The 57,671-nt window shown below is 66.7% G+C and carries 51 protein-coding genes, 1 tRNA gene and 3 rRNA genes (2 of these 55 running past the window's edge); 36 read left to right on the forward strand and 19 right to left on the reverse strand.

Annotated features, from left to right (window positions below; all coding sequences use genetic code 11):
- From G6N26_RS24510 to G6N26_RS24555, 10 genes are all read left to right on the forward strand, one after another.
- Positions 1-99: the end of an ATP synthase subunit I gene (locus G6N26_RS24510; RefSeq protein ID WP_067174920.1), read on the forward strand. Its footprint begins 396 nt before the window's first position; the window shows 99 of its 495 coding nt (coding positions 397-495); its start codon lies beyond the left edge, outside the window; the stop codon is at positions 97-99.
- The gene (gene atpB / locus G6N26_RS24515; RefSeq protein WP_067174922.1) at positions 92-850 is read left to right on the forward strand and encodes a F0F1 ATP synthase subunit A; all 759 of its coding nucleotides are present in this window, start codon (positions 92-94) and stop codon (positions 848-850) included. Before G6N26_RS24510 ends, atpB begins: the two co-directional genes overlap by 8 nt.
- Positions 851-934: 84 nt before the next feature.
- Positions 935-1,183 (forward strand): F0F1 ATP synthase subunit C, encoded by a 249-nt coding sequence (locus G6N26_RS24520; protein ID WP_024636915.1) that lies wholly within the window; start codon positions 935-937, stop codon positions 1,181-1,183.
- Positions 1,184-1,192: 9 nt separating this feature from the next.
- Entirely contained in the window at positions 1,193-1,726 is a 534-nt protein-coding gene (locus G6N26_RS24525; RefSeq protein ID WP_067174923.1) for a F0F1 ATP synthase subunit B, read from the forward strand.
- Between the two features lie 6 nt (positions 1,727-1,732).
- Positions 1,733-3,073 carry a F0F1 ATP synthase subunit B/delta gene (locus G6N26_RS24530; protein WP_083020325.1) on the forward strand — a complete coding sequence of 447 codons (1,341 nt, stop codon included), beginning with the start codon at positions 1,733-1,735 and terminating at the stop codon, positions 3,071-3,073.
- Positions 3,074-3,143: 70 nt separating this feature from the next.
- Positions 3,144-4,799, forward strand: coding sequence for a F0F1 ATP synthase subunit alpha (gene atpA / locus G6N26_RS24535; RefSeq protein WP_083020324.1), 1,656 nt, complete (start codon positions 3,144-3,146; stop codon positions 4,797-4,799).
- 6 nt (positions 4,800-4,805) lie between these two features.
- Complete coding sequence (locus tag G6N26_RS24540; RefSeq protein ID WP_067174930.1) at positions 4,806-5,720, forward strand: F0F1 ATP synthase subunit gamma; 915 nt, start codon at positions 4,806-4,808, stop codon at positions 5,718-5,720.
- Positions 5,721-5,746: 26 nt separating this feature from the next.
- Positions 5,747-7,198, forward strand: a complete 1,452-nt coding sequence (gene atpD, locus G6N26_RS24545; protein WP_067174932.1) for a F0F1 ATP synthase subunit beta — start codon at positions 5,747-5,749, stop codon at positions 7,196-7,198.
- A 39-nt stretch (positions 7,199-7,237) separates the two neighbouring features.
- Positions 7,238-7,603: a F0F1 ATP synthase subunit epsilon gene (locus G6N26_RS24550; RefSeq protein WP_083020323.1), complete on the forward strand. Its 366-nt coding sequence runs from the start codon at positions 7,238-7,240 to the stop codon at positions 7,601-7,603.
- Between the two features lie 6 nt (positions 7,604-7,609).
- Entirely contained in the window at positions 7,610-8,053 is a 444-nt protein-coding gene (locus tag G6N26_RS24555; RefSeq protein WP_067174936.1) for a DUF2550 domain-containing protein, read from the forward strand.
- Positions 8,054-8,059: 6 nt separating this feature from the next.
- On the opposite strand, the gene G6N26_RS24560 is transcribed toward G6N26_RS24555, so the two are convergent.
- Entirely contained in the window at positions 8,060-8,644 is a 585-nt protein-coding gene (locus G6N26_RS24560) for a cob(I)yrinic acid a,c-diamide adenosyltransferase (protein ID WP_083020322.1), read from the reverse strand.
- A gap of 183 nt (positions 8,645-8,827) precedes the next feature.
- On the opposite strand from G6N26_RS24560, the gene murA reads away from it, so the two are divergent.
- The 4 genes from murA to rrf all read left to right on the forward strand — a co-directional run bounded on the left by murA (position 8,828) and on the right by rrf (position 15,568).
- On the forward strand, positions 8,828-10,081 hold the full coding sequence (gene murA / locus G6N26_RS24565; RefSeq protein WP_067174938.1) for a UDP-N-acetylglucosamine 1-carboxyvinyltransferase: 1,254 nt from the start codon (positions 8,828-8,830) through the stop codon (positions 10,079-10,081).
- A 361-nt stretch (positions 10,082-10,442) separates the two neighbouring features.
- A 16S ribosomal RNA gene (locus G6N26_RS24570) occupies positions 10,443-11,973 on the forward strand.
- Between the two features lie 283 nt (positions 11,974-12,256).
- Positions 12,257-15,366: ribosomal RNA gene (locus tag G6N26_RS24575) — 23S ribosomal RNA — on the forward strand.
- An 89-nt stretch (positions 15,367-15,455) separates the two neighbouring features.
- A 5S ribosomal RNA gene (gene rrf / locus G6N26_RS24580) occupies positions 15,456-15,568 on the forward strand.
- Together the 16S, 23S and 5S rRNA genes form the textbook arrangement of a ribosomal RNA operon.
- 230 nt (positions 15,569-15,798) lie before the next feature.
- Here rrf and G6N26_RS24585 read toward each other — a convergent pair.
- Positions 15,799-16,974 carry a PPE family protein gene (locus G6N26_RS24585; protein ID WP_067174941.1) on the reverse strand — a complete coding sequence of 392 codons (1,176 nt, stop codon included), beginning with the start codon at positions 16,972-16,974 and terminating at the stop codon, positions 15,799-15,801.
- A 12-nt stretch (positions 16,975-16,986) separates the two neighbouring features.
- Positions 16,987-17,286, reverse strand: coding sequence for a PE family protein (locus G6N26_RS24590; RefSeq protein WP_067174953.1), 300 nt, complete (start codon positions 17,284-17,286; stop codon positions 16,987-16,989).
- 364 nt (positions 17,287-17,650) lie between these two features.
- On the opposite strand from G6N26_RS24590, the gene G6N26_RS24595 reads away from it, so the two are divergent.
- Entirely contained in the window at positions 17,651-18,796 is a 1,146-nt protein-coding gene (locus G6N26_RS24595) for a PPE family protein (RefSeq protein ID WP_083015206.1), read from the forward strand.
- 52 nt (positions 18,797-18,848) lie between these two features.
- Here G6N26_RS24595 and G6N26_RS24600 read toward each other — a convergent pair whose 3' ends face one another.
- Genes G6N26_RS24600 through G6N26_RS24615 form a run of 4 tightly spaced genes read right to left on the reverse strand, consistent with a single transcriptional unit; the run spans position 18,849 to position 21,933 of the window.
- Positions 18,849-19,565 carry a hypothetical protein gene (locus tag G6N26_RS24600; protein ID WP_083015210.1) on the reverse strand — a complete coding sequence of 239 codons (717 nt, stop codon included), beginning with the start codon at positions 19,563-19,565 and terminating at the stop codon, positions 18,849-18,851.
- Between the two features lie 23 nt (positions 19,566-19,588).
- Entirely contained in the window at positions 19,589-19,897 is a 309-nt protein-coding gene (locus tag G6N26_RS24605) for a hypothetical protein (RefSeq protein ID WP_067174990.1), read from the reverse strand.
- Between the two features lie 60 nt (positions 19,898-19,957).
- Positions 19,958-20,449 (reverse strand): methylated-DNA--[protein]-cysteine S-methyltransferase, encoded by a 492-nt coding sequence (locus G6N26_RS24610; RefSeq protein WP_083015213.1) that lies wholly within the window; start codon positions 20,447-20,449, stop codon positions 19,958-19,960.
- The gene (locus G6N26_RS24615) at positions 20,446-21,933 is read right to left on the reverse strand and encodes a DNA-3-methyladenine glycosylase 2 family protein (protein WP_083015217.1); all 1,488 of its coding nucleotides are present in this window, start codon (positions 21,931-21,933) and stop codon (positions 20,446-20,448) included. Before G6N26_RS24615 ends, G6N26_RS24610 begins: the two co-directional genes overlap by 4 nt.
- A 223-nt stretch (positions 21,934-22,156) precedes the next feature.
- On the opposite strand from G6N26_RS24615, the gene G6N26_RS24620 reads away from it, so the two are divergent.
- Complete coding sequence (locus G6N26_RS24620; protein ID WP_067175005.1) at positions 22,157-23,230, forward strand: GGDEF domain-containing protein; 1,074 nt, start codon at positions 22,157-22,159, stop codon at positions 23,228-23,230.
- A 12-nt stretch (positions 23,231-23,242) separates the two neighbouring features.
- On the opposite strand, the gene G6N26_RS24625 is transcribed toward G6N26_RS24620, so the two are convergent.
- Positions 23,243-24,868: an adenylate/guanylate cyclase domain-containing protein gene (locus G6N26_RS24625; protein ID WP_083015220.1), complete on the reverse strand. Its 1,626-nt coding sequence runs from the start codon at positions 24,866-24,868 to the stop codon at positions 23,243-23,245.
- Positions 24,869-24,913: 45 nt separating this feature from the next.
- Between G6N26_RS24625 and nucS the strand changes: the two genes are divergently transcribed.
- Positions 24,914-25,585 carry an endonuclease NucS gene (gene nucS / locus G6N26_RS24630; RefSeq protein WP_067175011.1) on the forward strand — a complete coding sequence of 224 codons (672 nt, stop codon included), beginning with the start codon at positions 24,914-24,916 and terminating at the stop codon, positions 25,583-25,585.
- Between the two features lie 23 nt (positions 25,586-25,608).
- Positions 25,609-25,917, forward strand: a complete 309-nt coding sequence (locus G6N26_RS24635; protein ID WP_067175013.1) for a hypothetical protein — start codon at positions 25,609-25,611, stop codon at positions 25,915-25,917.
- Between the two features lie 10 nt (positions 25,918-25,927).
- Here the strand turns inward: G6N26_RS24635 and mce are convergent, their stop codons facing one another.
- Entirely contained in the window at positions 25,928-26,395 is a 468-nt protein-coding gene (gene mce / locus G6N26_RS24640; RefSeq protein ID WP_082991547.1) for a methylmalonyl-CoA epimerase, read from the reverse strand.
- 89 nt (positions 26,396-26,484) lie between these two features.
- On the opposite strand from mce, the gene G6N26_RS24645 reads away from it, so the two are divergent.
- Entirely contained in the window at positions 26,485-27,666 is a 1,182-nt protein-coding gene (locus tag G6N26_RS24645; RefSeq protein WP_083015224.1) for an acetyl-CoA C-acetyltransferase, read from the forward strand.
- Between the two features lie 182 nt (positions 27,667-27,848).
- Positions 27,849-28,766 (forward strand): tetratricopeptide repeat protein, encoded by a 918-nt coding sequence (locus G6N26_RS24650; RefSeq protein WP_083015227.1) that lies wholly within the window; start codon positions 27,849-27,851, stop codon positions 28,764-28,766.
- A gap of 88 nt (positions 28,767-28,854) precedes the next feature.
- Here the strand turns inward: G6N26_RS24650 and glgB are convergent, their stop codons facing one another.
- Together glgB and G6N26_RS24660 are read right to left on the reverse strand one after the other, a co-directional pair.
- Positions 28,855-31,050, reverse strand: a complete 2,196-nt coding sequence (gene glgB / locus G6N26_RS24655) for a 1,4-alpha-glucan branching protein GlgB (protein ID WP_067175030.1) — start codon at positions 31,048-31,050, stop codon at positions 28,855-28,857.
- Between the two features lie 35 nt (positions 31,051-31,085).
- Complete coding sequence (locus G6N26_RS24660) at positions 31,086-33,185, reverse strand: alpha-1,4-glucan--maltose-1-phosphate maltosyltransferase (protein ID WP_083015230.1); 2,100 nt, start codon at positions 33,183-33,185, stop codon at positions 31,086-31,088.
- A gap of 219 nt (positions 33,186-33,404) precedes the next feature.
- On the opposite strand from G6N26_RS24660, the gene glgP reads away from it, so the two are divergent.
- Complete coding sequence (gene glgP / locus G6N26_RS24665) at positions 33,405-36,068, forward strand: alpha-glucan family phosphorylase (protein ID WP_083015234.1); 2,664 nt, start codon at positions 33,405-33,407, stop codon at positions 36,066-36,068.
- A 9-nt stretch (positions 36,069-36,077) separates the two neighbouring features.
- Here glgP and G6N26_RS24670 read toward each other — a convergent pair whose 3' ends face one another.
- Both G6N26_RS24670 and G6N26_RS24675 read right to left on the reverse strand, forming a co-directional pair.
- Positions 36,078-38,081 (reverse strand): ATP-dependent DNA helicase, encoded by a 2,004-nt coding sequence (locus G6N26_RS24670; RefSeq protein WP_067170400.1) that lies wholly within the window; start codon positions 38,079-38,081, stop codon positions 36,078-36,080.
- Between the two features lie 29 nt (positions 38,082-38,110).
- On the reverse strand, positions 38,111-39,418 hold the full coding sequence (locus G6N26_RS24675) for a nicotinate phosphoribosyltransferase (protein ID WP_067170392.1): 1,308 nt from the start codon (positions 39,416-39,418) through the stop codon (positions 38,111-38,113).
- Between the two features lie 66 nt (positions 39,419-39,484).
- Between G6N26_RS24675 and clpS the strand changes: the two genes are divergently transcribed.
- From clpS to rdgB, 8 genes are all read left to right on the forward strand, one after another.
- A complete protein-coding gene (clpS, locus tag G6N26_RS24680; protein WP_055404466.1) occupies positions 39,485-39,790 on the forward strand; it encodes an ATP-dependent Clp protease adapter ClpS in 306 nt (101 codons plus the stop codon).
- 24 nt (positions 39,791-39,814) lie between these two features.
- The gene (gene aosR, locus G6N26_RS24685; RefSeq protein ID WP_067170389.1) at positions 39,815-40,396 is read left to right on the forward strand and encodes an oxidative stress transcriptional regulator AosR; all 582 of its coding nucleotides are present in this window, start codon (positions 39,815-39,817) and stop codon (positions 40,394-40,396) included.
- Positions 40,393-41,457 carry a P1 family peptidase gene (locus G6N26_RS24690; protein WP_083015237.1) on the forward strand — a complete coding sequence of 355 codons (1,065 nt, stop codon included), beginning with the start codon at positions 40,393-40,395 and terminating at the stop codon, positions 41,455-41,457. The genes aosR and G6N26_RS24690 overlap by 4 nt, the downstream gene beginning before the upstream one ends.
- A 60-nt stretch (positions 41,458-41,517) precedes the next feature.
- The gene (locus tag G6N26_RS24695; protein WP_067170382.1) at positions 41,518-42,189 is read left to right on the forward strand and encodes a rhomboid family intramembrane serine protease; all 672 of its coding nucleotides are present in this window, start codon (positions 41,518-41,520) and stop codon (positions 42,187-42,189) included.
- Complete coding sequence (gene murI / locus G6N26_RS24700; RefSeq protein WP_067170378.1) at positions 42,186-43,013, forward strand: glutamate racemase; 828 nt, start codon at positions 42,186-42,188, stop codon at positions 43,011-43,013. Before G6N26_RS24695 ends, murI begins: the two co-directional genes overlap by 4 nt.
- Before the next feature lie 72 nt (positions 43,014-43,085).
- Positions 43,086-43,868, forward strand: coding sequence for a cyclic nucleotide-degrading phosphodiesterase (locus G6N26_RS24705; RefSeq protein WP_067170375.1), 783 nt, complete (start codon positions 43,086-43,088; stop codon positions 43,866-43,868).
- Positions 43,869-43,902: 34 nt separating this feature from the next.
- The gene (gene rph, locus G6N26_RS24710) at positions 43,903-44,682 is read left to right on the forward strand and encodes a ribonuclease PH (RefSeq protein ID WP_067170371.1); all 780 of its coding nucleotides are present in this window, start codon (positions 43,903-43,905) and stop codon (positions 44,680-44,682) included.
- Complete coding sequence (gene rdgB / locus G6N26_RS24715) at positions 44,679-45,296, forward strand: RdgB/HAM1 family non-canonical purine NTP pyrophosphatase (protein ID WP_139799082.1); 618 nt, start codon at positions 44,679-44,681, stop codon at positions 45,294-45,296. Before rph ends, rdgB begins: the two co-directional genes overlap by 4 nt.
- Positions 45,297-45,352: 56 nt before the next feature.
- Here rdgB and G6N26_RS24720 read toward each other — a convergent pair whose 3' ends face one another.
- Together G6N26_RS24720 and G6N26_RS24725 are read right to left on the reverse strand one after the other, a co-directional pair.
- Positions 45,353-45,703 (reverse strand): DUF3817 domain-containing protein, encoded by a 351-nt coding sequence (locus G6N26_RS24720; protein WP_067170365.1) that lies wholly within the window; start codon positions 45,701-45,703, stop codon positions 45,353-45,355.
- Positions 45,700-46,080: a hypothetical protein gene (locus G6N26_RS24725; RefSeq protein WP_067170362.1), complete on the reverse strand. Its 381-nt coding sequence runs from the start codon at positions 46,078-46,080 to the stop codon at positions 45,700-45,702. Before G6N26_RS24725 ends, G6N26_RS24720 begins: the two co-directional genes overlap by 4 nt.
- A 79-nt stretch (positions 46,081-46,159) precedes the next feature.
- Between G6N26_RS24725 and G6N26_RS24730 the strand changes: the two genes are divergently transcribed.
- Positions 46,160-46,243, forward strand: a tRNA-Leu gene (locus G6N26_RS24730).
- Between the two features lie 62 nt (positions 46,244-46,305).
- On the opposite strand, the gene G6N26_RS24735 is transcribed toward G6N26_RS24730, so the two are convergent.
- The gene (locus G6N26_RS24735) at positions 46,306-46,731 is read right to left on the reverse strand and encodes a thiol-disulfide oxidoreductase DCC family protein (RefSeq protein ID WP_067170359.1); all 426 of its coding nucleotides are present in this window, start codon (positions 46,729-46,731) and stop codon (positions 46,306-46,308) included.
- A gap of 237 nt (positions 46,732-46,968) precedes the next feature.
- Between G6N26_RS24735 and G6N26_RS24740 the strand changes: the two genes are divergently transcribed.
- The 3 genes from G6N26_RS24740 to G6N26_RS24750 all read left to right on the forward strand — a co-directional run bounded on the left by G6N26_RS24740 (position 46,969) and on the right by G6N26_RS24750 (position 52,496).
- Complete coding sequence (locus G6N26_RS24740; RefSeq protein WP_067170355.1) at positions 46,969-49,596, forward strand: ABC transporter ATP-binding protein/permease; 2,628 nt, start codon at positions 46,969-46,971, stop codon at positions 49,594-49,596.
- Positions 49,593-51,329, forward strand: coding sequence for an ABC transporter ATP-binding protein (locus G6N26_RS24745; RefSeq protein ID WP_083015244.1), 1,737 nt, complete (start codon positions 49,593-49,595; stop codon positions 51,327-51,329). The genes G6N26_RS24740 and G6N26_RS24745 overlap by 4 nt, the downstream gene beginning before the upstream one ends.
- Positions 51,330-51,416: 87 nt before the next feature.
- On the forward strand, positions 51,417-52,496 hold the full coding sequence (locus tag G6N26_RS24750; RefSeq protein ID WP_083015248.1) for a phosphotransferase family protein: 1,080 nt from the start codon (positions 51,417-51,419) through the stop codon (positions 52,494-52,496).
- Positions 52,497-52,500: 4 nt separating this feature from the next.
- On the opposite strand, the gene G6N26_RS24755 is transcribed toward G6N26_RS24750, so the two are convergent.
- From G6N26_RS24755 to G6N26_RS24765, 3 genes are read right to left on the reverse strand one after another with little or no spacing between them, the layout of a single operon-like run.
- On the reverse strand, positions 52,501-52,929 hold the full coding sequence (locus G6N26_RS24755) for a pyridoxamine 5'-phosphate oxidase family protein (RefSeq protein ID WP_083015251.1): 429 nt from the start codon (positions 52,927-52,929) through the stop codon (positions 52,501-52,503).
- Positions 52,930-52,977: 48 nt separating this feature from the next.
- Positions 52,978-53,799, reverse strand: coding sequence for a mycofactocin-coupled SDR family oxidoreductase (locus G6N26_RS24760; RefSeq protein WP_067170340.1), 822 nt, complete (start codon positions 53,797-53,799; stop codon positions 52,978-52,980).
- Complete coding sequence (locus G6N26_RS24765; protein ID WP_083015575.1) at positions 53,799-54,992, reverse strand: acyl-CoA dehydrogenase family protein; 1,194 nt, start codon at positions 54,990-54,992, stop codon at positions 53,799-53,801. The genes G6N26_RS24760 and G6N26_RS24765 overlap by 1 nt, the downstream gene beginning before the upstream one ends.
- A gap of 113 nt (positions 54,993-55,105) precedes the next feature.
- Here G6N26_RS24765 and fabG point away from each other — a divergent pair, with 113 nt between their 5' ends.
- The 3 genes from fabG to G6N26_RS24780 all read left to right on the forward strand — a co-directional run.
- On the forward strand, positions 55,106-55,855 hold the full coding sequence (gene fabG, locus G6N26_RS24770; RefSeq protein WP_083015255.1) for a 3-oxoacyl-ACP reductase FabG: 750 nt from the start codon (positions 55,106-55,108) through the stop codon (positions 55,853-55,855).
- Positions 55,856-55,942: 87 nt separating this feature from the next.
- Positions 55,943-57,160, forward strand: coding sequence for an acetyl-CoA C-acetyltransferase (locus G6N26_RS24775; protein ID WP_067170333.1), 1,218 nt, complete (start codon positions 55,943-55,945; stop codon positions 57,158-57,160).
- Positions 57,157-57,671, forward strand: partial view of a CoA transferase gene (locus G6N26_RS24780; RefSeq protein ID WP_067170330.1) — the beginning only. The gene runs 688 nt beyond the window's last position; 515 of the gene's 1,203 nt are visible here — the first part of the coding sequence; it begins with the start codon at positions 57,157-57,159; the stop codon falls past the right edge of the window. The genes G6N26_RS24775 and G6N26_RS24780 overlap by 4 nt, the downstream gene beginning before the upstream one ends.

Here is a 57,671-nt window from a genome sequence, read left to right on the forward strand (position 1 = left end):
CTGCGCGCCGGCGACTGGGCGGAATCCGCGGACGGTGCCGGAGGCGGCGTCAACGCAGGATCGGAAGGTACGGAAGGAAGGAACACCACCGATGCCTGAGACGACGTTCCTGGCCGAGGCCGCGATCGAGGTTGGTGACCACAACCATGCCACCTGGCTCGGCATGACCGTCAACACCGACACCATCATGTCGACGGGAATCGCCGCGCTGGTCGTGCTCGCGCTCGCCTTCTTCCTGCGGGCGAAGATCACCTCGACGGGTGTCCCGAGCGGCGTTCAGTTGTTCTGGGAGGCCATCACGGTCCAGATGCGCGACCAGATCGAGAGCGCCGTCGGCATGCGGATCGCGCCGTTCGTGCTGCCGCTGGCCGTCACCATCTTCGTGTTCATCCTGATCTCCAACTGGCTGTCGGTGCTCCCGCTGCAATACACCGACTCCTCGGGGCACACCACCGAGCTGCTGAAGTCGGCGGCGGCAGACATCAATTACGTGCTGGCGCTAGCCCTTTTCGTCTTCGTCTGCTACCACGTGGCCGGCATCTGGCGTCGCGGCGTCGTCGGACACCCGCTCGCCGTGCTCAAAGGCCACGTGGCGTTCCTGGCGCCGATCAACGTCGTCGAGGAGCTGGCCAAGCCAATCTCCTTGTCACTCCGACTTTTCGGCAACATCTTCGCCGGTGGCATCCTGGTCGCGCTGATCGCGTTGTTCCCGCCGTACATCATGTGGGCGCCCAACGCGATCTGGAAAGCCTTCGACCTGTTCGTCGGCGCGATCCAGGCCTTCATCTTCTCGATTCTGACCATCTTGTACTTCAGTCAGGCGATGGAGATCGAGGATCACCATGACTAAAGCCATCACGAATTGTTTTGTCCCACGCACCATTACAGAGGCCTGGTAGACCCCTACCAGATATCAAGGAGGATAAGAATGGCTCTGGACCCCCAAGTCGCTGCCGCTGCACTCATCGGCGGTGGACTCATCATGGGCGGCGGCGCGATCGGTGCCGGTATCGGTGACGGTATCGCCGGTAACGCGCTGGTTTCCGGCATCGCCCGGCAGCCCGAGGCGCAAGGCCGGCTGTTTACGCCGTTCTTCATCACCGTCGGTCTGGTTGAGGCGGCCTACTTCATCAACCTGGCCTTCATGGCGCTGTTCGTCTTCGCCACGCCCGTCGGCACCTAGTTCGCTGTGATGGGTGACGCGAGCCTGAGCGTTCTGGCGTCCAGCCAGGTGGTGGCAGAGGGAGGCAACAACTTCCTCGTTCCCAACGGCACCTTCTTCTTCGTGCTGGCCATCTTCCTGATCGTGCTGGCCGTCATCGGCACGTTCGTCGTGCCGCCGGTCATGAAGGTGTTGCGCGAGCGCGACGCGATGGTCGCCAAGACGGCCGCCGACACCAAGAAGGCGGCCGAGCAGTTCGAAGCCGCCCAGGCCGATTACGAAGAAGCCATGACCGAAGCCCGAGTGCAGGCGTCGTCGTTGCGCGACAACGCCCGCGCCGAGGGCCGTAAGGTCGTGGAAGACGCGCGGGCCCGGGCCGAGCAAGAGGTGATGTCGACGTTGCAGCTGGCCGCCCAGCAACTGAAGCGGGAAAGGGACGCCGTGGAACTGGATTTGCGTGCCAACGTGGCGTCCATGTCGGCGACGTTGGCCAGTCGGATCCTCGGCGTCGACGTTGCCCCCGCTGCAGCGACCACATCCGCAACCAAGACATCCGGACGGTAATTACGTATGTCGACTTTTATCGGCCAGTTGGTGGGCTTTGCGGCCATCGTGTTCCTGGTGGTGCGCTATGTCGTGCCGCCGGTGCGTCGGTTGATGGCCGCGCGGCAAGCCGCGGTGCGCCAACAATTGAAGGACGCGGCCGCGGCGAGCGATCGGTTGACCGAGTCGACCACCGCGCACAGCAAGGCCGTGGAGGACGCCAAGGCGGAGTCGAAACGCGTTGTCGAAGAGGCGGAGTCGGACTCCAAGCGCATCGCCGAGCAGTTGGGGGCTCAGGCCGGCGTGGAGGCGGAACGCATCAGGTCGCAGGGCGGTCGCCAGGTCGACCTGCTGCGTACCCAGTTGACCCGTCAGCTGCGTCTGGAACTCGGTCACGAAGCGGTGCGCCAGGCCGGCGAGTTGGTGCGTAACTTCGTCGCCGACTCCGCGCAGCAATCGGCCACGGTGGATCGATTCCTCGATGATCTCGACGCGATGGCGCCCGTAGGCGCCGACGTCCAATATCCGCTGATGACCGAGATGCGCTCGTCGAGCCGCGTCGCGCTGACCAAGCTGGCGGAGCGATTCAGCACTATCGCCAAAGACCTTGACAACAAGGCACTTTCCACCCTATCCGGGGAACTGGTCGCGGTGGCCCAGGTGCTGGATCGCGAAATCGTCGTCACGCGGTATCTGACCCAGCCCGCCGAGGACGGGTCACCTCGGGCCCGGTTGATCGAGCGGTTGTTCACCGGCAAGGTCGGTGACCCCACCCTTGACGTGCTGCGCTCAGCCGCCTCGGAGCGGTGGTCGGCCAACTCCGACCTCATCTCCGCCCTCGAGCACGTGTCGCGGCAGGCGTTGCTCGAGGTTGCCGAGCGCGAGGACAAGGTCGACGAGATCGAAGAGCAGCTGTTCCGATTCTCGCGCATTCTGGACGCGCAACCGCGTCTGGCCATCTTGTTGGGCGACTACGCCGTTCCGGTAGAAGGGCGAGTTGGGCTGCTGCGCAAGGTGCTCGACAGCGCGAACACCCGGGTCAACCCGATCTTGGCCGCCCTGCTGACCCAGACGATCGAGTTGCTCAGGGGCCGGCCGGCCGAGGAGGCCATTCAGTTCCTGGCGAAGGTTGCGGTGGCGCGCCGCGGCGAAGTCGTCGCGCACGTCAGTGCGGCAGCCGACCTGAGCGACGCCCAGCGCACCCGCCTCACCGAGGTGCTCAGCCGCATCTACGGTCACCCGGTCGCGGTCCAGTTGCAGATCGACAGCGAACTGCTGGGCGGCCTGCTCATCGCCGTGGCCGACGAAGTGATCGACGGGTCACTCGCGTCCCGTCTGACTGCGGCCGAGGCGCAGTTGCCCGACTGACCACCCCAGACCAACCACAACCCCATTCCGACGCACGCGTTACGAAGATCAAGTAGGAAGACGAAAAGCCATGGCCGAGTTGACAATCTCCGCTGATGACATTCAGGGCGCGATCGAGGAGTACGTAGGCTCTTTCACCTCCGACACCTCCCGCGAAGAGGTCGGTACCGTCGTCGACGCCGGTGACGGCATCGCCCACGTCGAGGGCCTGCCGTCCGTGATGACCCAGGAACTGCTCGAGTTCCCCGGCGGCGTGCTCGGTGTCGCGCTCAACCTCGACGAGCACAGCGTCGGCGCGGTGATCCTGGGTGACTTCGAGAAGATCGAAGAGGGCCAGCAGGTCAAGCGCACCGGCGAGGTCCTCTCGGTCCCCGTCGGTGACGGGTTCCTGGGCCGTGTGGTCAACCCGCTGGGCCAGCCGATCGACGGCCAGGGCGACATCGAAACCGACGTGCGGCGCGCGCTGGAGATCCAGGCGCCCTCGGTGGTTCAGCGGCAAAGCGTGAGAGAGCCACTGCAGACCGGAATCAAGGCCATCGACGCGATGACGCCGATCGGTCGCGGGCAGCGCCAGCTGATCATCGGCGACCGCAAGACCGGCAAGACCGCCGTCTGCGTCGACACCATCCTCAACCAGCGGCAGAACTGGGAGACCGGCGACGAGCGCAAGCAGGTGCGCTGCGTGTACGTGGCCATCGGCCAGAAGGGCACCACGATCGCCTCGGTCCGGCGCGCGCTCGAGGAGGGCGGCGCGATGGACTACACCACGATCGTCGCGGCGCCGGCCTCCGACTCCGCCGGGTTCAAATGGCTTGCGCCTTATACGGGTTCGGCGATCGCCCAGCACTGGATGTACGACGGCAAGCACGTGCTGATCGTCTTCGACGACCTGAGCAAGCAGGCGGAGGCCTACCGCGCGATCTCGCTGCTGCTGCGCCGCCCGCCCGGCCGCGAGGCCTACCCGGGTGACGTGTTCTACCTGCACTCAAGGCTTTTGGAGCGCTGCGCCAAGCTTTCCGACGAACTCGGTGGCGGCTCGATGACCGGTTTGCCGATCATCGAGACGAAGGCCAACGACATCTCGGCCTACATTCCCACCAACGTCATCTCGATCACCGACGGACAGTGCTTCCTCGAGTCCGATCTGTTCAACCAGGGTGTGCGGCCGGCCATCAACGTCGGTGTCTCGGTGTCCCGGGTGGGCGGTGCCGCGCAGATCAAGGCGATGAAGGAAGTGGCGGGTTCGCTGCGTTTGGACCTGTCGCAATTCCGCGAGTTGGAATCGTTCGCCGCCTTCGCCTCCGACCTCGACGCGACGTCGAAGGCTCAGCTGGACCGTGGTGCACGCTTGGTGGAGTTGCTCAAGCAGCCGCAGTACCAGCCCATGCCCGTTGAGGAGCAGGTGATTTCGATCTTCCTCGGCACCGGTGGCCACCTGGACTCGGTACCCGTCGAGGACGTCCGGCGCTTCGAAACCGAGTTGCTGGACCACATCCGGGCCTCGGAAGAGAAGATCTTGTCCGGGATCCGCGATTCCCAGAAGCTCTCCGACGAGTCGGCCGAGGAACTCGAAAAGGTCATCAACAACTTCAAGAAGGGCTTCGCCGCCACCGGTGGTGGATCGGTGGTGCCCGACGAGCACGTCGAAGCGCTCGATGAGGGCGAGCTGGAAAAGGAATCGGTGAAGGTCAACAAGCCTGCGCCCAAGAAGAAGGCAAAGAAGTAGCAACCTATGGCTGCCACACTTCGTGAATTGCGCGGACGCATCCGCTCGGCCGGGTCGATCAAAAAGATCACCAAGGCCCAGGAGATGATCGCCACATCGCGCATTGGAAAGGCGCAGGCCCGGCTGGAAGCCGCCCGGCCTTATGCGTTCCAGCTCACCGCGATGCTCACCACCCTGTCGGCCGAAGCCGCACTGGATCATCCGCTGTTGGTCGAGCGACCGGAACCCAAGCGGGTCGCCGTCGTGGTGGTGTCGTCCGACCGTGGCTTGTGCGGTGCGTACAACTCCAGCATCTTTCGCCGCTCTGAGGAGTTGTTCTCCCTGCTGAGGGACGCCGGTAAGACGCCGGTGCTCTATACGGTCGGCCGGAAAGCGCTGAACTACTTCACATTCCGCAACTGGGATATCACCGAGTCATGGACGGGCTTCTCCGAGCAGCCCAAGTACGAGAACGCCGCCGAGATCGGTGAGACGTTGGTCGACGCGTTCATGAAGGGCACCGGCGATCAGGATCAGCAGTCGGATGGCGGCGAGGGCGTCGACGAACTGCACATCGTCTACTCGGAATTCAAGTCGATGATGTCTCAGGCGGCGGTGGCCCACCGGATCGCCCCCATGGTCGTCGAGTATGTCGAGGAGCAACCGGAAGTGCGCACCCTGTATTCGTTCGAACCGGATGCGACAACGCTTTTCGAGTCGTTGTTGCCGCGATACCTGACCACCCGGGTGTACGAGGCGCTGCTCGAATCCTCCGCATCGGAGCTGGCCTCACGCCAGCGCGCGATGAAGTCGGCCACCGACAACGCGGACGACCTGATCAAGGCCCTGACGCTGATGGCGAACCGCGAGCGGCAGGCCCAGATCACCCAGGAGATTAGCGAAATCGTCGGTGGCGCAAACGCGCTCGCCGATGCGCGCTAGATAGGCCCCACGAGGAAGCGAAGAAAATGACTGCTACAGACGAAAAGACTGCAAAGTCGACCAAGAACGACACCAGCGGCCGCGTGGTACGGGTTACCGGACCGGTCGTCGACGTCGAGTTCCCTCGGGGTTCCGTGCCGGAACTGTTCAACGCGCTGCACGCGGAGATCTCGTTCGAGGAATTGGCGAAGACCCTCACGCTTGAGGTCGCCCAGCACCTCGGGGACAACCTGGTGCGCACCATCTCGCTGCAGCCCACCGACGGCCTCGTTCGCGGTGTCGAGGTGACCGACACCGGTCGCTCCATCTCGGTGCCGGTCGGCCAGGAGGTCAAGGGCCACGTGTTCAACGCGCTGGGCCACTGCCTGGACAAGCCGGGGTACGGAGAGGACTTCGAGCACTGGTCGATCCACCGCAAGCCGCCGCCGTTCGAAGAGCTCGAGCCTCGTACCGAGATGCTCGAGACGGGCCTGAAGGTCGTCGACCTGCTGACCCCGTACGTGCGTGGTGGCAAGATCGCGCTGTTCGGTGGTGCGGGTGTGGGCAAGACGGTGCTCATCCAGGAGATGATCAACCGTATTGCCCGCAACTTCGGTGGCACGTCGGTGTTCGCCGGGGTGGGGGAGCGCACCCGTGAGGGCAACGACCTCTGGGTCGAGCTGCAGGAAGCCAACGTGCTCAAGGACACCGCGCTGGTGTTCGGCCAGATGGACGAGCCGCCCGGCACCCGTATGCGGGTGGCGCTGTCCGCGCTGACGATGGCGGAGTGGTTCCGCGACGAGGCCGGCCAGGACGTGCTGCTGTTCATCGACAACATCTTCCGGTTCACCCAGGCCGGTTCGGAGGTGTCGACGCTGCTCGGCCGCATGCCGTCCGCCGTGGGTTACCAGCCCACGCTGGCCGACGAGATGGGCGAGCTGCAGGAGCGCATCACCTCGACGCGCGGCAAGTCGATTACGTCGATGCAGGCGGTGTACGTGCCCGCTGACGACTACACCGACCCGGCGCCCGCGACGACGTTCGCGCACCTGGACGCCACCACCGAGCTGTCGCGCGCGGTGTTCTCCAAGGGCATCTTCCCCGCGGTGGACCCGCTGGCGTCCAGCTCGACCATCCTTGACCCGGGTGTGGTCGGCGACGAGCACTACGCCGTGGCGCAGGAGGTCATCCGAATCCTGCAGCGCTACAAGGATCTTCAGGACATCATCGCGATCCTTGGTATCGACGAGCTGGCCGAGGAGGACAAGCAGCTGGTGCAGCGGGCCCGGCGCATCGAGCGCTTCCTGTCGCAGAACATGATGGCGGCCGAGCAGTTCACCGGCCAGCCGGGTTCCACGGTTCCGCTGAAGGAGACCATCGAGGCGTTCGACCGCCTGACCAAGGGCGAGTTCGACCACGTGCCCGAGCAGGCGTTCTTCTTGATCGGTGGTCTGGACGACCTGGCCAAGAAGGCCGAGAGCCTTGGTGCCAAGCTCTAATTCGCAGCTGGATCGGAACGGATCGAAAGGTGGTGTGGAGTGGCCGAATTGAACGTCGAGATAGTCGCCGTCGACCGAAGGATCTGGTCGGGTGAGGCGACGTTCCTCTTCACCCGCACCACCGTCGGTGAGATCGGCATCATGCCGCGGCACATCCCGCTGGTGGCGCAGTTGGTCGACGACGCAATGGTGCGCGTCGAACGAGAAGGCGAAGACGATCTGCGGGTCGCGGTGGACGGCGGATTCTTGTCCGTCACCGAGGAATCAGTGACAATCCTCGCCGAATCCGCCGAGTTCGAGTCGGAGATCGACGAGAGCGCCGCCAAAGAGGATTCTGAGTCTGACGATCCGCGCATCGCCGCCAGGGGGCGTGCGAGATTGCGCGCCGTCGGCGCGATCGACTAATCGCCGATGAGCGCGCCCATGATCGGCATGGTCGTGCTCGTCGTCGTGCTGGCGAGCGCCGTCGTCGCGCTGAGTTATCGGCTGTGGAAGCTGCGTCAGGGCGGCACGGCGGGGATCATGCGAGACATTCCCGCGGTGGGTGGTCACGGCTGGCGACACGGGGTAATCCGTTACCGCGGCGGCGAAGCCGCGTTCTACCGGCTTTCCAGCCTGCGACTGTGGCCGGATCGACGGCTCAGCCGGCGCGGCGTGGAGATCGTGGCCCGGCGCGCGCCGCGCGGCGACGAGTTCGACATCATGACCGACGAGATCGTCGTCATCGAGTTGCGCGATACCACCCAGGACCGCAGGTCTGGCTACGAGATCGCTTTCGACAAGGGCGCATTGACCGCGTTCCTGTCTTGGCTGGAGTCGCGTCCGTCGCCGCGTTCCCGTCGGCGCAGTATCTAGGTCGCACTAACTTGCGGTGGCTCCTCCGCCGCCCGGCTTCCACAGCACATCGCCGTCGGGGTTGGCCACGCGCGACAGGATGAACAGCAGATCCGATAGCCGGTTCAGGTATTTCGCGGGTAAGACGTTGACCTGCTGCGGGGCGGCATCGATCGCGGCCCACGCCGAGCGCTCGGCCCGGCGCACCACCGTGCGGGCGACGTGCAAGAACGCCGACAACGGCGAACCTCCCGGCAGCACAAAGGAATTCAGCTTCGGCAACGATTCGTTATATGTGTCACACCACTTTTCGAGCCGGTCGATGTAGGGCTGGGTGACCCGCAGCGGTGGGTATTCGGGGTTTTCCACCACCGGGGTGGACAGGTCCGCGCCGGCGTCGAAGAGATCATTCTGGATCTGGCGTAACACCGCCTTGAGCTCGTCGTCGGGCTGACCGATGGCGACGGCGACGCCGATCGCCGAGTTGGCCTCGTCGCAGTCGGCGTAGGCCACCAGGCGGGGGTCGGTTTTGGGGACCCGCGAGAAATCGCTCAATCCCGTCGTGCCGTCGTCCCCGGTCCGCGTGTAGATGCGAGTCAGATGCACTGCCATGCGCAAAACGGTACTGCGGCGCGTGCAGGGGCCACGACTTGGCTCGATGGCTTGACTCCTCCTCCCTCCGCTCCGCGGAGCGCGTCGTCATCAAGCGGGCTCGATGGCTTGACTCCTCCTCGCTCCGCTCCGCGCAAAGCTGGCCGACTGACAAGCCGATACCCCTTCACTAGACTGACGCGGGTGGCTGAGCGATTCGTGGTGACCGGCGGCAACCGGTTGTCCGGCGAAGTCGCGGTGGGGGGCGCAAAGAACAGCGTGCTCAAGCTGATGGCCGCGGCGTTGTTGGCCGAAGGCACCAGCACCATCACCAACTGCCCCGACATCCTCGATGTACCGCTGATGGCCGAGGTGCTGCGCGGCCTCGGTGCCACCGTGGAACTCGACGGCGACGTCGCCCGAATCACCTCACCCGATGAGCCGAAATACGATGCCGACTTCGCCGCGGTGCGACAGTTCCGGGCTTCGGTGTGCGTACTGGGGCCACTGGTCGGTCGGTGTAAGCGGGCCCGCGTCGCCCTTCCCGGCGGAGACGCCATCGGGTCGCGGCCGCTGGACATGCACCAGGCCGGCCTGCGCCAGCTGGGCGCGCAATGCAATATCGAGCACGGATGCGTGGTGGCGCAGGCGGATACGTTGCGCGGCGCGGAGATTCAGTTGGAGTTTCCGTCGGTGGGGGCCACCGAGAACATCCTGATGGCCGCGGTCGTGGCGGAAGGCGTGACCACGATCCACAACGCCGCGCGCGAACCGGACGTCGTCGATCTGTGCACGATGTTGAACCAGATGGGCGCGCAGGTCGAAGGCGCGGGTTCGCCGACGATGACCATCACGGGCGTCCCGCGGCTGCACCCGACCGAACATCGCGTCATCGGGGATCGCATCGTCGCCGCCACGTGGGGCATCGCCGCCGCGATGACCCGCGGAGACATCTCCGTCACCGGCGTCGACCCCGGGCACCTGCAGGTTGTGCTGCACAAACTGCACGACGCCGGCGCCACGGTCACCCAAACGGACGACAGCTTCCGGGTGGCCCAGTACGAGCGCCCGAAGGCCGTCAACGTCGCGACCCTGCCGTTTCCCGGCTTTCCCACCGACCTGCAGCCCATGGCGATCGCGCTGGCATCGATCGCCGATGGCACGTCGATGATCACCGAGAACGTATTCGAGGCCCGCTTTCGTTTTGTCGAGGAAATGATCCGGCTGGGCGCCGACGCCCGCACCGACGGGCACCACGCCGTCGTGCGCGGACTGCCGCAATTGTCGAGCGCGCCGGTGTGGTGTTCGGACATTCGGGCCGGCGCCGGCCTGGTGTTGGCGGGGCTCGTCGCCGACGGAGACACCGAGGTACACGACGTCTTCCACATCGATCGCGGCTACCCGTTGTTCGTGGAAAACCTGGCGATTTTGGGAGCGGAGATCGAGCGGGTAGAGTAACCAAAGTCAGTGCCCCACAAGCGCGATCACCAACGCGAAGGTGGACGAGAGCGGGGCCTTGACTCCCTCGCTGGATTGGTACTAGCCTGGCACGGCTGCTCCCGACTCGGTCTCTGGAAGACCAAAACTGGGAGTTGACTCCACTGCCGGATCTGTATTAAGCTGGCAGGGTTGCCCCAAAACGGGCGAAACAAGTGTTGTTTGAGAACTCAATAGTGTGTTTGGTCTTTTTATTTGTTGTTGTTTTTTTGGCCATACCTAGCACTCCCCGTGTGTGGGTATGGCAATTTTTGATGCCAGTTATTTGGTGTCTTGTCAGGTATCTCTGATTTGAAATTCACCTCGTTCATCGAGGAGTTTTTGTTTGGAGAGTTTGATCCTGGCTCAGGACGAACGCTGGCGGCGTGCTTAACACATGCAAGTCGAACGGAAAGGCCCCTTCGGGGGTACTCGAGTGGCGAACGGGTGAGTAACACGTGGGCAATCTGCCCTGCACTTCGGGATAAGCCTGGGAAACTGGGTCTAATACCGGATAGGACCTTTAGACGCATGTCTTTTGGTGGAAAGCTTTTGCGGTGTGGGATGGGCCCGCGGCCTATCAGCTTGTTGGTGGGGTGATGGCCTACCAAGGCGACGACGGGTAGCCGGCCTGAGAGGGTGTCCGGCCACACTGGGACTGAGATACGGCCCAGACTCCTACGGGAGGCAGCAGTGGGGAATATTGCACAATGGGCGCAAGCCTGATGCAGCGACGCCGCGTGGGGGATGACGGCCTTCGGGTTGTAAACCTCTTTCACCATCGACGAAGGTTCGGGTTTTCTCGGATTGACGGTAGGTGGAGAAGAAGCACCGGCCAACTACGTGCCAGCAGCCGCGGTAATACGTAGGGTGCGAGCGTTGTCCGGAATTACTGGGCGTAAAGAGCTCGTAGGTGGTTTGTCGCGTTGTTCGTGAAATCTCACGGCTTAACTGTGAGCGTGCGGGCGATACGGGCAGACTAGAGTACTGCAGGGGAGACTGGAATTCCTGGTGTAGCGGTGGAATGCGCAGATATCAGGAGGAACACCGGTGGCGAAGGCGGGTCTCTGGGCAGTAACTGACGCTGAGGAGCGAAAGCGTGGGGAGCGAACAGGATTAGATACCCTGGTAGTCCACGCCGTAAACGGTGGGTACTAGGTGTGGGTTTCCTTCCTTGGGATCCGTGCCGTAGCTAACGCATTAAGTACCCCGCCTGGGGAGTACGGCCGCAAGGCTAAAACTCAAAGGAATTGACGGGGGCCCGCACAAGCGGCGGAGCATGTGGATTAATTCGATGCAACGCGAAGAACCTTACCTGGGTTTGACATGCACAGGACGCGTCTAGAGATAGGCGTTCCCTTGTGGCCTGTGTGCAGGTGGTGCATGGCTGTCGTCAGCTCGTGTCGTGAGATGTTGGGTTAAGTCCCGCAACGAGCGCAACCCTTGTCTCATGTTGCCAGCGGGTAATGCCGGGGACTCGTGAGAGACTGCCGGGGTCAACTCGGAGGAAGGTGGGGATGACGTCAAGTCATCATGCCCCTTATGTCCAGGGCTTCACACATGCTACAATGGCCGGTACAAAGGGCTGCGATGCCGCAAGGTTAAGCGAATCCTTTTAAAGCCGGTCTCAGTTCGGATTGGGGTCTGCAACTCGACCCCATGAAGTCGGAGTCGCTAGTAATCGCAGATCAGCAACGCTGCGGTGAATACGTTCCCGGGCCTTGTACACACCGCCCGTCACGTCATGAAAGTCGGTAACACCCGAAGCCAGTGGCCTAACCCTTGGGAGGGAGCTGTCGAAGGTGGGATCGGCGATTGGGACGAAGTCGTAACAAGGTAGCCGTACCGGAAGGTGCGGCTGGATCACCTCCTTTCTAAGGAGCACCACGAAAAGCACTCCAATTGGTGGGGTGCGAGCCGTGAGGGGTTGTCGTCTGTAGTGGACGGGAGCCGGGTGCACAACAGCAAATGATTGCCAGACACACTATTGGGCCCTGAGACAACACTCGGTCGATCCGTGTGGAGTCCCTCCATCTTGGTGGTGGGGTGTGGTGTTTGAGTATTGGATAGTGGTTGCGAGCATCTAGATGAGCGCGTAGTCCTTCGTGGCTGATGCGTTCATCGAAATGTGTAATTTCTTCTTTGGTTTTTGTGTGTAAGTAAGTGTTTAAGGGCGCATGGTGGATGCCTTGGCATCGAGAGCCGATGAAGGACGTGGGAGGCTGCGATATGCCTCGGGGAGCTGTCAACCGAGCATTGATCCGAGGATTTCCGAATGGGGAAACCCAGCACGAGTGATGTCGTGTTACCCGCATCTGAATATATAGGGTGCGGGAGGGAACGCGGGGAAGTGAAACATCTCAGTACCCGTAGGAGAAGAAAACAATTGTGATTCCGTCAGTAGTGGCGAGCGAACGCGGAACAGGCTAAACCGCACATATGTGTAACCGGGTAGGGGTTGTGTGTGCGGGGTTGTGGGAGGATACGTCTCAGCTCTACCTGGCTGAGGGGTAGTCAGAAAGTGTCGTGGTTAGCGGAAGTGGTCTGGGATGGCCTGCCGTAGACGGTGAGAGCCCGGTACGCGAAAACCCGTCACCTACCTTGTATCAATTCCCGAGTAGCAGCGGGCCCGTGGAATCTGCTGTGAATCTGCCGGGACCACCCGGTAAGCCTAAATACTTCTCGATGACCGATAGCGGATTAGTACCGTGAGGGAATGGTGAAAAGTACCCCGGGAGGGGAGTGAAATAGTACCTGAAACCGTGTGCCTACAATCCGTCAGAGCCTCCTTGTGGGGTGATGGCGTGCCTTTTGAAGAATGAGCCTGCGAGTCAGGGACACGTCGCGAGGTTAACCCGTGCGGGGTAGCCGCAGCGAAAGCGAGTCTGAATAGGGCGCATCCCCTTTGGGGTGTAGTGGCGTGTTCTGGACCCGAAGCGGAGTGATCTACCCATGGCCAGGGTGAAGCGCGGGTAAGACCGCGTGGAGGCCCGAACCCACTTAGGTTGAAGACTGAGGGGATGAGCTGTGGGTAGGGGTGAAAGGCCAATCAAACTCCGTGATAGCTGGTTCTCCCCGAAATGCATTTAGGTGCAGCGTTGCGTGGTTCACCACGGAGGTAGAGCTACTGGATGGCCGATGGGCCCTACTAGGTTACTGACGTCAGCCAAACTCCGAATGCCGTGGTGTAAAGCGTGGCAGTGAGACGGCGGGGGATAAGCTCCGTACGTCGAAAGGGAAACAGCCCAGATCGCCGGCTAAGGCCCCTAAGCGTGTGCTAAGTGGAAAAGGATGTGTAGTCGCAGAGACAACCAGGAGGTTGGCTTAGAAGCAGCCACCCTTGAAAGAGTGCGTAATAGCTCACTGGTCAAGTGATTATGCGCCGATAATGTAGCGGGGCTCAAGCACACCGCCGAAGCCGCGGCACATTCACGTCTACGTGGATGTGGGTAGGGGAGCGTCCCTCATTCAGCGAAGCCTCCGGGTAACCGGTGGTGGAGGGTGGGGGAGTGAGAATGCAGGCATGAGTAGCGATAAGGCAAGTGAGAACCTTGCCCGCCGTAAGACCAAGGGTTCCTGGGCCAGGCCAGTCCGCCCAGGGTGAGTCGGGACCTAAGGCGAGGCCGACAGGCGTAGTCGATGGACAACGGGTTGATATTCCCGTACCCGTGTATGGGCGTCCCTGATGAATCAGCGGTACTAACCACCCAAAACCGCAGCGACTTGATCCCTTCGGGGTGATGGCGCTGTGGGGCTGCGTGGGACCTTCGCTGGTAGTAGTCAAGCAATGGGGTGACGCAGGAAGGTAGCCGTACCAGTCAGTGGTAATACTGGGGCAAGCCTGTAGGGAGAGCGATAGGCAAATCCGTCGCTCGTTAATCCTGAGAGGTGATGCATAGCCGGTTGAGGTGAATTCGGTGATCCTCTGCTGCCAAGAAAAGCCTCTAGCGAGCACATACACGGCCCGTACCCCAAACCAACACAGGTGGTCAGGTAGAGAATACCAAGGCGTACGAGATAACTATGGTTAAGGAACTCGGCAAAATACCCCCGTAACTTCGGGAGAAGGGGGGCCGGAATACCGTGAACACCCTTGCGGTGGGAGCGGGATCCGGCCGCAGAAACCAGTGGGTAGCGACTGTTTACTAAAAACACAGGTCCGTGCGAAGTCGCAAGACGATGTATACGGACTGACGCCTGCCCGGTGCTGGAAGGTTAAGAGGACCCGTTAACCGTAAGGTGAAGCGGAGAATTTAAGCCCCAGTAAACGGCGGTGGTAACTATAACCATCCTAAGGTAGCGAAATTCCTTGTCGGGTAAGTTCCGACCTGCACGAATGGCGTAACGACTTCCCAACTGTCTCAACCATAGACTCGGCGAAATTGCACTACGAGTAAAGATGCTCGTTACGCGCGGCAGGACGAAAAGACCCCGGGACCTTCACTACAACTTGGTATTGGTGTTCGGTACGGTTTGTGTAGGATAGGTGGGAGACTGTGAAATACAGACGCCAGTTTGTATGGAGTCGTTGTTGAAATACCACTCTGATCGTATTGGACACCTAACGTCGAACCGTATATCCGGTTCACGGACAGTGCCTGGTGGGTAGTTTAACTGGGGCGGTTGCCTCCTAAAATGTAACGGAGGCGCCCAAAGGTTCCCTCAACCTGGACGGCAATCAGGTGTTGAGTGTAAGTGCACAAGGGAGCTTGACTGCGAGACTTACAAGTCAAGCAGGGACGAAAGTCGGGACTAGTGATCCGGCACCCCCGAGTGGAAGGGGTGTCGCTCAACGGATAAAAGGTACCCCGGGGATAACAGGCTGATCTTCCCCAAGAGTCCATATCGACGGGATGGTTTGGCACCTCGATGTCGGCTCGTCGCATCCTGGGGCTGGAGCAGGTCCCAAGGGTTGGGCTGTTCGCCCATTAAAGCGGCACGCGAGCTGGGTTTAGAACGTCGTGAGACAGTTCGGTCTCTATCCGCCGCGCGCGTCAGAAACTTGAGGAAACCTGTCCCTAGTACGAGAGGACCGGGACGGACGAACCTCTGGTATACCAGTTGTTCCACCAGGAGCACGGCTGGATAGCCACGTTCGGACAGGATAACCGCTGAAAGCATCTAAGCGGGAAACCTTCTCCAAGATCAGGTTTCTCACCCTTTTAGAGGGATAAGGCCCCCCGCAGACCACGGGATCGATAGGTCAGACCTGGAAGCTCAGTAATGAGTGCAGGGAACTGGCACTAACCGGCCGAAAACTTACCAACACACAATCGCAACCACAGTCCATTTCGGCGACAATTTGTCGCGGAAAGCTTGAACACCGCACCCCCCACCAAACAAATTTAAATAGAGTTACGGCGGCCACAGCGACAGGGAAACGCCCGGTCCCATCCCGAACCCGGAAGCTAAGCCTGTCAGCGCCGATGATACTGCCCATACGGGTGGAAAAGTAGGACACCGCCGAACATACACAAAAACACCCCCGGCAACGGGGGTGTTTTTGCATATGTAGCCCAAAATCGCTGGGGCGCAGGCATTTATAGGTACGCCGGCATGCGCCAGGGATCGAAGTGCGGGGCTATCTGCCGGCGGGGGCACCGGGATGCGCAATAGGCCGAGCGCAGTGCGGCGGCGGACGGCTGACCGAACGGCGCTGCACTGATCTCGACCTAAACGTCCGTGATGTCCTCGTCGCGTTATCCGGCAAACGGCGGGCGTGCCATCACCGTCGGGCGGATCCCGTAGCGCGGACCGGTGCCGCCCGAACTTCCGCCGACGCCCGCCAGCGGCATCCCGCCCAACAGGTTTCCGGGCCCTGGCGTGTCCGGGGTGGTGATGAAGCGGCTGACCGGAATCGACGATGCCCCGGAGGTGACCGCCGGGGTCGCGGCGGACCACGCGGGCGGCACAGACAAACCACCGACCGGTGCGGCCGAAGCCAAGCTTGCCGATATGGCGCCGCCACCACCCGTCAGGCCACGCAGCGACGCACCGATCGCCGGCAGGCCCGCGGCGGCCTTGGCTCCCTCGCTGGCGGCCTTGGCGGCAGGCGCCAAACCCTTTGAAAGCGACAGGAAGTGAGTCGACATCCCGGTAACGCGATACATCATCGCGAGGGTGTTTTGGGTAGGGCTGGCGTATTCGGCCCACATGTCGAAGACGGGATTCTGTTCCAGCAGGTCTGTGATCGGCGGTGGCGGCTCCGTGGTCGCCGCCGCGGGTGACGAGAGTGCCCGCAGCGTGGGCGGTACCGACGACAGCAATTGGGACTGTGTCGATTCCGAGCCGGCCGCGGTGCCGGCCGCCTGGGCGACCGAGGCCGCCTGCATGCCCTCTCCCGCCGGATTGGTGGTCTCGGTCGGCCGGGTGAAGGGTGTCACCTGAGTGACCGGGGCCGCCTGGCCCGCGTAGCCGTACATGGCGGTAGCGTCTTGCGCCCACATTTCGGCGTATTGCGCCTCGAGCTGAACGATCAGCGGCGTGTTTTGGCCCAGGACATTGGTCGACACCGCCTGGGCGAGCTGGATGCGGTTGGCTTCGATCAGCGGCGGAGGCACCGTGGCGGCAAACGCGGCTTCGTAAGCGCCCGTCGCGGCCCTGGCCGAAATGGCGGCCTGCTCGGCCTGCACGGCGGTGGCGCGCATCCACGTCACATAAGGTTGGGCCGCCTCGGCCATCTGGGCCGAGGCGGGGCCCATCCACTCTTCGCTTACCAGTTGCGTGACGATCCTGTCGTAGTCATTGGCGGCCGAATCCAACTCCGCGGCCAGCAGGTTCCAGGCCCACGCCGCGGCCATCATCGATCCCGGGCCCGGCCCGGAATACATGCGCTCCGAATGGATCTCCGGGGGTAGCGCTCCGAAATCCAGCACGTGTCACCCTCCTCAGCTGGACGCGGCGGCGTTGATGGCTTCGGTCGCCGCATACGAACTCGCGCCGAAGTGCAGCATCCTCACGAAGCTGTCGTGAATCACCGTGGCCTGGGCGCAGACGTTCTGATACATCTGGGCGTGCGCGGCGAACTGGGTCGCGACCAGCACCGAGACCTCGTCGGTTGCCGCGGGCACCACTCCCATCGTCGGTGCCGATGCCGCTGCATTCTGTGCGGCCAGCGCCCCACCGATAGCGGCCAGGTTCTGGGCTGCGGCGGATAACGCTTCCGGCTGGGTGGTCACGAACGACACGGTGATTTCTCTCCTCGCTGGGTTCGGCTTGAAGGTGCTGAACGGCCGCTAAAAGCCGCTCCTCCGCGAGGTTAAGTGCTGCGCGCCCAATAGTGTATTGCCAAAGACAAATGTTCATCTTTAGCTAGATTCAGTTCAGATTCGTGAACTACCACGTACATATATGTTCTTACGATCACATATATGCACAAACGTCCACTGGTGAAGGACAGCCGTCGCGGCCGAAGAACGGCATCGCGTTCGTGACTGCAAGGCCGACGGTGTCGACCGCGCCGGACGGTACCCGCGCACAAGTATCTGACCACAGTTTCGGGCGGCGTTGGGGTGCGTCCGAAAGCCGTCGACAAGACGAGGGGACCACTTAGTGGATTACGGGGCGCTTCCCCCGGAGGTCAACTCCGGGCGGATGTATGTCGGCGCGGGTTCGGGGCCGATGCTGGCGGCCGCCGCAGCCTGGGACGGGTTGGCCATCGATCTGTACACGACGGCGGCCTCCTACAGCTCGATGATCGCCGAACTGACCGGCGCGTGGCTGGGGCCCGCGTCGGCGACGATGGCCAACGCCTCGGCCCCGTACGCGGCGTGGCTGAGCGCGACGGCCGCGCAGGCCGAGCAGACGGCCGTCCAGGCGAAGGCTGCCGCGGGTGCCTACGAGGCAGCGTTCGCGATGACGGTTCCGCCACCGGTGATCGCGGCCAACCGCGCGCAACTGATGATGCTGATCGCGACGAACTTCTTCGGCCAGAACCTGCCGGCGATCGCGGCTACCGAGGCCCAGTACGCCGAGATGTGGGCCCAGGACGCGGCGGCGATGTATGGCTACGCCGCGGCGTCGGCCGGCGCCTCAGCGCTGCCCACCTTCGACCAGTCGCCGACGACCACCAACCCGGCGGGGCGGGCCGCTCAGGAGATGGCGGTGGCACACGCCGCGGAGACGGCGGCCGAGACTAGCGCCCAGCCCGGCGCGTCCTCGACGCTGGCGAACTCCGGCGCGGCCACCGGCGGAGCGGTGGATGGATCCGGCGCGACAGCCGGAGCGTCGACATCGGAATCCTGGAAAAAGCTGACTTCGTTGTATACCAACCACCTTGGTATGACCTATAACCACATGGGCGACTGGGAGCACATGATGAAGCTCTGGGAAGGTGTGGCGCCGGCCGCCGGTGACAGCAAAGCCGTGGTGCCTGCGGTCACCTTGCGCGGTGTGGGTGGAACCCTGGGCGGTGGCCCGACGCCCTCCGGTGCGTCGGTGTCGGCGGGCCTGGGCAGGGCGGGCACGGTCGGCCACTTGTCGGTCCCGCAGAGTTGGGCCGCCGCGGCCCCCGCGGCTAGCGCGGAAACAGCGCCGCCGGCGGTCAGCACCGTCAGCGCCGGCCCCGAGGCCAAGGGAAGCGGGATGCTCCGCGGCATACCGCTGACGGGCACGGGTCGGGGGGCCGGCGGCAAGATCGTCGGACAGCGATACGGGTTCCGTCCGATGGTGGTAGCACGGCACGTCGTCGGCGGATAAACGCTCACGGTCCCGCGTCGCGCCGGTCGGCGCGATCGAACGCGCGGGTGGCCTATTTGCCGGGCGTGAACCAGGCGACCTTGGCCTGCCAGGAGCGGGCGGATCCGTAGGCGAAGCCGATGGCGCTCAGGCAGGCGCACAACCAGACGGGCAAGGCGATATCGCTGCCCGCCCAGGCGGTGCCGATTTGAATCACGCTCGCCGCCACCCCGAATCCCGCCGAGATCAGGTAGAGGTCGACGGTCGTCGTGGAGCGGGGATCTGTCCGCAGTATCAGCAGTACTCGTCCTGCGTAGGTGAGGAGATAGATGATCAGGGCGCCCAAGACCAACCAGTAAGCGACCAGCCAGAAGTCGCTGGCGGGAGCGGCGAAGAAGTCGAGGTGATGGCCTTCATCGGCGATGACGAACAGCGCCACCAGTAGCGGAACCGCAACACGCAGCGGGCGCGTGACATGTTTGCGCAGCAGGACGCGCTCGTGGGCTTCGTCGACGAGACGGATGAGGCCGTGCCGGATGATCGCCGTCACCGCGAAGATCCAGCAGATGTGGCCGAGCAGATGTTGCACGTTCCACAGCCCGAAGACGCGGTGCAGGGGCGGTCCGAGCGCGGCCGCGGCCCAGTGCGACATCAGCAGCACCGCGCAGCCGTGCAGTGCGATGTTGCGGGTAGCGCCGGCCTCCCATCGCGAGCGCCAGGTGTCGCGCCGAATCCACAGGCTGCACAGGAGGGCCGCCAGCGTGACGCTGATGAGTGCGGTTTTGATCATCCAAACGGTCCCGGCAGTGCCGCTCAGACGGGCGGACTGTTGGGATCGGGACGAAGGTCACGCAGCCTGGGCGGGCCGGCCTGGGACTCCACGTACTCGGTAACCGAGTCGGGGTCGATCAGACCGTAGCGAACTTGCAGGTCAACCGGGTTCAGCCCCAAATACTTGGCCGCCCTGATCAGGTTGTCCGCGGTGATCAGCCTGCCCTCGCGAGCCGCCTTATAGTACGCGGACTTGCGATAGCCGAACGCTTCGTAGACCTCGGTGGCCGCCAAGGGCCGACCGACCAGGTACGGCAGAACCACGGCCGGGTCCTTCGCACTGTCGTCCACAATGATGGACGATAGCTCCGTTCGACGGACCTCGCAAAACAAACGCGACCGCGCCCGCGGTCAGTCGAACAGCGTCGCGCAACTGTGGACCTTTTCCAGATCCAGCAGCGCGCGTTTGCGCTGCAGGCCACCGCCGTAGCCGGTGAGGGTGCCGTTCGCGCCGATGACCCGGTGGCACGGCACGACGATCGCGATCGGGTTATGCCCGTTGGCCAATCCCACAGCGCGCGCGGCCCCCGGAGCGCCGATCTGCTCGGCGATTCGTCCGTATGACCTGGTCTCCCCGTAGGGAATGGTCAGCAACGCCTTCCACACGCGCCGCTGAAACTCGGAGCCGTGCAGATCGAACTCGAAATCGAAGTCGGTGCGCTCGCCGGCGAAATAGGCGGCCAGCTGCTCGACGGCCTCGCCGAACGCCCGCGGGTTCGGCGACCAGCCGGCGCGGCTCGGCTCATACGTCTGGTCGACCATCCGGAGGTGCATCAGCACCGAGTCGCGACCGGCCAGGGTCAGCAATCCGATGGGGCTGTCGATGGTGCGGTACTCGATCATGCGACCTCCTGTGGCGGCCAATGGTTTACCGGATGCTCGAGGGTGGTCCAAAGATATTGGGTGGCATAGGAACGCCAGGGGCGCCAGCGGGCGGCCCGTTCGATGAGGGAGCGTTCGTCGGACGGAAGCCCCAGCTGTTTGGCGGCCAGGCGCAGCCCGAGATCGCTGGCGGGGAAGGCATCCGGGTCTCCCAGGCCCCGCATCGCGATCACTTCCGCGGTCCAGGGGCCCACTCCGGGCAACGCGAGTAATTGGCTGCGGGCACTGTCCCAGTCGCACCCGGTGTCCAGCACGATGCCGCCGTCGGCGAGGCCGGCGACCAATGCGCTCAGCGTGCGCCGGCGGGCGGTGGGCACCGCCAGATGGACGGGGTCGATCTCGGCGAGCTCTTCGACGGAGGGGAAGGTGCGGGTCAACGTCCCGCCGGGGTCGTTGACCGGCTGTCCGTACGCGGCGACCAGGCGGCCGGCGTGGGTGCTCGCGGCCCTGGTGGACACCTGCTGCCCGAGCACTGCGCGCACCGCGAGCTCGGCTTCGTCGACGGTGCGCGGAATGCGCTGACCGGGCGCCTTGGCTACGACGGGGCGCAGCTCGGTGTCCCCGCCCAGCGCTTCGTCGACCGCTTCCGGGTCCGCGTCGAGGTCCAGCAGCCGCCGGCAGCGGGCGATCGCCGTGGTCAGGTCGCGGAAATCGTCGAGCACGAGGACGCAATGGACATGGTCGACGGCCGGCGTCAGGGTCACGATGGCGTTGCCGAACGGAAGGCGCAGGGTGCGCCGGTACGCGCCGTCGCGGACCTCCTCGCACCCGGGAACGGTGCCCGCCGCGAGATGGCCGAAGACGCCCTCGTAGGCGAACGGCGTGCGAACCGGGAGTCGAAGGCACACGGAGCCGGCCGAATTGCCCTCCGCCGCGGGCCGCGCCGCGGCGCGCCGGCGCAGCGTGCTCGGCGTGCCCTCGAACACCGAACGCACCGTGTCGTTGAACTGACGGATGCTGGAGAAGCCCGCGGCGAAGGCGACGTCGCCGAACGGCAGGTCCGTCGTCTCGATCAGCACACGAGCGGTCTGTGCGCGCTGCGCGCGGGCCAGTGCGAGCGGGCCGGCGCCGACCTCGGCCTGCAGGAGCCGTTCGAGCTGGCGAGTGGTGTAACCGAGGTGGGCGGCCAGGCCGCCGACGCCGTCGCGGTCCACCGTGCCGTCGGCGATGAGCCGCATCGTGCGCGCCACCACGTCACCGCGCACGTTCCATTCCGGGGATCCCGGCGAGGCGTCCGGGCGGCACCGTTTGCAGGCCCGAAAGCCGGCGCGCTGGGCGGCCGCCGCCGTGGGGTAAAACCGCACGTTGCGAGCGAACGGCGGCCGCACCGGGCAGCTGGGGCGGCAATAGATCCCGGTGGTCAACACGGCGGTGACGAACCAGCCGTCGAACCGCGCGTCCTTGGACTGGACGGCGCGGTAGCAGCGGTCGAAATCGTCGTGCACGCTTCCAGGCTTACACCCGCGCGCCGACAAAACTAGCGGAAAAGCGACATCGTGGTGGGCGTAGGTGCCGGGGCCACGCATCGGCGTCGGCCTGGCCTGACGCCGGAGTGGCTTTCTTGTCGAATCGAGGTACTTCCTGCACGCGATGGTATTAACTGTGACCCAACTCGCCGGCTCTGACAGCGACCCGACGGGGTGAGTGAGTTCGGGGAAAGGCGAACTGATGAAGCGGCTGGCGACGTGGTGGGGGCAGGACGACCACTTCGATTGGCTGACAGGCTATTTGCAAGCGCACGGGCTGAGCACCTACACCCGCAGGGTGTTGGCTGTCGTGGCGGCCTCATTGGTGCTGGTGCCCGTCAACGTGTGGTGTGGCCCTGTCCCGTTGTATCCACATGTGGCGCTCACGGTTTCGGTGCTGGCCGCGGTGATCGGACTGGTGATGACGGTGCTGTGGTTGAGTGGGTGGCCCACTCGGCGCCAGTCCATCTTCTACATCATGACCGGCACGGTAGCCATTGGCGGCGGCTGCCTATGGCAACCCCAGCCGCTCGTCGGACTGATGGCATGCTCGGCGCTGTCGGTGACCGGCGGCTACATCGCTTTCTTCCACACCTCCAAGCTCATGGCGCTGAACTTCTGCGCGGCCAGCGCGATCGGGGCCTGGCAAGCGGTGCGCCTGGCCGCCACGGGGCAGGCTGTGCTGGCCTTCACCGGTTACTTTCTGGTGCTGGAACTCAACGTGGTGGTTCCGCTCGCCATCCAGGTCGTGGTGCGCGCGCTGTGGGTGGATCTCTCGCGGGCCAACCGCGACCCGCTGACCGGCTTGCTGAACCGGCGGGCCTGCGACAGGGCGATCGTCGGTCGGATGCTCGCGGGCGCCCATCACCTGTTCCTGGCGGTGGCGATGGTCGATCTGGACCGCTTCAAGGAGCTCAACGACACCCGTGGGCACGCCGCCGGCGATGCGGCGCTCATCGAGGTGGCGGGCACCCTGACGACCGCTTGCGGTGAGACCGCCATCGTCGGCCGCGTTGGCGGGGAGGAATTCCTGGTCGCCGACATCGTCACCGCCGAACAGCTGCCGGAGTGGGGCCGACAGCTCTGTGACGCGATCGCCGCGATGGACGCATCGGTGACCGCCAGCGTCGGAATCGCGACCCTGGCGTTGCGCAGCGTCGTCTCGGACTATGCCGAGCACGCGTTTCACCAATTGGTCGCCCAGGCCGACACCGCGATGTATGAAGCCAAACGGTGCGGCGGCAACCAAAGTCGCCACCGCCAGGTGCCGGTCTGAGCCGTCGAAGTCCTACTGAGCGGGTGGAGCGACGTCGTCGAGCGACGCCAAGCGGGTGGGGCGCCCGTGCCCGCGCAGGGTGACGGTGTCGCCCAACGACCAACGTGCGCGCTCGCTTTCGCTCGCTCCCTCGATGGCGTCGGCGGTCGCGAGCAGATGGTGGGCGTGTGACTTGGCGAGCTCGCACAGCCGCGCCGCCTCGTTGACCGGCTCACCGATGACGGTGTATTCGAATCGTTCTTTGGCGCCGACGTTCCCGGCGACGACTTGGCCTGCCGCCACACCGATGCCGGCTTCGAGGTCGGCCATCTCGTCGGCCAGCCGCTCGGCGATACAGCGGGCGGCGGCCAGCGCCGCGTCTTCGGGACTGTCCAGGCGGTTCGGCGCTCCGAAGATGGCCAGCGACGCATCGCCTTCGAATTTATTGACCAGCCCGCAGTAGCGGTCCACCTCCTCGACGACGATCGCGAAGAAACGGTTCAGCACCGCAACGACTTCGGCTGGCGGTTGGCTCGTCACCAGCTGCGTCGACCCGACGATGTCGATGAAGACGACGGCAACATGGCGTTCTTCCCCGCCCAGCTTCGGCCGTTCACGTTCCGCGGCAAGGGCGACCTCGCGCCCGACGTGGCGGCCGAACAGATCGCGGACCCGTTCCCGCTCCCGCAGTCCGTCGACCATCGTGTTGAAGCCGCGTTGCAGCTCGCCGAGTTCGGTGCCGTCGAACACCACGAGGTTTCCGCGCAGATCGCCGCGCTCCACGCGCGCCAGCGCGGCACGGACCACCCGCACCGGTGTCGCGGTGAGCCAGGCCAAGATCCACATCAGGACGCACCCGAAGATCAGCGGGGCCGTCGACACGATCAACACGGCCACCGCGAACTGGGTCTGGGTCAGATTGCGCAACACGAGTTCGAAAAAGGCCAGCATCATGATCCCCATGACGGGCACGGCCGAACCGAGGAACCAGACGACCATCGTGCGGCCCATGATGCCCGCCGCGAACCGTCGTGGCGGTGGTCCGGCTTCGAGCGCCTGCGCGGCTACGGGACGCAGCGCGAACTCCGCGAGCAGATAACTCGCGGTGGCGACCACCACTCCGGCAAAGCTCACGACGAGCAGGAACCGCGGAATGAACTGCGAGTTGGCCAAGCCGAACAGCGTCGTCAGCAGCACCGTCCCAATGCCCCACAAGACGAGGTCGACGAGGGCGATGCGCCACGGGGCGACAAAGGTGTTGCGCTCGTCCTCTGGGGTCGGCTTGCGCTCTTCGATCGCCCAGCGCAGGGCGATCACGGTCCGGCGGGTGATCCAATACGTGCCCCACGCCGAGGCCGCCACGATGTAGGCCGGTGCGGCACCGAACGTGATCCACGCCGGCGCGTCGTCGAACACGCTCGGCACCGGGATGGCGACGGTGACCAACAGCAGGGCGACGGCGACACCGATCAGGTTCGCCCCCAGCACCATCACCGTCATGATGATCTGGATGCGCACCCGGCGACGGCCCTGGCTTTCCGACACCCGCCCGAGCAGCAGGGAGCCGTACGCCGGCGTCTCCGGCAGACGGCCGCTCTGACGGGTGACGCGCTCGAGCACCCGGCCGATTCGTTGTGCCAAGGACGTGTTGGCCGACATGGTGGCGTCAGCCTAATTTGTCGGCCACGCTCTAAGGTGAGTCGGGTGCGTCTAGTGATCGCTCAATGCACCGTTGACTACGTCGGCCGGCTCACCGCGCACCTGCCCTCCGCGCGCAGGCTGTTGCTGTTCAAGGCCGATGGATCGGTCAGTGTGCACGCCGACGACCGCGCCTACAAGCCGCTGAACTGGATGAGCCCGCCGTGCTGGCTGAGCGAGCAGCCCGGTGATCCCGCGCCGGTGTGGGTGGTCGAAAACAAGGCCGGCGAGCAACTGCGGATCACCGTCGAGGAGATCGAACACGACTCCAGCCACGACCTGGGCGTGGACCCGGGGCTGGTCAAGGATGGCGTCGAAGCGCACCTGCAGGCGTTGCTCGCCGAGCACGTGCAGCTACTGGGCGAGGGATACACCCTGGTGCGTCGCGAGTACATGACCGCGATCGGCCCCGTCGATCTGCTGTGCCGCGACGAACGCGGCGCCTCGGTGGCCGTGGAGATCAAGCGGCGCGGCGAGATCGACGGCGTCGAGCAGCTCACCCGCTACCTCGAACTGCTCAACAGGGACAGCCTGCTGGCCCCGGTGCAAGGGGTCTTCGCGGCCCAGCAGATCAAGCCGCAGGCGCGCACCCTGGCCGTCGATCGCGGGATCCGTTGTGTGACATTGGATTACGACAAGATGCGCGGCATGGACAACGACGAGTACCGGCTGTTCTGAAGCCTCGTCACTAGACTGATCGCATGCCTCGGCGCCGCACACCGCCACGCAGGCAGCGGCCCTCGGCGCCGCCGCCGGCGCTGCGCCGGGTGGAGGTCGGGCCCGACGGCCACGAGTACGAGGTTCGTCCCGTCGCGGCGGCCCGCGCGGTCAAGACCTATCGGTGCCCCGGCTGCGATCACGAAATCCGCTCCGGCTCAGCACATCTGGTGGTGTGGCCGATCGATTCGGCGTTCGGGACAGACGCGGGTCACGTCGAGGACCGCCGCCATTGGCACACGCCGTGCTGGGCGCACCGCGCCACCCGCGGTCCCACCAGGAAGTGGTCTTGAGTAGCGGTCCTCAGGCGGCCGGTTCGACGAGTTCGATCAGAACTCCGCCGCCGTCCTTGGGGTGGATGAAGTTGATCCGGGAGTTTGCCGTGCCGCGACGGGGTGCGTCGTAGATCAACCGCACGCCTTGCTCGCGGAGCCGCTCGACCATGGTGTCGAGGTCGCTGACCCGAACGGCCATCTGCTGGATGCCCGGACCGCGCTTGTCGAGGAACTTCGCGATCGTCGAGGACTCGTCGAACGGGGCCATCAACTGGATCTGTGCGGTGCCCGCCGGGGCACCCCGCACCGCCAGCATGGCTTCGCGGATTCCCTGCTCCTCGTTGACTTCCTCGTGCACCAGGATCATGCCGAGGTGGTCGTGGTACCAGTCGATGGCGGCGTCCAGGTCGGCGACTGCGATGCCGACGTGATCGATCGCCGTCACCAGCGAGGTGGCCAGGATCTGACGGGCGTCAACTTGATCGGTCGTCATCACATAACGGTAACCTGGCGGCAAAGATTGCGCTTCTCCGGGAGGCCGAAACGGCCGTCGGGGGAGCGCCCAGCAGGCCTTAGGAGAGAGTCATGACGACGTCGGTGATCGTTGCTGGAGCACGCACCCCCATCGGCAAGTTGATGGGTTCGCTGAAGGATTTCTCGGGCAGCGATCTGGGTGCCATCGCGATCGCCGGCGCGCTGGAGAAGGCCAATCTTCCGGCCTCCGCGGTCGACTACGTGATCATGGGCCAGGTGCTGACGGCCGGGGCCGGCCAGATGCCGGCACGCCAGGCGGCCGTGGCGGCCGGCATCGGCTGGGACGTTCCGGCGCTGACCATCAACAAGATGTGCCTGTCCGGAATCGACTCCATCGCGCTGGCCGACCAGCTCATTCGTGCTGGCGAGTTCGAGGTGGTGGTGGCCGGCGGTCAGGAGTCCATGTCGAAGGCGCCCCACCTGCTGATGGACAGCCGCTCGGGTTACAAGTACGGCGACGTCACGGTCCTCGACCACATGGCCTACGACGGCCTGCACGACGTGTTCACCGACCAGCCGATGGGCGCCCTTACCGAGCAGCGCAACGACGTCGACAAGTTCACCCGCCAGGAGCAGGACGAGTTCGCTGCGGGTTCGCATCGCAAGGCCGCCGCGGCGTGGAAGGACGGCGTTTTCACCGACGAGGTGGTGCCGGTCAACATCCCGCAACGCAAGGGTGATCCGCTGCAGTTCACCGAGGACGAAGGCATCCGCGCCAACACCACGGCGGAGTCGCTGGCCGGCCTCAAGCCGGCGTTTCGCCGCGACGGCACCATCACCGCCGGTTCGGCCTCCCAGATTTCCGATGGCGCCGCCGCGGTGGTGGTGACGAGCAAGGCCAAAGCCCAGGAGCTGGGACTGAGCTGGCTGGCCGAGATCGGCGCGCACGGCGTGGTGGCCGGACCGGACTCCACCCTGCAGTCGCAGCCCGCCAACGCGATCAAGAAGGCCATCAGCCGCGAGGGCATCTCCGTGGACCAACTCGACGTCGTGGAGATCAACGAGGCGTTTGCCGCGGTCGCGCTGGCCTCGACCCGCGAACTCGGCGTCAATCCCGACATCGTCAACGTCAACGGCGGTGCGATCGCTGTCGGTCATCCCATCGGCATGTCGGGAGCGCGCATCACGCTGCATGCGGCTCTGGAACTGGCGCGGCGCGGGTCCGGCTACGCCGTCGCGGCCCTGTGCGGGGCCGGCGGGCAGGGCGACGCCCTGATTCTGCGGGCGAGTTAGCCAGCGATCGAGGGTCCCCGCGACGTTGCTGGAGCCGCTCGGTGGCAGAAATTTTGTGATCTTCGTCATACGGGCCGATCACGCCCCTTTTTTGAGGTGATTTTCGGCCCCGGCGCGCCCGCGCTCGAGCGGCGCCGCCACCGGGTGGATCGGTAGCCCGCGCGCATGACAAACTTGACGGCGTGACGCGTCCGCGACCTTCCATCGGTCCCGCACTGACCGGTGCTGTCGATCTGTCCGGTCTCAAGCAGCGCGCCCAGTCGCCCGGCGCCGCTCCCGGGGGGCCCGCGTCGTCGCCCGCCGAGGGCGGCGGCGGCATCACTGCGGTCACCGAGGCCAACTTCGAGGCCGAGGTTCTGCTCCGCTCTGAGGAAGTGCCGGTCGTCGTGCTGCTGTGGTCCCCGCGCAGCGATGCGTGCGTCCAGCTTCTCGACACGCTGTCGGGGTTGTCCGGCCAGGACAATGGCAGGTGGTCGCTGACGACCGTCAACGTCGATGTCGCGCCCAGGGTCGCGCAGATCTTCGGTGTCGACGCGGTTCCGACCGTGGTGGCGTTGGCGGCGGGGCAGCCGATCTCGAGTTTCCAAGGCGTGCAGCCGGCCGAGCAACTGCGCGGCTGGCTGGACCAGATCCTTTCCGCGACCGCCGGGAAGCTCAGGGGCGCAACGGGTTCGGCGGAATCCGATGAGGTTGACCCCGAGCTGGCCGCGGCCCGTCAGCAGCTGGAGGACGGCGACTTCGAGGCCGCCAAGGCGTCCTATCAGTCGATCCTGGACGCCAATCCGGCCAGCGCGGAGGCCAAGGGCGCGATCCGCCAGATCCACTTCCTGACGCGCGCGACCGCGCAGCGCCCAGACGCCGTCGCCGTCGCCGATGCGGCGCCCAGCGACATCGAGGCCGCCCTCGCGGCCGCGGACGTGCAGATCCTCAACCAGGAGGTCGCTGCCGCGTTCGAGCGCCTGATCGCGTTGGTGCGCAGCACATCCGGCGATGATCGCGCGTTGGTGCGCACTCGCCTGGTGGAGTTGTTCGAACTCTTCGACCCGGCCGATCCCGAGGTCGTCGCCGGGCGTCGCAACCTGGCCAACGCGCTGTACTGACGCGAATTCAGCTCCACGAACGTCGAGTTGGTGGGCTATACAGCGCCCAAATCGCGCAACACGTCGACGTTCGGCGGGATCAGTCGCGTTACTCCGGTTCCAGCCAGAGGGCCGACGTGGGCGGCAACACCAGCACCGCCGAGGCCGGCCGCCCATGCCATGGGTCTTCGGTGGCGTCGACGCCGCCCATGTTCCCGACTCCCGAACCGTTATAGACGGTGGCGTCGGTGTTGAGCACCTCGCGCCACCGGCCGGCCGACGGCAGGCCGAGTCGGTAGCCGCCGTGCTCGGCGCCGGCGAAGTTGAATACGCACGCCATCACCGAGCCGTCCTTGCCGTACCGCAGGAAGCTCAAAACGTTGTTGCCCGAGTCGTTGGCGTCGATCCAGGAGTAGCCGTCGGGCACGGTGTCTTGGCTCCACAACGCCGGGCGGTTGCGGTAGATGTCGTTGATGTCGCGCACCATGCGCAGGACCCCGTTGGAGAATCCCTGCTCGTCGAGCTGCCACCAATCCAGGCCGCGCTCCTCGGACCATTCCGCGCGTTGGCCGAATTCCTGGCCCATGAACAGCAACTGCTTGCCCGGGTGCGCCCACTGGTAGGCCAGCAGGCTGCGCAAGCCGGCGGCCTTGACGTGATTGTTGCCGGGCATTCGTCCCCACAGCGTTCCCTTGCCGTGGACCACCTCGTCATGGCTGATCGGCAGGACGTAGTTCTCGCTGAACGCATACAGCATCGAGAACGTCATCTCGTGGTGGTGAAAGCTCCGATAGATCGGATCGCGGCTGATGTAGTCGAGCGTGTCATGCATCCAGCCCATGTTCCACTTCATCGAAAAGCCCAGGCCACCAAGATTTGTCGGCCGGGTTACCCCGGGCCACGAGGTCGATTCTTCGGCGATGGTGACAATGCCCGGGGCGGTCTTGTGCGCGGTGGCGTTCATCTCCTGCAGGAACTGGACCGCCTCCAAGTTCTCCCGCCCGCCGTAGATGTTCGGGGTCCAGCCGCCTTCGGGGCGGGAGTAATCCAGGTACAGCATCGACGCGACCGCGTCCACCCGTAGGCCGTCGATGTGGAATTCCTCGAGCCAGAACAAGGCGTTGGCCACCAGGAAGTTGCGCACTTCCCGACGTCCGAAGTCGAAAACATAAGTGCCCCAGTCGAGTTGCTCACCGCGCTGAGGGTCGGAGTGCTCGTAGAGGGGGGTGCCGTCGAAGCGGGCAAGCGCCCACGCGTCCTTCGGGAAGTGTGCGGGCACCCAGTCCACCAGCACGCCGATGCCCGCCTGGTGCAGGGCGTCGACCAGGGCCCGGAACTCGTCCGGCGTGCCGAACCGCGACGTCGGCGCGTAGTACGACGTCACCTGGTATCCCCAGGACCCGGCGAAAGGATGCTCGGCCACCGGGAGCAACTCGACGTGGGTGAACCCGTGCTCCACAACGTAATCCGTCAGCTCGCGGGCCAACTGGCGGTAGTTGAGCCCGGGTCGCCATGAACCCAGGTGAACCTCGTAGGTGCTCATCGGCTCGAACACCGGGTTGCGCCCGGCTCGCTGCGTCATCCAGTCGGCGTCTTCCCAGGTGTACCTGCTGCGGGTCACCCGGGAGGCCGTGTGCGGCGGCACCTCGGTGGCAAAGGCCATGGGATCGGCGCGCTCGGTCACCACGCCGTCGGCGCCGTGGACGCGGAACTTGTACAGCCCCTCGAGCGGAAAGCCGGGCCAGAACAGCTCCCACACACCTGAGGAGCCCAACACTCGCATCGGGGCTTCGGTACCGGTCCAGCCGTTGAATTCACCGATCAGGCTGACGCCCTTGGCGTTGGGCGCCCACACCGCGAACGACACCCCGTTGACGACGCCGTCGGCCGTGGTGAACGAGCGGGGGTGCGCGCCAAGGACTTCCCAGAGCCGCTCGTGGCGCCCTTCGGCGAACAGGTGAAGGTCGACCTCGCCCAGGGTGGGCAAGAAGCGGTACGCGTCGGCGACGACGTACGGGTCGGCGCCCTCGTAGGTGATCTGGAGCCGGTAGTCGATCAGGTTGGTGAACGGCAGCACCACCGCGAACAGGCCGGACTCGACGTGCTGCATCGGGAATCGGTCGTCGCCGACGAGGGCGACGACTTCGACCGCGTGCGGCCGGTACGCCCGGATGACGGTGTGGTCGCCGTATTCGTGAGCGCCCAGCATGCCGTGCGGGTTGTAGTGTGTGCCGGCGACCAGGCGTGAAAGATCGGCGGGATCGGGCGCCAGGTGCGTCCGAGCGAGTTGGTCGGCTTGGCTCATGTCCCTTTCGCCTCCGGTCCGTTTCATGTCCTGTCTCAATGCCTGCGCAGCAGCGTCATTCGAGCGTCATCCGGCACGATCGGCATGTTGATGATGTGAGCGACCGCCTGTCCGGGATCGATGCGGACGTAATTGGCTTGCCCCCATTGGAATTCCTGGCCGGTGATCTCATCGCGCACCCAAAAGCGCTCGTAGGGCTCCATACCCAGTGCGGCCATATCCAAAAACAGCGTCGCTTCCTCGGGGCCGAAGGCGTTGAGCGTCACCACCACCAACACGCAGTCACCCGTGGTCGGGTCGAACTTGCTGAAGGCGATCAGCGCGTCGTTGTCCACGCTATGGAAATGGATGGTGCGCAGCTGCTGCAGCGCCGGATGGAGCCGGCGAATCGCGTTGAGCTGCGTGATGAATGGCTCGAGCGACCGTCCCTCGGCGAGCGCACCCGCGAAATCGCGGGGCCGCAGTTCGTACTTCTCCGAGTTCAGGTACTCCTCACTGCCTTCCCGCACCGCGCGGTGCTCGAACAGCTCGTACCCCGAGTACACGCCCCAGGCGGGCCCCATGGTGGCGGCCAGCACCGCACGGATGGCGAACATCCCGGGCCCGTTGTGCTGCAGGATCGCGTGCAGGATGTCGGGGGTGTTGACGAACAGGTTGGGCCGACGGAAGTCGGCCAAAGCGGCGATGTCGTTACCGAATTCGGTCAGCTCCCACTTCGCCGTGCGCCAGGTGAAGTAGCTATAGGACTGCGTGAATCCCAGTTTGGCCAGCCCGTACTGGCGGGCCGGCGGTGTGAAGGCCTCGGAGAGAAACAGCACATCGGGGTCGATGGCCTTGACCGCGGCGATCAACCACGCCCAGAAGTCCGGCGGCTTGGTGTGCGGGTTGTCGACCCGAAAGAACTTGACGCCGTGGTCCATCCAGTGCCGGACCACGCGCAGCACCTCGTCGTAGAGGCCGGCCGGGTCGTTGTCGAAATTGATCGGGTAGATGTCCTGGTACTTCTTCGGCGGGTTCTCCGCGTAGGCGATTGTGCCGTCGGGCAATTCGGTGAACCAGTTGCGGTGGTCACGCGCCCAAGGATGGTCGGGCGCGCATTGCAGCGCCAGGTCGAGCGCCACCTCCATGCCCAAGTCGCGGGTCGCGGCGACGAACGCGTCGAAGTCCTCGATGGTGCCCAAGTCCGGGTGGACGGCGTCGTGGCCGCCCTCGTCGCTGCCGATCGCCCAGGGGGATCCCACATCTCCGGGAGCAGCGGTGGGGGAGTTGTTGCGCCCCTTGCGATGTACCTTGCCGATCGGGTGGATCGGCGGCAGGTAGACGACGTCGAATCCCATGGCCGCGATGCGCGGCAGCGCGGCCGTCGCCGTGGCGAAGGTGCCGTGCACCGGGTTGCCGGCGGCGTCCCATCCGCCGGTCGAGCGGGGAAACATTTCGTACCAGGAGCCGAACCGGGCCGACGGCCGGTCCACCCAGATGCTGTATTGCTCGCCGCGGGTGACGAAATCGCGCAGCGGGAAGTCCGCCAGGATTTCCTCGATCTCCGGGCCCAGCGCCAGCGCCGTTCGGGTGACCGGGTCCCCCGGCGAGCGCAGCGCCGTGGCGGCGGCCAGCAGCGGTTCGCGCCGGGCGCGGGGCACCTCCGTCGCGGCGCGTTCGAAAAGGCCGGCACCGACCAGCAGGTCGTTGGACAGTTCCTTCTCGCCCTGACCGGCGTCGAGCTTGGCAACCAGCCCGTGCCGCCAGGAGTGAATGGGATCGCCCCACCCGTCGACCCGGAAGGTCCACAGCCCGGCCTGGTCGGGGGTGAACTGGCCGTGGAACACGTAGGGTTCCAGACCCATCGTCATCGGGAGCGCCAGCGGCTTGACTCGTTGCTGGTCAACTTTGCCGTCGCGGTCGGTCACCGGCTTTGCCGGGGCCTGGACGGCTTTGACGCGGCGGGTCTCGGTGACTTGCGGATAGCCTGGCCCGAGGTAGCGGACCACCAGGGTTGCCGCCACGGCCTCGTGGCCCTCTCGCCATACCGCGGCGCTGACCGGTACGACCTCGCCGATCACGGCCTTCGCGGGAAACGCGCCACAGGAAACGACCGGCTGGACGTTATCGATTTCGACACGACCGGGCACCACCACTCCGATCCGATTGTGTGCGGCCAGTCCGGGGCGTGCTCCGTGCGGAATGCCGCTCGTCGGGAAACTTCCTGTCGTGGGGAACTTTCTGTGCGGGGAAGCATCGTTGCGACCCCGATAACTAACCGATACCCACCCTAGTCTTCGGTCACACCCCGCCGCGGAAAAGCGGTCCTTCCCGTCGCCGTGCGCGGGCCGGAATCCTCAGTAAGGTAGGGACGCGTGAAAGCCCTCCGCCGGTTTACTGTCCGTGCTCACCTTCCCGAGCGTTTGACCGCGCTGGACCAGCTCTCGACCAACCTGCGATGGTCATGGGACAAGCCGACCCAGGATTTCTTCGCGACCATCGACCCGGACCTGTGGCAGCGGTGTGGCTGCGATCCCGTGGCGTTGCTGGGCGCGGTGAACCCGGCGCGGCTCGATGAGTTGGCGATCGATGAGACGTTCCTTCGCCGGCTCGACGAGCTCGCCGCTGATTTGAACGATTACCTGTCCCGCCCGCTGTGGTACCAGCAACGGCAGGAACAGGGCTTGGAAAACGGTCGAGCAATGCCGGCCGCCGTCGCCTACTTCTCGATGGAGTTCGGCATCGCCGAGGTGCTGCCCAACTACTCCGGCGGCTTGGGCATCCTGGCCGGTGACCACCTGAAGTCCGCGTCGGATCTGGGCGTGCCGTTGGTGGCGGTGGGCCTGTACTACCGCTCCGGCTACTTCCGGCAGTCGCTGACCGCCGACGGATGGCAGCACGAGACCTACCCGTCGCTGGACCCGCAGGGTCTGCCGTTGCGGCTGTTGACCGACGCCACCGGCGATCCCGCCCTGGTCGAGCTGATGCTGCCGGATTCCGCGCAGTTGCACGCCCGGATCTGGGTCGCTCAGGTCGGCAGGGTCCCGCTGCTGTTGCTCGATTCCGACGTCCCCGAGAACGAGCACGACCTGCGCGGTGTCACCGACCGCCTGTACGGGGGCGACCAGGAACACCGGATGAGGCAGGAGATCCTGGCCGGCATCGGCGGCGTGCGGGCGATCCGCGCCTACACCGCCATCCACGGCCTGCCCGCGCCCGAGGTGTTCCACATGAACGAGGGGCACGCGGGGTTCCTGGGCGCGGAACGCATCCGCGAGCTGATGACGGGTCCGGGGCTGGACTTCGACACCGCGCTGGCGGTCGTGCGCTCGAGCACCGTGTTCACCACCCACACCCCGGTGCCCGCCGGCATCGACCGGTTCCCCGTCGAGATGGTGCGGCTGTACTTCGACGACCATCTCGGCGACGAATCGGGATCCGGCCAGAAGGGGACGGCGGCCGATGCCACCAGCGCGCCCGTGTTGCTGCCGGGGGTGCCCACGGCGCGCATACTGGCGCTCGGTGCCGAGGACGATCCGACCAAATTCAACATGGCCCATATGGGTCTGCGCCTGGCCCAGCGGGCCAACGGGGTCTCCTCGCTGCACGGCCGGGTGAGCCGGGCGATGTTCAACGAGCTGTGGCCTGGATTCGACGCCGGCGAGGTGCCGATCGGGTCGATCACCAACGGAGTCCACGCGCGTACCTGGGCGGCGCCGCAGTGGCTGCAGCTGGGCCGCGAGCTGGCCGGGTCGGACTCGTTCAGCGATCCGGGGGTGTGGCTGCGTCTGCAACAGGTCGATGCGGGTCACCTGTGGTGGATCCGTTCGCAATTAAGGTCTCTGCTGGTCGAGGACGTGCGGCGCCGGCTGCGCCGCTCCTGGCTGGAACGCGGCGCGTCAGACGCCGAATTGGGTTGGATAGCAACGGCTTTCGATCCAGAAGTGCTGACCATCGGCTTCGCTCGGCGGGTGCCGACGTACAAGCGGCTGACGCTGATGCTGCGTGATCCGCACCGTCTGGAGCAACTGCTGCTGGACGCCGAGCGGCCGATCCAGCTGATCGTCGCCGGCAAGTCGCACCCGGCGGACGATGGCGGAAAAGCGTTGATCCAGCAGGTGGTTCGCTTCGCGGACCGGCACGAGGTGCGACACCGCATCGCGTTTCTACCCGACTACGACATGTCGATGGCGCGTCTGCTGTATTGGGGTTGCGACGTCTGGCTGAACAACCCGCTGCGGCCGTTGGAGGCTTGCGGCACTTCGGGAATGAAGAGCGCACTCAACGGTGGGCTGAACCTGTCCATCCGCGACGGCTGGTGGGATGAGTGGTACGACGGCGAAAACGGTTGGGAGATACCGTCTGCCGACGGGGTGGCCGACGAGGAGCGTCGCGACGATCTGGAGTCCAGCGGCCTCTACACGCTGCTGGAAGAAGCCGTGGCACCGAAGTTCTACGAGCGTGACGAACACGGGGTGCCGCCGCGGTGGATCGAAATGGTGCGCCACACCGTGCAGACGCTCGGTCCGAAGGTCCTGGCTTCGCGCATGGTGCGCGACTACGTCGAGCAGTACTACACGCCCGCGGCCCAATCGCTGCGCAAGACGGTCGCGCCCGCCGACGACGCGGCGGGCGGCGGCGAGTTCGGCGCCGCCCGCGAGCTGGCCGCCTATCGACGGCGCGCCTACGAGGCGTGGCCGAAGATCGTGATCACCGACGTTGACAGCACGGGCCTGCCGGACAGCCCCGTGCTTGGCTCCAAGCTGACCCTGACCGCCACCGTGCAGCTGGCCGGGCTCGCGCCCGACGAGGTCACGGTCCAGGCGGTGGTCGGCCGGGTCGACGCCAGCGACGCGCTGCTGGAACCCGTCACCGTCGAGATGTCGTACACCGGCACCGCCGAGGGCGGCAACCAGGTGTTCTCGACGACGACGCCGCTGCCGCTGGCCGGATCGGTCGGATACACCGTGCGTGTGCTGCCCCGCCATCCGATGTTGGCCGCCAGCAACGAGCTCGGTCTGGTCACTCTGGCCCGATAGCCCTGAGCCTCAGGCCGACAGGCCTTCTTGCGACTCCGAGGCGCCTCGCAGCCGCTGCAGCGCCTCGCGCACCTGCGCCCCATTGGTGGTTTGCCAGAACGGTGGCAGTGAGGCCCGCAGATAGCCGCCGTAACCGGCGGTGACCATGCGCGAGTCGAGCACCGCGACCACTCCGCGGTCGGTGACGCGGCGCAGCAGCCGGCCGGACCCCTGCGCCAGCAGCAGCGCAGCGTGATTGGCCGCGACGGCCATGAAGCCGTTGCCGCCACGCGCCGCGACCGCGCGCTGGCGAGCCCCCAGCAGCGGGTCGTCCGGGCGGGGGAACGGGATCCGGTCGATCAGCACCAACGACAGCGACGGCCCGGGCACGTCGACGCCCTGCCACAGCGACAGGGTGCCGAACAACGAGGTCTGCGGCTCGGCGCTGAATTGCTCGACCAGCGCCGACGTGCTGTCGTCGCCCTGGCATAACACCGGCGTCGACAGCCGCTCGCGCATGGCCTCGGCGGCCGCGCGGGCCGCCCGCATCGACGAGAACAGCCCCAGGGTGCGCCCGTCGGCGGCGGTGATGAGCTCGGCGATCTCGGTCAGTTGCTCGGCCGAGCCGACGCCGTCGCGCCCCGGTGGCGGCAAATGCGCGGCCACGTACAGGATCCCGGCCTTGGCGTGCTCGAACGGCGACCCTACGTCCAGGCCGCGCCATCGCGCGTCGTCGTCGTCGCTCGCAGCGGCGGTCAGGCCCCACGCCGCGGCCATGGCGTCGAAGGAGCCGCCGATCGTCAGCGTCGCCGACGTCAACACCACGGTCGAACGCGAGAACACGCGCTGGCGTAGCAGGCCGGCGACCGACAGCGGGGCCACCCGCAACACCGGGCGCGGTGAACCCCGGTTCTCCTCGTGTTCCAGCCACACCACGTCGGTGCGGTCGGGAATGGCCGGCCCGAACGAGGCGAGCACCCGCGACGCGGTCTCCGAAATCTCGGTCAGCGCGGCGACGGCTTCGGCGCGCGCCGCCGCCGCCTTGGCGTCGTTCGTGGTGTCGATCGCCGAGCGCGCCGCGGTCGCGATGTCGCGCAACGCGGCCAGGTATGCCGCCATGTCCTCGTCGAGGCGGTCGATGCGCCCCGGTGTGCCGTCGTGAATGGCCGCGGCGAAGTTGGCCGTCGTGGCGTCGAGGCGCTGGATCAGCTCCGGGCTCACCAACCGGGAGATGCGGCGCGAGGCGACCCCGAGCGCGGCCGACGTCAGCTCCGCGGTGGCCACCGACGTCACCCGGTCCACCAGCTCGTGCGCCTCGTCGACCACCAGCAGCGCGTGCTCGGGCAGCACCGCCGATTCGGACACCGCGTCGATGGCCAGCAGCGCATGATTGGTCACCACGACGTCGGCGCGACCGGCCAGGCCCCTGGCCCGCTCGGAGAAGCACTCGGTGCCGAACGGGCAGCGGGCCACCCCGAGGCATTCCCGCGCGGAAACGCTGACCTGGGACCAGGACCGGTCGGGGACGCCCGGTTTCAGATCATCGCGGTCACCGGATTCGGTGCTCGACGCCCACTCGGTGAGCCGTTGCACGTCGCGGCCTAGCGCGCTGACGGCCATGGGGTTGAAGAGTTCCTCTTGCGGCCGCCCGTCGGCGTCGTCACCGTCGGCGGCCCCGCCGTTGTGAACCTTGTTGAGACACAGGTAGTTTCGTCGACCCTTGAGCAACGCGAACTGCGGCCGGCGCGGCAGCTTGTCGGCGAGCGCATCGGCGAGCCGCGGCAGATCGCGATCCACGAGCTGGCGTTGCAGCGCGATGGTGGCGGTGGACACGACGACGGGGGAGTCGTCGCTCAGGGCGTGCACGATCGCGGGCACCAGATAGGCGAGCGACTTCCCGGTGCCGGTGCCCGCCTGCACGACGAGGTGCTCGTCGGTGGCGAAGGCCTGCGCCACCGCCGCGGCCATCTCCTGCTGGCCGCGGCGTTCGCTGCCGCCGAGCGCGGCCACGGCGGTGGCCAGCAGCTCGGGCATGGGCACGTCGGACGTCGTCACTCCCTTGCTCAGGCCCGGATTTGTGTCGTCGTGACCGCGGGTTCGCCGTGCGACAGGTTCAAACCCTCCCACGGCAGACTGCGCAGCCCGGAAGCTACCAGCTCGCGCGCGGCGGCGAGGTTCGGTTTGGACACCAGCTCCCCGCCGCGGACCAACGGGACGGTCAGCACCCGGGCGGGCTCCCCGAGGTCGGGCCGGCGGCCGGCCGGGTACAGGATCTCCTCGGTGATGGTGCCGGAGCTGCGCGAGGTGCGCAGCGCCTCTTTGTGCCCGCCGTGGGATTCCTTGTGGCTGCTGCGTTTCTGCACCGCCAGGCCGTCCACCTCGACGAGTTTGTACACCATGTTCGCGGTGGGTGCGCCCGAGCCGGTCACCAGCGACGTGCCGACGCCGTAACTGTCCACCGGCTCGGCGGCCAACGCGGCGATCGAGAACTCGTCGAGGTCACCGGAGACCACGATGCGGGTCTGGGTGGCTCCCAGGTCGTCGAGCTGCTGACGCACCTGGCGGGCCAGCACGCCCAGCTCGCCGGAGTCGATGCGCACCGCCCCGAGCCCGGTGCCGGCGGCGGCCACCGCGTTGGCCACGCCGACCGTGACGTCATAGGTGTCCACCAGCAGGGTGGTGTCGACGCCGAGCGCCTCGACCTGAGCCCGAAAGGCCGCCAATTCGGTCGATTCCGCGGGCGTGCCGGCGCGCGCGTAGAGCATCGTGAAGGCGTGCGCGGAGGTGCCCTCGGCCGGTATCCCGTAGCAGCGCTGCGCCTCCAGGTTGGAGGACGCGGCGAAGCCGGCGATGTAGGCGGCGCGCGCCGCCGCGACCGCCGCCTGTTCGTGCGTGCGCCGTGACCCCATCTCGATCAGCGGGCGGCCCCTGGCCGCGCTCACCATCCGCGCGGCGGCCGACGCGATCGCGGTGTCGTGATTGAAGATCGACAGCGCCAGCGTCTCGAGCACCACGCATTCGGCGAACGTCCCGCTCACCGACAACACCGGCGATCCCGGAAAGTACAGCTCGCCTTCGGCGTAGCCGTCGATATCGCCGCCGAACCGGAAATCGCGCAAGTACCGCAACGTATCTGGATCGAGGAATTGGCCGAGCGACTGGCAAGCCTCGTCATCGAAGGTGAACTGCGGCAGCGCCTCGAGGAGGCGGCCGGTCCCGGCGACCACGCCATAGCGGCGCCCCTCGGGAAGGCGGCGGGCGAAAAGTTCGAAGGTGGTGCGGCGATTGGCGCTGCCGTCCCGCAGCGCCGCCGCCAGCATCGTCAACTCGTACTTGTCGGTCAGCAGCCCAGTGACGACCGGGTCGTTCATTCCATAACGGTATCGGCTGGCCTGCGGGCTCGGTAACGTCGTCCATCGCTCGGTATCGTGTAGGCCATGGTTGTTATGTCAGCGCCCACTAAGCCGGGCACTACAGGACAACGCGAGTCCGCTCCGGTCGAGGTCACGGCGAGTCCGTGGGTGACGATTGTCTGGGATGACCCGGTCAACTTGATGACGTACGTGACGTATGTGTTCCAGAAGTTGTTCGGCTACAGCGAGCCGCATGCCACCAAACTGATGCTGCAAGTGCACAACGAAGGAAAGGCCGTGGTGTCCGCCGGCAGCCGGGAGTCCATGGAAGTCGATGTGTCCAAGCTGCACGCCGCCGGTTTGTGGGCGACGCTGCAGCAGGACCGCTGACGCTCGAGGCGCTGGCGATTTCCTGTGCGCAAATGGAAGCGCGTCGAGACGGCGAACGGTCCCCGTTACCGGTCGGCCCTGGCGTCCCACGAGGCGGCGCTGCTCAAGAACCTGGCCACCGCGATGGTCGGCCTGCTCGACGAGCGTGAATCGTCTTCGCCGGCAGACGAACTCGAGGAAATCACCGGCATCAAGACCGGCAACGCCGAACCGCCCAAGGACCCCACCCTGCGCCGGTTGTTGCCCGACTTCTACCGCGACGACGACCAGGATACCGCGCCGCCCGATACCGCGGACAGCCTGAACGCCGCGCTGCGCAGCCTGCACGAGCCCGCCATCGTCGACGCCAAACGCGTTGCCGCACAGCGGTTGCTGAGCACGGTCCCCGAGGACGGTGGCCGGTTCGAGCTGAGCGAGGACGACGCAAACTGTTGGATCGGGGCCGTCAACGACATCCGGCTGACGTTGGGGGTCATGCTCGAGGTCGGACCGGAAGGCCCCGAGCGGCTGCCGGCCGATCATCCCCTGGCCGTGCACTTCGACGTCTATCAGTGGCTGACCGTCCTGCAGGAGTACCTGGTGTTGGTGCTCATGGGGTCCCGGTGACCGCGCGGGGCGCGATCACCGACGTCGCTGGGATCCGCGTCGGCCACTACCAACGATTGGACCCCGACGCCTCCCTGGGCGCGGGCTGGGCCTGCGGTGTCACCGTGGTGCTCCCGCCCCCGGGGACCGTCGGCGCGGTCGATTGCCGCGGCGGCGCCCCCGGCACCCGCGAGACCGACCTGCTCGACCCGGCCAACACCGTGCGGTTCGTGGACGCGGTGCTGCTCGCCGGGGGCAGCGCCTATGGCCTGGCCGCCGCCGACGGCGTCATGCGCTGGCTGGAAGAACAGGAACGCGGCGTGGCGATGGGTGAGGGCGTGGTGCCCATCGTGCCGGGGGCGGTGATCTTCGATCTGCCGGTCGGCGGCTGGCAGTGCCGCCCGACGGACGAGTTCGGCTACCTGGCCTGTGCCGCCGCCCTGCAAGAGGGCGCGGTGATGGGCGTGGGCAACGTCGGGGCCGGGGTGGGGGCCCGGGCCGGAGCTTTCAAGGGCGGCGTGGGAACCGCCTCGACGGCGCTGCCGAGCGGTGTGACCGTCGGCGCGGTGGCCGTGGTGAACTCCGCGGGCGAGGTCGCCGACCGGGCGACCGGGTTGCCGTGGATGGCGGACCTGATCCAGCAGTTCGGACTCCAACCGCCACCGCCCGAGCAGATCGACGCCTTCGCCCGGCTGCCCTCCCCGTCGGACCCGCTGGAGGACCCCCTCAACACCGTCATCGCGGTGGTCGCCACCGACGCCGCCCTGAGCCCGGCGGGGTGCCGTCGGGTGGCCATTTCGGCCCACGACGGCCTGGCCCGCAGCATCCGTCCGGCGCACACGCCCGTCGACGGGGACACGGTGTTCGTCCTGGCCACCGGGGCGGTCGAGGTCGACCCCCCGTCGCCCAGTTCACAACCCGTTCCGGCGGCGTTCTCCCCGGAGACCCGACTGGTCACCGAGGTCGGCGTGGCGGCCGCCGATTGCCTGGCGCACGCGGTGCTGGGCGGGGTGCTGGCCGCGGAATCGATCGCCGGGATACCGAGCTACCGCGACGTGCTGCCCGGCGCGTTCGGCCGATGAGGAGTCCGTCGACCCCGCCGGTAGCCTGGACGATGCTGGAAACGCGCTGGAAGGTCAGCTATGGGTAAGACCGCTCCGAGGGCGCCCGCCGCCCAGGCGAAGAAGCGGTCCACTGCGGCGGTGGGCGCCGCCACGATCCTCACCTTCGTCGTGCTGCTCTACTTCGTCGAGCTCATCGACCAGATGACCCGGCATTCGCTGGACGCCAACGGCATCCGGCCGCTGGAGGTCGACGGCCTGTGGGGCATCGTCTTCTCCCCGCTCTTGCACGCGAGCTGGGAACACCTGATGGCCAACACCGTGCCGCTGCTGGTGCTGGGATTCCTCATGACGCTGGCGGGGCTGTCCCGGTTCGTCTGGGCGACGGCCATCGTGTGGATCCTGGGTGGCTTCGGCACCTGGCTCATCGGCGATGTCGGCAGCAGCTGCGGCCCGACTGACCACATCGGGGCTTCCGGCCTGATTTTCGGCTGGCTGGCCTTCTTGCTGGTGTTCGGGATATTCGTCCGCCGCGTCTCCAACATCATCATCGGGCTGGTCGTGATGTTCGCCTACGGCGGCGTCCTGCTCGGCGCCATGCCGGTGCTCGGAGTCTGCGGTGGCGTGTCCTGGCAGGGTCATTTGTGCGGGGCGATCGCCGGCGTCGCGGCCGCCTATTGGTTGTCCGCGCCGGAACGCAAGGCCCGCACGGGAAGGACGGCCGGCGCCACGCCGTCGCGCCCCAAGACATGAGCGGGCCACTGGCGCCCGTCGGGGTCTTCGATTCCGGTGTCGGGGGGCTCACCGTCGCGCGGGCCATCATCGACCAGCTGCCCGACGAGGACATCATCTACGTCGGCGACACCGGGAACGGGCCTTACGGCCCGCTGACCATCCCCGAAGTCCGGGCGCACGCGTTGGCCATCGGCGACGATCTCGTCGCCCGCGGCGTCAAGGCGTTGGTCGTCGCCTGCAACACGGCGTCCGCGGCGTGCCTGCGCGACGCGCGCGAACGCTACGACGTGCCCGTCGTCGAGGTGATCCTGCCCGCGGTGCGCCGCGCGGTCGCGACCACACGCAACGGGCGCATCGGCGTCATCGGCACCCAGGCGACCATCAACTCGCACGCCTATCAGGACGCGTTCGCCGCCGCCCGCGACACCGAGATCACCGCGGTGGCCTGCCCGCGTTTCGTCGATTTCGTCGAGCGCGGCGTGACCAGCGGGCGTCAGGTGCTCGGACTGGCCGAGGGCTACCTCGAGCCGCTGCAGCGCGCGCAGGTGGACACGCTGGTGCTCGGCTGCACGCACTACCCGTTGTTGTCGGGGCTCATCCAATTGGCGATGGGTGAGCACGTGACGCTGGTGTCCAGTGCGGAGGAAACCGCCAAGGAAGTGCTTCGGGTGCTGACCGAACGGGATTTGCTTCGCCCCCACCCGGACGATCCCGACGCCGCCCCACCGTCCCGCGCCTTCGAAGCCACCGGCGACCCCGACGCATTCACGAAATTGGCCGCGCGATTCCTCGGTCCCGCCGTGTCCGGAGTCCAGCCCGTTCAGCAGGTGCGCATTGATTGACCTGCGGGCGAGATTCTCGTCACACCAATGCGGCCATGTTTTCGTCATGGTCCTATCGGGCATGGCACAGTAGTGTCCGTGCGAATAACCGTGCTCGGCTGCTCGGGCAGCGTGGTCGGTCCGGATTCGCCCGCGTCGGGTTATCTGCTCCGGGCACCGGACACTCCGCCGTTGGTCATCGACTTCGGCGGGGGCGTTCTCGGCGCGCTGCAGCGCTATGCGGACCCCGGCTCCGTGCACGTGTTGCTATCGCATTTGCACGCCGACCACTGCCTGGATTTGCCCGGGCTGTTCGTGTGGCGGCGCTATCACCCGACGCGCCCCCTCGGTAAGGCATTGCTGTACGGCCCCGGCGACACGTGGTCGCGGCTGGGCGCGGCGTCCTCGCCCTACGGCGGTGAGATCGACGACTGTTCGGACATCTTCGACGTGCGTCACTGGGTCGACGGTGAGCCGGTGACGATCGGCGCTTTGACGGTGACTCCGCGGGTGGTGGCTCACCCGACCGAGTCCTACGGCTTGCGGATCACCGATTCCTCGGGCGCGTCGTTTGTCTATAGCGGTGACACCGGTGTCTGCGATCAGCTCGTCGAATTGGCACGCGGCGCCGACGTTTTCCTCTGCGAGGCATCCTGGACGCACTCGGCGGACCGCCCGCCCGCACTGCATCTGTCGGGGACCGAGGCCGGTCGGGCCGCGGCCGAGGCCGGTGTTCGCGAATTGCTGCTGACGCACATCCCGCCGTGGACCTCGCGCGAGGACGTGATCAGTGAGGCCAAGGCCGAGTTCGACGGTCCCGTGCATGCCGTGGTGTGCGGTGAGACGTTCGATATCCGCCGCTCCGAGAGGGTCTGAGCACTCCACGTCAGGGCTGGCTTAGGGTTGCGGGGTGACGAGACGAGAAGACGGCCGCCTTGATGACGAGCTTCGGCCCGTCGTCATCACCCGCGGTTTCACTGACCACCCCGCCGGTTCGGTACTGATCGAATTCGGCCACACCAAGGTCATGTGCACCGCCAGCGTGACCGAGGGTGTGCCGCGCTGGCGCAAGGGTTCGGGCCTGGGGTGGTTGACCGCGGAGTACGCGATGTTGCCGTCGGCGACCCACACGCGCTCGGACCGCGAATCGGTGAAGGGAAGGCTGTCGGGGCGCACCCAGGAGATCAGCCGGCTGATCGGGCGGTCGCTGCGGGCGTGCATCGACCTGGCGGCGTTGGGGGAGAACACCATTGCCGTCGACTGCGACGTTTTGCAGGCCGACGGGGGCACCCGCACCGCCGCCATCACCGGCGCGTTCGTGGCGCTGGCCGATGCGGTGACCTATCTCGGGGCCGCGGGCAAGCTGTCGGATCCCCGGCCGTTGTCGTGCGCCATCGCGGCGGTCAGCGTTGGGGTGGTCGACGGCAGGGTCCGGGTGGATCTGCCGTACGAGGAGGACGCCCGCGCCGAGGTGGACATGAACGTCGTCGCCACCGATACCGGGACCCTCGTCGAGGTTCAGGGCACCGGTGAGGGCGCGACGTTCCCGCGTTCGACGTTGGACAAGCTGCTCGACGTGGCGCTGGCCGCCTGCGACAAGTTGTTCGCCGCCCAGCGCGAGGCGCTGCAGCAGCCGTACCCCGGTGAGCTCCCGGAGGGGGCTGCGGCGCCGAAGGCGTTCGGCAGCTGACGCGCACACGCCTGCTGGTCGCCAGCCGCAACCCGAAGAAACTGGCCGAGTTGCGCCGGGCGCTCGACGCCGCCGGTCTGACGGGGTTGACGTTGGTGTCGCTCGACGATGTCGCGCCCTTCGAGGAAGCGCCGGAGACGGGCGCGATCTTCGAGGAGAACGCGTTGGCCAAGGCGCGCGACGCGTTCACGGCGAGCGGGTTGCCCAGTGTGGCAGACGATTCCGGTCTGGAGGTGGCCGCACTCAACGGCATGCCGGGCGTGCTGTCGGCGCGCTGGTCGGGCACTCACGGCGACGACGCCGCCAATACCGCCCTGCTGCTGGCGCAGCTGCGCGACGTGCCCGACGACCGGCGCGGCGCGGCGTTCGTGTCGGCGTGCGCGCTGGTGTCGGGGGCCGGTGAGGTCGTCGTCCGCGGCGAATGGCCCGGCAGCATCACCCGCGTACCGCGCGGCGACGGTGGTTTCGGGTATGACCCGGTGTTCGTGCCCAACGGGGACAACCGCACGGCGGCCGAGCTCAGCCCGAGCGAGAAGGACGCGGTCTCGCATCGCGGTCGCGCGCTGCACCTGCTGTTGCCTTCGCTCGAAGCGCTGGCCCGGTCCGGGGGCTGAATCCCCGGTCCCTTGCGAGGCACGGCAACACGGGTCACGGGTGTGGCCGATGTGGCTTACAAGCCGAAGCGGGCTTTGACCTCTCGGGTCTGGAAGTGCTCGACGATGATCCCCAGCAGCGGGATCGTCCCGGACAGCAGCACACCGATCGTCTTGCCGATCGGCCAGCGCACCTTGATCGCCAGGTTGAACGCCGTCAACACGTAGATGAAATACACCCAGCCATGGACCACTTCGATCCACCGGATCTCGTGGTCGAACGCCAGGTGCGAGACGATCTCGTAGCACAGCGCGATGAGCCACAGCCCCGTCGTCCAGGCCATGACCCGGTAGCCGAGCAAGGCGGTGCGGATCTTGTCGGCGGGCACCGCGGGCACTGCTCCGCCCGGCGTCTCCGGTGTGGTCATGCGGTTGTCCTTCTTTGCTTTTCGGCGTCTTGCGCGGCGAGCTCGGCCAGGTAGTCGTTGTACTCCCGCAGCGCCGGATCATCGGTTGGCTGCGGCGGGGGCGTGGGTCGCTCGGGCAGCAGCCCGGCGGGTATCTCCGTCACGGCCTCGGTGCTGCGCGGCGGGGGTGGTTCCTCTTCGTAGCGCACGAATTTGCGGTACGCGTACACGCAGAACCACGCGAACAGCGGCCACTGCAACGCATAGCCGAGGTTCTGAAACGAGCCGGAGACGGATTGGAACCGGGTCCACTGCCACCAGCCCAGGGCCAGGCAGCCGCAGGCCGCGATGATCACCAAGGCGATCAGCGCGGGTCTGCGACGGTGTGTAGTGGACACCCCTTGACCGTACCGCGCGTCATTACGCGCCCGTGGCCCACAAGTTGGCTGTGTCACAGGCGATACGATTGCCGGGCGCGCGGGCGTGGCGAAATTGGCATACGCGCCGGCTTTAGGTGCCGGTGCTCGAAAGAGCGTGAGGGTTCGAGTCCCTCCGCCCGCACTGATTTCAACGCCCGTGACCGGCGGACCGGGCGGCCGGCTGCGGCCCCCAGGTAACGCCCGTCAGTCCTCGATGAAGCGGGCGCGAACGTTCGGGGCGGGCAGCGGACAACTGTCGTACTTGCCGCCTACGCGGTACCGGATTGCGGCGAACCTGTCGTAGAGCCAGTCGCGCAGCCGAGCCGGAATGACGCGCGCGACCGTGATCACCCGCCATGGTCCGCCGAGATAATCCGCCACGCGCAGCACGGCCGCGGATCGGACCGCCACCCGTTCCGATGGCCCGCCCGGGTCGTCGACAAACACCACCGAGTCGACGCCGCCGACCTCCGGGTGCCGCTCGACGATGGCCTTGGCGAAGACACTCTCCAGCGCCGCGAAGCGCAGGGGGCCGGTGGGGTCGGCACGAAGGATCGTGCGCACGGAGTGGTTGCACACCCCGCACACCCCGTCGTAAAGGAGAACGGGCGCCGCCGATTCACCGCTCATAGCGCCCAGGCTACTGACCGGCGCGAACTCTGGACAGGCACCGAGTTGACCTATGGTAAGGCAACCCTTAGTTTGTGGGGGTAACGTACCGAGTCGTGAGCGGCTGGCCGGTGATCCGCGGCAAGATGCCGCCCGTGCGGGGTTGTGGCAGATGTCGAATTCACAGTTTGTGCGGTCCTCGCTGCCCGCACGCCGCGAGGCCGTCGTGACGCGGAGCGCCGCGAGAAAGGACCGCTAATGGCACGCGGATTCTCCGGTGTGATGTTGCGCAGCTTCGGCGCGCGCGACCACACCGCCACGGTGATCGAAACCGTCCGGATCGCGCCGCACTTCGTGCGCGTGCGGATGACGTCGCCGACGCTGTTCGAAGATGTGGACGCCGAACCGGCCGCATGGCTGCGGTTCTGGTTCCCGGACCCGGACGGATCGAAAACCGAGTTTCAGCGCGCGTACACGATTTCGGAAGCCGACGTCGCCGCCGGACGCTTCGCGGTCGACATCGTGCTGCACGATCCCGCCGGTCCCGCGTCGCAGTGGGCGCGCGCCGTGCAACCCGGCGCCACCATCGCCGTCATGGCACTCATGGGTTCGTCGCGGTTCGACATGCCCGAGGAGCAGCCGGCCGGATATCTGCTCATCGGCGATTCGGCGTCCATCCCGGGGATGAACGGCATCATCGGCGTCGTCCCGGACGACGTCCCGATCGAGATGTACCTCGAACAGCACGACGACAACGACCCGCTGATTCCGATCGCGCAGCACCCCCGTCTGCGTTTGCATTGGGTCACCCGTCACGACGAGAAATCCCTTGCCGCGGCGATCGAAAGCCGAGATTGGTCGGACTGGTATGCGTGGGCGACGCCGGAGGCCACGACGCTCAAGCAGGTGCGGACCCGGCTGCGTGACGAGTTCGGCTTTCCCAAATCCGAGGTGCACGCCCAGGCCTACTGGAGCGCGGGGCGCGCGATGGGCACCCGCCGCGGCGACGAGCCCGAGGGAGCCGAAAGTGTCGCGCCCACCGTCGCCCCGGAAGAGGTTGCGGCGCAACTGGAGTCGGCTCAGCGGGTTTCCGAGGCGGCGCCCGCCCCGATGTCCGCTCCGGTGCCTCGCGGGAACTGGCGCGCCCAGGCGGCCGGCCGACTGCTGGCGCCGCTGCGCTCGGCGCTGATCCTGTCGGGCGTGTTGCAGGCGGTGATCACGCTGGTGCAGCTGGCGCCGTTCGTGCTGCTGGTCGAGCTGGCCAGGCTCCTGGTGTCGGGGGCGGCCGCGTCCCGGCTGTGGAACGTCGGTATCGCCGCGGTGTCGTTGCTGGGCCTGGGGGCGCTGCTGGGCGCCGCCCTCACCCTCTGGCTCCATGTGGTCGACGCGCGCTTCGCCCGCGATCTGCGTACGGGGTTGTTGCGCAAGCTCTCTCGGCTACCGCTGGGCTGGTTCACCGCGCGCGGATCGGGTTCCATCAAGCAGCTGCTGCAGGACGACACGCTGTCCCTGCACTACCTGGTCACCCACGCCATCCCGGACGCGGTGGCCGCGGCCGTCGCGCCGGTGGCGGTGCTCGTCTATCTGTTCGTGGTCGACTGGCGGGTGGCGCTGGTGTTGTTCGCGCCCGTCCTGGTTTACCTCGTGCTGACGTCGTCCCTCACGATCCAGTCGGGCCCGCGCATCCCGCAGTCGCAGCGCTGGGCGGAGACGATGAGCGGCGAGGCCGGCGCCTACCTGGAGGGGCAGCCGGTGATCCGCGTCTTCGGCGGTGCCGCCGCCTCGAGTTTCCGCCGCCGCCTGGACGAGTACGTCGGCTTCCTGGTCGCCTGGCAGCGCCCGCTGGCCGGCAAGAAGACGTTCATGGACCTGGTCACCCGCCCGTCGACGTTCCTGTGGCTCATCGCGGCCACCGGCACCCTGCTGGTCGCCGGGGGGCGGATGGATCCGGTCAACTTGCTGCCGTTCTTGTTGCTGGGAACCACCTTCGGCGCACGCCTGCTGGGGATCGCCTACGGTCTCGGCGGCATCCGCGCCGGCATGTTGGCCGCCCGGCGCCTGCAGAACACGCTCGACGAAGCCGAACTCGCCGTGCGCGATCACGACGGGCCCCAGGGGGAGCCGGCCACGGCGGTGGCGTTCGACAACGTCAGCTTCGGCTACCGCCCCGGCGTTCCGGTGATCCACGACGTGTCGCTGACCCTGCGGCCCGGCACGGTCACCGCGCTGGTCGGCCCGTCGGGATCCGGCAAGTCGACGCTGGCCGCCCTGCTGGCCCGGTTCCACGACGTCGATCAGGGTTCGATCCACGTTGGGGGACAAGATATTCGGTCGATGACCGCCGACCAGCTCTACGCCCAGGTCGGGTTCGTGCTGCAGGAGACGCAGTTGGTGCACGGCACCGTGGCCGAAAACATCGCGCTGGCCGCACCCGACGCCACCGCGGCGCAGATCGAACAGGCCGCGCGCGAGGCGCAGATCCACGACCGGATCATGCGGCTGCCCGATGGCTACGACACCATGCTGGGCGCCGGCAGCGGGCTGTCCGGCGGGGAGCGCCAACGCCTCACCATCGCCCGCGCGATCCTGGCCGACACCGGCGTTCTCATTCTCGACGAGGCCACCGCGTTCGCCGATCCGGAGTCGGAATACCTTGTGCAGCAAGCGCTCAACCGCTTGACACAGGACCGCACCGTGCTGGTGATCGCGCACCGGTTGCACACCATCACCCGGGCGCATCAGATCGTCGTGCTCGACCACGGCCGCATCGTCGAACGCGGCACCCACGACGAGTTGTTGGCCGCCGACGGCCGGTACCGGCGGCTGTGGGAGGGCGGCCGCCGTGATCAGGTGGCCGCCGGCGCGGCCGGGGAGGGATCCCGATGATCCGCACGTGGTTGAGCCTGGTCCCGGCGGATCGCCGCAACCGGGTCATCGCCTACACGGTGCTGGCATTGATCTCCGTGGTGGTGCGGGCGGTGGCCACCGTCCTGCTGGTTCCCCTGGTGGGCGCGTTGTTCAGCGACGCCCCGCACCGCGCGATGGTGTGGCTGGGCTGGCTGACCGCCGCTACCGCGCTCGGCTGGGTGATCGACACCGCGACGGCGCGCATCGGCTTCAACCTGGGCTTCGCCGTGCTCGACCACAGCCAGCATGACGTGGCCGACCGACTGCCCGGCGTGCGGCTGGATTGGTTCACCGCCGAGCACACCGCGACGGCGCGGCAGGCGATCGCCGCGACGGGTCCCGAACTCGTCGGCCTCGTCGTCAACCTGCTCACACCGTTGATCTCGGCCGTGCTGCTGCCGGCCGCCATCGCGGTGGTCCTGCTGCCGGTCTCCTGGCAACTGGGCCTGGCCGCCCTGGGTGGGCTGCCCCTGATGCTGGGTGCGCTGTGGGCGTCGGCCCGCTTGGCGCGCCGCGCCGATTCCGCTGCGGCCGAAGCCAATAGCGCGCTCACCGAGCGCATCATCGAGTTCGCCCGAACCCAGCAGGCGTTGCGCGCCGCGCGGCGCGTCGAACCGGCCCGGAGCCTGGTCGGCGATGCGCTGGCCGCCCAACACGGCGCGACCATGCGCCTGCTCTCCATGCAGGTGCCGGGTCAGCTGCTGTTCAGCCTCGCCAGCCAGCTGGCCCTGATCCTGCTGGCCGGGGCGACCACCGCGCTGACGGTGAACGGAACGCTGTCGGTGCCCGAGGCCATCGCGTTGATCGTCGTCATCGTGCGCTACCTCGAGCCGTTCACCACGATCAGCGAGCTGGCGCCGGCGCTGGAGAGCACCCGCGCCACGCTCGACAACATCCGCTCGGTGCTCACCGCCCCGCTGATGAACGCGGGCGCGGCGACGCCGGCGGGCGCCACGGCCCCGCGTATCGAGTTCGACGACGTGGTCTTCCGGTACGACGGTGCCGGCCCGCCCGTGCTCGACGGGGTGAGTTTCGCGTTGGAGCCGGGCACCACGACGGCGATCGTCGGGCCGTCCGGGTCGGGCAAGAGCACCATCCTGGCGCTGATCGCCGGGCTGCACGAGCCCTCGCGCGGCAAGGTGCTGATCGACGGTGTCGACGCGGCGACGCTGGACGCCGACGCCCGGCGCGCGGCAAGCAGCGTCGTGTTCCAGCATCCCTACCTGTTCCACGGGTCGATCCGCGACAACGTGTTCGCCGGGGACCCCGGCGCCGGTGATGACCGGTTCGCGCGCGCGGTGGCGCTCGCCCGCGTCGACGAGCTCGTCGCACGGCTGCCCGACGGCGCCGACAGCGTCGTCGGTGAGGCCGGCTCGGCGCTCTCGGGCGGTGAACGCCAACGGGTCAGCATCGCCCGCGCGTTGCTCAAACCCGCGCCGATTTTGCTGGTAGACGAGGCCACGAGCGCTCTGGATACCGAGAACGAGGCCGCCGTGGTCGACGCGCTGACCGCCGACCCGCAAGCGCGCACCCAGGTGATCGTCGCGCACCGGCTGGCGAGCATCAGCCATGCCGACCGCGTGCTGTTTCTCGACAGCGGCCAGGTGGTCGAGGATGGCACGGTCGACGAATTACTCGCTGCGGGCGGTCGTTTCGACGAATTCTGGCGGCAGCAGCACGAGGCCGCCGAATGGCGGATCCTCGCCGATTAGATCACCGCTGTCGGCCGCAACTCTTGCGGTATGCCTTACAGTTGGTCAGTCGGATCGAGCCATCCGCGTACAGGAGGCGTGCTGCTTATGAGTGCTGTGCTGTCGTCGATACCGCGTTATCCCGGCGACGTGACCCCGGCATGGTTGTCGGCCGCGCTCAGCGGGCGCGGCGCGCCGGTCGAGGTCGCCGAGGTGGACGTGGTCGCGATCGGCACGGGACAGACCGGGGCCACCTACCGGGTGACCGCCCGCTACGCGACGGATCCCGGTGACCTACCGCGGACCTTTGTGATCAAGCTGCCGGCCCAGGATGACACCGTGCGCGACCGGGTGGTCATCGGCTACCGCAGCGAATGCGCGTTCTACTCCTCGGTGGTGGACCGGGTGCAGGTGCCCACCCCGCGGTGCTTCTACTCCGAGATCACCGAGGACGCCATGGATTTTGCCCTGCTGCTCGCCGATCAGGCGCCGGCGGTGCAGGGCGATCAGCTCATCGGCTGCGGGGAAACCGAAGCGCGCCTTGCGGTTACCGCGCTGGCCGGCCTGCACGCGCCCAGCTGGTGCGACTCCGGCTGGCTTGACTTCCCCGGCATCGCGTTCGGGCGCCCGGATGAGGCCGGCGCGGCGGGCATGGGCGAGGTGGCGAAGATGAGCGCCGACATCACGCTGGAGAAGCTGGGCGATCGGATGAGCGCCGAAGACCGCGAAACCTTCAGCGCGGCAATGGGTGTGATCACCCCGTGGCTGCTGTCCGAATACGACCGATTCGCCCTGCTGCACGGCGACTACCGTCTGGACAACTTGCTGTTCGACCCGGATCGGACCAGGGTCAGCGTCGTCGACTGGCAGACGCTCGGGGTGGGCCTGCCGGCCCGCGATCTCGCCTACTTCACCGCGACCAGCCTCAATTCGCAGCTGCGCGCGGACATCGAAGAGGAGCTGGTCGCCGACTACCATCGCGCGCTGACGGCCGGCGGTGTCAGCGACTACGACCGCGAAACATGTTGGCGCGATTACCGGCTCGGCGTGCTGCAGGCGCCACTGATCTCGGCGCTGGGATTCGCGTTCGCCGCCGCGACCGAGCGTGGCGACGACATGGTGCTGGCCATGCTCGGCCGCGGCTGTCAGGCGATCCGCGAGCTGGGCACGCTGGAGCTGATCGGCTGAGGCCTCACAGATCGCCGGTGAAGTCGGCGCTCAGCCAGCGGTCGGGCCGGATGGTGAACAGCACCTCCTCGACTCCTTCCATGCTGCGGACGAAGGCCCGCCCGCCCTCCTCGCCGAGGTAGCGAATGGCGATGGCTTCCTGCAGATCGGCCGGGGCCGGGTTGGTGGTTTCCACCACCGTGCCCTCGACGACCACGTACTGATACGGCGGCTCCTCGCGCTGGACGACGAGGGTCACCACCCCCGCCCGTTCGATCAGCCGCGCCTTGCGGCTGGACGCGCCGGTCATGATCCGGACGTCGCCGCCCGGCGCGTAGTCGTACCAGATCGGGACGCTGGCCGGCGGCCGGCCGTCGGTGGCGTCGACGGACAGGACGCCGACGCGCTTGGCGGCCAGGAACTCCTGACGTTCGGTCTCGGTGAAGGCTTTCATGTGGCCTGAAAGCGCCGACGCCGGCGATCTATTCCCGCCGCACCCCTCTCAGTACTGCGTCGAACCCTGATCGACCGGGATCTGCGCGGCGGTGACCTTGCGCGACTCGTCGCTGGCCAGCCAGCACACGGTGTCGGCGATCTCCTCGGGCTCGGCGACCCAGTCGGGCAGGAACGGCGTGAGGACGTGCGAGAGCTGCGGGTTGGTCTCCATCGTCTTGCCGACCGCGGTGACCATGTCGCCCGAACCCATCGGCGTGTTCACCGGCCCCGGGTGGACACTGTTCACCCGGATCGAGTGCTTGCCCAGCTCGGCGGCGAAGGCCCGCGCCAGGCCGGTGACGGCGTGCTTGCTGGCGGTGTAGTGAATCATGAACGGCTGCATCTTCATACCGGCCGCGGAACTGATCAGGATGATGGACCCGCCGCGGCCGCCCTCGATGATCTTGTCCGCCCCGGCCATGACGGTGTTCCACGTGCCGGTCACGTTGATGTCCATCACGTCGCGAAAATCGTCCGGTGTGATGTCGTCCCACGCCTGCGGCGCCGCAACCCCGGCGTTGGCGACGATGATGTCCAACCGGCCCAGCGCGGCGACACCGTCCACGACGACCTTGCGCAGTCCGTCGAAGTCACGCGTGTCCACCACCGAGGCGATGATGCGACGGTTCGTTTCTTCGACCAGGCGAACGGTTTCGCTCAGGTCGTCCGGGCTCGCCGGGTCGTAGGGAACGCACGACGGAAGCTTGCCGGCGATGTCGACGGCGATGATGTCCGCGCCCTCGGAGGCCATGCGCACCGCGTGCGCCCGGCCCTGGCCGCGCGCCGCGCCGGTAATCAATGCCACTTTTCCGGCAAGCCTGCCTGCCATTAACGCTCCTTCGTTGTGGTGGTCCGCCCCGCCGCCTTGACCAGATTCGATCCGATGATCAGACGCTGAATCTCGCTGGTGCCCTCGTAGAGCCGCAGCAGGCGCACGTCGCGGTAAATGCGTTCGACCGCAACGCCACGCATGTAGCCGCTGCCGCCGTGGATCTGCACCGCGAGATCCGCGACGTTGCCGGCCATTTCGGTGCAGAACAGTTTCGCCGCCGACGGCGCGATCCTGCGGTCCTGCTCGGTGACCCACAGCCGCGCCGCGTCGCGCACCAGCGCCCGGCCGGCCATCACGCCGGCCTGCTGGTCGGCGAGCATCGCCTGCACCAGCTGAAAGCTTCCGATTTCCGCCCCGCCCTGTGTCGCGGTGGCGGCATACGCGACGGATTCGTCGAGCGCGCGCTGGGCGGCGCCCACGGCGAGGGCGGCGATGTGCACCCGCCCCCGGGCCAGCGAGGTCATCGCCGCGCGGTAACCGATGTCTTCGCTGCCGCCGATCAGCGCGCCGTCGTCCACCCGGACGTCGTCGAAGGCGACGTCGGCGGTCCACGCGCCTTCCTGGCCCATCTTGGCGTCCTTGGTGCCCACCTGCACACCGGACGCATCGGCCGGAACCAAAAAGACCGCGATTCCGGGCCCCTTGTCGTCGGCCGGCCGGGTGCGGGCGAACACCACGAAGAGGTTGGCGACGGGCGCGTTGGTGATGAAGCGCTTCTGCCCGGAGATCACCCAATTATCGCCGTCGCGAACGGCTTTGGTGCGCAGGCCGGCGGGGTTGGATCCGGCGCCGGGTTCGGTCAGCGCGAAGGAGGCGACGACCTCGCCGGACGCGATCGACTCCAACCAGCGCGATTTCTGCTCGTCGGTGCCGAACCCGACCAGAACCTGTCCGGCGATGCCGTTGTTGGTGCCGAACATCGACCGCAGCGCCAGCGACGTGTAGCCCAACTCCATCGCCAGCTCGACGTCTTGCATCAGGTTCAGGCCAAGGCCGCCCCACTCCTGGGGGATCGCGTAGCCGAACAGACCCATCCTTTTGGCCTCGTCGCGCAGGTCGTCGGGCACGCGATCCTCGTCGAGGATCTCCTGCTCGCGGGGGACGACCGCGCTGCGGACGAATTGCCTTGTCTGAGCCAGGATTTCGCGGAAGTCGTCGTCGGAAACTTCGGTGATTTCGGCGGTGGCCATCGACTCCACGCTCCTCTCCCGATCCGGGGCACCCCGGATCAAGGGAGGATCCTATATCAAATATGATATTTGCCTGGTGGGTGCCCGATGGTGGCGATAACAGAGAAGGATGTGTGATCGGAGTGTCGTTGTTGGCAGGTCAGACCGCGGTAATCACAGGCGGAGCGCAAGGACTGGGTCTGGCGATCGCGGAGCGCTTTGTCGCCGAAGGAGCGCGGGTCGTGCTCGGCGACGTCAATCTCGAGGAAACCCAGGTGGTGGCCAAGCAACTCGGCGGTGACGACGTCGCGGTCGCGGTCCGCTGCGATGTCACGCAGTCGTCCGACGTCGAGGCGCTGATCCAGACCGCGATCGAGCGCTTCGGCGGCCTGGACATCATGGTCAACAACGCCGGGATCACCCGGGACGCGACGATGCGCAAGATGACCGAGGAGCAGTTCGATCAGGTCATCAACGTTCACCTGAAAGGGACCTGGAACGGCACCCGGCTGGCCGCTGCCATCATGCGGGAAAACAAGCGCGGCGCCATCATCAACATGTCCTCGGTGTCGGGGAAGGTCGGCATGGTCGGCCAGACCAACTACTCGGCGGCCAAGGCCGGCATCGTCGGCATGACCAAGGCGGCCGCCAAAGAGCTGGCGTATCTGGGCGTGCGGGTCAACGCGATCGCCCCCGGGTTGATCCGGTCGGCGATGACGGAGGCCATGCCGCAGCGCATTTGGGATTCGAAGGTCGCCGAGGTGCCGATGGGCCGGGCCGGTGAGCCCAGCGAAGTCGCCAGCGTGGCGCTGTTCCTGGCCTCCGACCTGTCGTCGTACATGACCGGCACCGTCATGGAGATCACCGGCGGCCGCCACCTGTGAGAACCCCCGCGAGCAGACACAAAATCGCACAAACCTTGCCGCATCAATGCGATTTTGAGTCTGCTCGGCACCAGGACAGGAGTCACAATGCGTGAAACCGTCATCTGTGAGCCGGTGCGGACGCCGATCGGCCGCTACGGCGGAATGTTCAAGGCGCTCAGCGCCGTCGACCTCGGCGTCACCGCCCTGAAGGGTTTGCTCGAGCGAACCGGGCTGGCGGCCGACGCGGTGCACGACGTGATCCTCGGCCACTGCTATCCCAACAGCGATGCGCCGGCGATCGGGCGCGTGGTGGCGCTGGATTCCGGCCTGCCGGTTACGGTTCCGGGCATGCAGGTCGACCGGCGTTGCGGTTCGGGCCTGCAAGCCGTGATTCAGGCCTGCCTGCAGGTAGGCCATGGCGACCACGATCTCGTCGTCGCCGGGGGCTGCGAAAGCATGAGTAACGTCGCCTTCTATTCGACCGACATGCGCTGGGGCGGGGCCCGCGGCGGCGTCCGGGTGCACGACGGGCTGGCGCGCGGACGCACGACCGCCGGCGGACGGCACTATCCGGTGCCGGGCGGGATGCTGGAGACGGCCGAGAACCTGCGTCGCCAGTATGGGATTTCGCGCCAGGAACAGGACGAGCTGGCGGTCCGGTCGCATCAGCGCGCGGTGGCCGCGCAGAAAGACGGCGTCCTGGCCGAGGAAATCATTCCGGTTGCCGTCCCCACGCGCGGCGGCGAGGAAGTCATCGACACCGACGAGCACCCGCGCGCGGACACGTCGGTGGAGTCGTTGGGCAAGCTCAAACCCGTTCTGGCCAAAGAGGACCCGGAGGCGACGGTCACGGCCGGTAACTCCAGTGGGCAGAACGACGCGGCGTCCATGTGCGTGGTGACCACACCGGATAAGGCCGACACGTACGGCCTGACGCCGCTGGTGCGCCTGGTGTCCTGGGGGGTGGCGGGGGTGGCGCCCCACATCATGGGCATCGGGCCGGTCCCCGCGACGGAGGTGGCCCTGTCCCGGGCGGGTCTGCAGCTGTCCGACATCGATCTGATCGAGCTCAACGAAGCCTTTGCCGCGCAAGCGCTTGCGGTGATGCGGGAGTGGAACTTCGGCGCGGCCGACCAGGAGCGGACCAATGTGCACGGTTCGGGAATCTCGCTGGGCCACCCGGTGGGGGCCACGGGCGGACGGATGCTGGCCACGCTGGCTCGCGAGCTCAACCGCCGGCAGGCGCGCTACGGGCTGGAGACCATGTGCATCGGCGGCGGCCAGGGACTCGCCGCCGTCTTCGAACGGGTCGCACCGAGATGACCGAACCCGGGTTGCCCCTGGCCGGCCTCACCGTCGTCGAGGTGTCCAGCTTCGTCGCCGCGCCCCTGTGCGGGATGACGCTGAGTCAGCTTGGGGCAGAGGTGATCCGGGTCGACCCGATCGGTGGTGCCTCCGATGTGCAACGCTGGCCGCTGTCGGCGGACGGCACGTCGATCTATTGGACCGGTCTGAACAAGGGAAAGCGTTCGGCCACCATCGATCTGCGCGCGGCCGAGGGCCAGGCATTGGTCCAGCGACTGATCGTCGAGGGCGACGGCATCGTCGTCACCAACGCCGCCGGGCTGTCCTGGCTGAGCCACGACGTCCTGGCGGCCAAGCGCCCCGACGTCATCCACATCCAGCTGCTCGGGCGCGGTGACGGTTCCACCGGCGTGGATTACACGGTCAACGCGGGTCTGGGCTATCCGCTCGTCACGGGCCCGGCCGATCATGCCGGCCCGATCAATCACGTCTTACCGGCCTGGGATGTGTGCTGCGGACTGTACGCCGC

The organism is Mycobacterium marseillense (genome assembly GCF_010731675.1).
GTDB lineage: Bacteria > Actinomycetota > Actinomycetes > Mycobacteriales > Mycobacteriaceae > Mycobacterium > Mycobacterium marseillense.

What these genes read in the sequence shown, in the direction of transcription:
- atpB (WP_067174922.1), top strand. Translation starts at nt 92, where the DNA reads ATGCCTGAGACGACGTTCCTGGCCGAGGCCGCGATCGAGGTTGGTGAC.
- G6N26_RS24525 (WP_067174923.1), top strand. Translation starts at nt 1,193, where the DNA reads ATGGGTGACGCGAGCCTGAGCGTTCTGGCGTCCAGCCAGGTGGTGGCA.
- G6N26_RS24530 (WP_083020325.1), top strand. Translation starts at nt 1,733, where the DNA reads ATGTCGACTTTTATCGGCCAGTTGGTGGGCTTTGCGGCCATCGTGTTC.
- atpA (WP_083020324.1), top strand. Translation starts at nt 3,144, where the DNA reads ATGGCCGAGTTGACAATCTCCGCTGATGACATTCAGGGCGCGATCGAG.
- G6N26_RS24540 (WP_067174930.1), top strand. Translation starts at nt 4,806, where the DNA reads ATGGCTGCCACACTTCGTGAATTGCGCGGACGCATCCGCTCGGCCGGG.
- atpD (WP_067174932.1), top strand. Translation starts at nt 5,747, where the DNA reads ATGACTGCTACAGACGAAAAGACTGCAAAGTCGACCAAGAACGACACC.
- G6N26_RS24555 (WP_067174936.1), top strand. Translation starts at nt 7,610, where the DNA reads ATGAGCGCGCCCATGATCGGCATGGTCGTGCTCGTCGTCGTGCTGGCG.
- G6N26_RS24560 (WP_083020322.1), bottom strand. Translation starts at nt 8,644, where the DNA reads ATGGCAGTGCATCTGACTCGCATCTACACGCGGACCGGGGACGACGGC.
- G6N26_RS24600 (WP_083015210.1), bottom strand. Translation starts at nt 19,565, where the DNA reads ATGATCAAAACCGCACTCATCAGCGTCACGCTGGCGGCCCTCCTGTGC.
- G6N26_RS24610 (WP_083015213.1), bottom strand. Translation starts at nt 20,449, where the DNA reads ATGATCGAGTACCGCACCATCGACAGCCCCATCGGATTGCTGACCCTG.
- G6N26_RS24620 (WP_067175005.1), top strand. Translation starts at nt 22,157, where the DNA reads ATGAAGCGGCTGGCGACGTGGTGGGGGCAGGACGACCACTTCGATTGG.
- G6N26_RS24625 (WP_083015220.1), bottom strand. Translation starts at nt 24,868, where the DNA reads ATGTCGGCCAACACGTCCTTGGCACAACGAATCGGCCGGGTGCTCGAG.
- G6N26_RS24635 (WP_067175013.1), top strand. Translation starts at nt 25,609, where the DNA reads ATGCCTCGGCGCCGCACACCGCCACGCAGGCAGCGGCCCTCGGCGCCG.
- G6N26_RS24645 (WP_083015224.1), top strand. Translation starts at nt 26,485, where the DNA reads ATGACGACGTCGGTGATCGTTGCTGGAGCACGCACCCCCATCGGCAAG.
- glgB (WP_067175030.1), bottom strand. Translation starts at nt 31,050, where the DNA reads ATGAGCCAAGCCGACCAACTCGCTCGGACGCACCTGGCGCCCGATCCC.
- G6N26_RS24670 (WP_067170400.1), bottom strand. Translation starts at nt 38,081, where the DNA reads ATGCCCGAGCTGCTGGCCACCGCCGTGGCCGCGCTCGGCGGCAGCGAA.
- G6N26_RS24675 (WP_067170392.1), bottom strand. Translation starts at nt 39,418, where the DNA reads ATGAACGACCCGGTCGTCACTGGGCTGCTGACCGACAAGTACGAGTTG.
- clpS (WP_055404466.1), top strand. Translation starts at nt 39,485, where the DNA reads ATGGTTGTTATGTCAGCGCCCACTAAGCCGGGCACTACAGGACAACGC.
- G6N26_RS24695 (WP_067170382.1), top strand. Translation starts at nt 41,518, where the DNA reads ATGGGTAAGACCGCTCCGAGGGCGCCCGCCGCCCAGGCGAAGAAGCGG.
- murI (WP_067170378.1), top strand. Translation starts at nt 42,186, where the DNA reads ATGAGCGGGCCACTGGCGCCCGTCGGGGTCTTCGATTCCGGTGTCGGG.
- G6N26_RS24720 (WP_067170365.1), bottom strand. Translation starts at nt 45,703, where the DNA reads ATGACCACACCGGAGACGCCGGGCGGAGCAGTGCCCGCGGTGCCCGCC.
- G6N26_RS24735 (WP_067170359.1), bottom strand. Translation starts at nt 46,731, where the DNA reads ATGAGCGGTGAATCGGCGGCGCCCGTTCTCCTTTACGACGGGGTGTGC.
- G6N26_RS24740 (WP_067170355.1), top strand. Translation starts at nt 46,969, where the DNA reads ATGGCACGCGGATTCTCCGGTGTGATGTTGCGCAGCTTCGGCGCGCGC.
- G6N26_RS24745 (WP_083015244.1), top strand. Translation starts at nt 49,593, where the DNA reads ATGATCCGCACGTGGTTGAGCCTGGTCCCGGCGGATCGCCGCAACCGG.
- G6N26_RS24750 (WP_083015248.1), top strand. Translation starts at nt 51,417, where the DNA reads ATGAGTGCTGTGCTGTCGTCGATACCGCGTTATCCCGGCGACGTGACC.
- G6N26_RS24755 (WP_083015251.1), bottom strand. Translation starts at nt 52,929, where the DNA reads ATGAAAGCCTTCACCGAGACCGAACGTCAGGAGTTCCTGGCCGCCAAG.
- G6N26_RS24760 (WP_067170340.1), bottom strand. Translation starts at nt 53,799, where the DNA reads ATGGCAGGCAGGCTTGCCGGAAAAGTGGCATTGATTACCGGCGCGGCG.
- G6N26_RS24765 (WP_083015575.1), bottom strand. Translation starts at nt 54,992, where the DNA reads ATGGCCACCGCCGAAATCACCGAAGTTTCCGACGACGACTTCCGCGAA.
- G6N26_RS24775 (WP_067170333.1), top strand. Translation starts at nt 55,943, where the DNA reads ATGCGTGAAACCGTCATCTGTGAGCCGGTGCGGACGCCGATCGGCCGC.